52 protein-coding genes (2 of these 52 running past the window's edge) are annotated in these 56,094 nt (G+C 73.8%); 17 read left to right on the forward strand and 35 right to left on the reverse strand.

Annotation, left to right across the window (positions count from 1 at the left end; genetic code table 11):
* Positions 1–1,783, reverse strand: partial view of an ATP-dependent helicase gene (locus tag BFL37_RS02860; RefSeq protein ID WP_086513663.1) — the 5' portion only. It extends 137 nt beyond the left edge of the window; 1,783 of the gene's 1,920 nt are visible here — the first part of the coding sequence; the start codon lies at positions 1,781–1,783; its stop codon lies beyond the left edge, outside the window.
* A gap of 10 nt (positions 1,784–1,793) precedes the next feature.
* The gene (nudC, locus tag BFL37_RS02865; RefSeq protein ID WP_086513664.1) at positions 1,794–2,747 is read right to left on the reverse strand and encodes an NAD(+) diphosphatase; all 954 of its coding nucleotides are present in this window, start codon (positions 2,745–2,747) and stop codon (positions 1,794–1,796) included.
* 140 nt (positions 2,748–2,887) lie between these two features.
* Between nudC and BFL37_RS02870 the strand changes: the two genes are divergently transcribed.
* Entirely contained in the window at positions 2,888–3,964 is a 1,077-nt protein-coding gene (locus BFL37_RS02870; protein WP_086513665.1) for a phosphotransferase, read from the forward strand.
* On the opposite strand, the gene BFL37_RS02875 is transcribed toward BFL37_RS02870, so the two are convergent.
* Both BFL37_RS02875 and BFL37_RS02880 read right to left on the reverse strand, forming a co-directional pair.
* Positions 3,877–7,185, reverse strand: a complete 3,309-nt coding sequence (locus BFL37_RS02875; RefSeq protein ID WP_431305849.1) for a UvrD-helicase domain-containing protein — start codon at positions 7,183–7,185, stop codon at positions 3,877–3,879. The genes BFL37_RS02870 and BFL37_RS02875 overlap by 88 nt on opposite strands.
* Positions 7,182–10,451 (reverse strand): ATP-dependent helicase, encoded by a 3,270-nt coding sequence (locus tag BFL37_RS02880; protein ID WP_086513666.1) that lies wholly within the window; start codon positions 10,449–10,451, stop codon positions 7,182–7,184. Before BFL37_RS02880 ends, BFL37_RS02875 begins: the two co-directional genes overlap by 4 nt.
* 149 nt (positions 10,452–10,600) lie before the next feature.
* Here BFL37_RS02880 and BFL37_RS02885 point away from each other — a divergent pair, with 149 nt between their 5' ends.
* Together BFL37_RS02885 and BFL37_RS14670 are read left to right on the forward strand one after the other, a co-directional pair.
* A complete protein-coding gene (locus BFL37_RS02885) occupies positions 10,601–10,825 on the forward strand; it encodes a DUF3107 domain-containing protein (protein ID WP_086513667.1) in 225 nt (74 codons plus the stop codon).
* Positions 10,826–10,955: 130 nt separating this feature from the next.
* Positions 10,956–11,123, forward strand: coding sequence for a hypothetical protein (locus BFL37_RS14670; RefSeq protein WP_241533818.1), 168 nt, complete (start codon positions 10,956–10,958; stop codon positions 11,121–11,123).
* 156 nt (positions 11,124–11,279) lie between these two features.
* Here the strand turns inward: BFL37_RS14670 and BFL37_RS02895 are convergent, their stop codons facing one another.
* Positions 11,280–11,999: a ferritin-like fold-containing protein gene (locus BFL37_RS02895; protein WP_241533857.1), complete on the reverse strand. Its 720-nt coding sequence runs from the start codon at positions 11,997–11,999 to the stop codon at positions 11,280–11,282.
* Between the two features lie 149 nt (positions 12,000–12,148).
* On the opposite strand from BFL37_RS02895, the gene BFL37_RS02900 reads away from it, so the two are divergent.
* Positions 12,149–13,681 carry a DEAD/DEAH box helicase gene (locus tag BFL37_RS02900; RefSeq protein WP_086513669.1) on the forward strand — a complete coding sequence of 511 codons (1,533 nt, stop codon included), beginning with the start codon at positions 12,149–12,151 and terminating at the stop codon, positions 13,679–13,681.
* A gap of 97 nt (positions 13,682–13,778) precedes the next feature.
* Here the strand turns inward: BFL37_RS02900 and BFL37_RS02905 are convergent, their stop codons facing one another.
* Positions 13,779–14,654, reverse strand: a complete 876-nt coding sequence (locus BFL37_RS02905) for a PHP domain-containing protein (RefSeq protein ID WP_086513670.1) — start codon at positions 14,652–14,654, stop codon at positions 13,779–13,781.
* A 92-nt stretch (positions 14,655–14,746) separates the two neighbouring features.
* On the opposite strand from BFL37_RS02905, the gene BFL37_RS02910 reads away from it, so the two are divergent.
* Together BFL37_RS02910 and BFL37_RS02915 are read left to right on the forward strand one after the other, a co-directional pair.
* Positions 14,747–15,772 (forward strand): endonuclease/exonuclease/phosphatase family protein, encoded by a 1,026-nt coding sequence (locus BFL37_RS02910; RefSeq protein ID WP_086513671.1) that lies wholly within the window; start codon positions 14,747–14,749, stop codon positions 15,770–15,772.
* Positions 15,773–15,825: 53 nt separating this feature from the next.
* On the forward strand, positions 15,826–17,457 hold the full coding sequence (locus BFL37_RS02915) for an aminopeptidase P family protein (RefSeq protein ID WP_086513672.1): 1,632 nt from the start codon (positions 15,826–15,828) through the stop codon (positions 17,455–17,457).
* A 28-nt stretch (positions 17,458–17,485) separates the two neighbouring features.
* On the opposite strand, the gene BFL37_RS02920 is transcribed toward BFL37_RS02915, so the two are convergent.
* Positions 17,486–18,160, reverse strand: a complete 675-nt coding sequence (locus tag BFL37_RS02920; protein ID WP_086513673.1) for a general stress protein — start codon at positions 18,158–18,160, stop codon at positions 17,486–17,488.
* 59 nt (positions 18,161–18,219) lie between these two features.
* Here BFL37_RS02920 and BFL37_RS02925 point away from each other — a divergent pair, with 59 nt between their 5' ends.
* From BFL37_RS02925 to BFL37_RS02935, 3 genes are read left to right on the forward strand one after another with little or no spacing between them, the layout of a single operon-like run.
* Positions 18,220–19,566 (forward strand): magnesium transporter MgtE N-terminal domain-containing protein, encoded by a 1,347-nt coding sequence (locus BFL37_RS02925; RefSeq protein ID WP_086513674.1) that lies wholly within the window; start codon positions 18,220–18,222, stop codon positions 19,564–19,566.
* A complete protein-coding gene (locus BFL37_RS02930; protein ID WP_086513675.1) occupies positions 19,550–20,101 on the forward strand; it encodes a DUF1003 domain-containing protein in 552 nt (183 codons plus the stop codon). Before BFL37_RS02925 ends, BFL37_RS02930 begins: the two co-directional genes overlap by 17 nt.
* Positions 20,091–21,266 (forward strand): Mrp/NBP35 family ATP-binding protein, encoded by a 1,176-nt coding sequence (locus BFL37_RS02935; RefSeq protein WP_086513676.1) that lies wholly within the window; start codon positions 20,091–20,093, stop codon positions 21,264–21,266. The genes BFL37_RS02930 and BFL37_RS02935 overlap by 11 nt, the downstream gene beginning before the upstream one ends.
* 96 nt (positions 21,267–21,362) lie before the next feature.
* Here BFL37_RS02935 and BFL37_RS14800 read toward each other — a convergent pair whose 3' ends face one another.
* Complete coding sequence (locus tag BFL37_RS14800; protein WP_255414062.1) at positions 21,363–21,485, reverse strand: hypothetical protein; 123 nt, start codon at positions 21,483–21,485, stop codon at positions 21,363–21,365.
* A 115-nt stretch (positions 21,486–21,600) separates the two neighbouring features.
* On the opposite strand from BFL37_RS14800, the gene BFL37_RS02940 reads away from it, so the two are divergent.
* On the forward strand, positions 21,601–22,518 hold the full coding sequence (locus tag BFL37_RS02940) for a LysR family transcriptional regulator (RefSeq protein WP_086513677.1): 918 nt from the start codon (positions 21,601–21,603) through the stop codon (positions 22,516–22,518).
* A gap of 36 nt (positions 22,519–22,554) precedes the next feature.
* Here BFL37_RS02940 and BFL37_RS02945 read toward each other — a convergent pair whose 3' ends face one another.
* Positions 22,555–22,929 carry a translocase gene (locus BFL37_RS02945; RefSeq protein WP_012299244.1) on the reverse strand — a complete coding sequence of 125 codons (375 nt, stop codon included), beginning with the start codon at positions 22,927–22,929 and terminating at the stop codon, positions 22,555–22,557.
* Positions 22,930–23,079: 150 nt separating this feature from the next.
* Here BFL37_RS02945 and BFL37_RS02950 point away from each other — a divergent pair, with 150 nt between their 5' ends.
* On the forward strand, positions 23,080–23,712 hold the full coding sequence (locus tag BFL37_RS02950; protein WP_086513678.1) for an O-methyltransferase: 633 nt from the start codon (positions 23,080–23,082) through the stop codon (positions 23,710–23,712).
* Positions 23,713–23,820: 108 nt separating this feature from the next.
* On the opposite strand, the gene BFL37_RS02955 is transcribed toward BFL37_RS02950, so the two are convergent.
* From BFL37_RS02955 to dapE, 3 genes are all read right to left on the reverse strand, one after another.
* Entirely contained in the window at positions 23,821–23,994 is a 174-nt protein-coding gene (locus BFL37_RS02955) for a DUF3117 domain-containing protein (RefSeq protein ID WP_012037866.1), read from the reverse strand.
* A gap of 144 nt (positions 23,995–24,138) precedes the next feature.
* Positions 24,139–25,230, reverse strand: a complete 1,092-nt coding sequence (locus BFL37_RS02960; RefSeq protein ID WP_241533819.1) for a hypothetical protein — start codon at positions 25,228–25,230, stop codon at positions 24,139–24,141.
* A gap of 137 nt (positions 25,231–25,367) precedes the next feature.
* Positions 25,368–26,465 (reverse strand): succinyl-diaminopimelate desuccinylase, encoded by a 1,098-nt coding sequence (gene dapE / locus BFL37_RS02965; RefSeq protein ID WP_086513997.1) that lies wholly within the window; start codon positions 26,463–26,465, stop codon positions 25,368–25,370.
* An 81-nt stretch (positions 26,466–26,546) separates the two neighbouring features.
* Between dapE and dapD the strand changes: the two genes are divergently transcribed.
* Positions 26,547–27,533 carry a 2,3,4,5-tetrahydropyridine-2,6-dicarboxylate N-succinyltransferase gene (gene dapD, locus BFL37_RS02970; RefSeq protein WP_086513680.1) on the forward strand — a complete coding sequence of 329 codons (987 nt, stop codon included), beginning with the start codon at positions 26,547–26,549 and terminating at the stop codon, positions 27,531–27,533.
* A 43-nt stretch (positions 27,534–27,576) separates the two neighbouring features.
* On the opposite strand, the gene BFL37_RS02975 is transcribed toward dapD, so the two are convergent.
* Both BFL37_RS02975 and BFL37_RS02980 read right to left on the reverse strand, forming a co-directional pair.
* Positions 27,577–28,413 carry a PP2C family protein-serine/threonine phosphatase gene (locus BFL37_RS02975; protein ID WP_086513681.1) on the reverse strand — a complete coding sequence of 279 codons (837 nt, stop codon included), beginning with the start codon at positions 28,411–28,413 and terminating at the stop codon, positions 27,577–27,579.
* Positions 28,410–29,570, reverse strand: coding sequence for an FHA domain-containing protein (locus tag BFL37_RS02980; RefSeq protein WP_086513682.1), 1,161 nt, complete (start codon positions 29,568–29,570; stop codon positions 28,410–28,412). Before BFL37_RS02980 ends, BFL37_RS02975 begins: the two co-directional genes overlap by 4 nt.
* Positions 29,571–29,799: 229 nt before the next feature.
* On the opposite strand from BFL37_RS02980, the gene BFL37_RS02985 reads away from it, so the two are divergent.
* The 3 genes from BFL37_RS02985 to BFL37_RS02995 all read left to right on the forward strand — a co-directional run bounded on the left by BFL37_RS02985 (position 29,800) and on the right by BFL37_RS02995 (position 31,641).
* A complete protein-coding gene (locus tag BFL37_RS02985) occupies positions 29,800–30,279 on the forward strand; it encodes an Lrp/AsnC family transcriptional regulator (RefSeq protein ID WP_086513683.1) in 480 nt (159 codons plus the stop codon).
* Between the two features lie 106 nt (positions 30,280–30,385).
* Positions 30,386–31,051, forward strand: coding sequence for a methylated-DNA--[protein]-cysteine S-methyltransferase (locus BFL37_RS02990; protein ID WP_172403727.1), 666 nt, complete (start codon positions 30,386–30,388; stop codon positions 31,049–31,051).
* Complete coding sequence (locus BFL37_RS02995) at positions 31,048–31,641, forward strand: DNA-3-methyladenine glycosylase I (protein ID WP_086513684.1); 594 nt, start codon at positions 31,048–31,050, stop codon at positions 31,639–31,641. Before BFL37_RS02990 ends, BFL37_RS02995 begins: the two co-directional genes overlap by 4 nt.
* A 33-nt stretch (positions 31,642–31,674) precedes the next feature.
* On the opposite strand, the gene yaaA is transcribed toward BFL37_RS02995, so the two are convergent.
* The 12 genes from yaaA to BFL37_RS03055 form a co-directional block, all read right to left on the reverse strand.
* Positions 31,675–32,430 carry a peroxide stress protein YaaA gene (gene yaaA / locus BFL37_RS03000; protein ID WP_086513685.1) on the reverse strand — a complete coding sequence of 252 codons (756 nt, stop codon included), beginning with the start codon at positions 32,428–32,430 and terminating at the stop codon, positions 31,675–31,677.
* Between the two features lie 114 nt (positions 32,431–32,544).
* Entirely contained in the window at positions 32,545–32,814 is a 270-nt protein-coding gene (locus BFL37_RS03005; protein WP_012037856.1) for a F0F1 ATP synthase subunit epsilon, read from the reverse strand.
* A 1-nt stretch (position 32,815) separates the two neighbouring features.
* On the reverse strand, positions 32,816–34,276 hold the full coding sequence (gene atpD / locus BFL37_RS03010; protein ID WP_086513686.1) for a F0F1 ATP synthase subunit beta: 1,461 nt from the start codon (positions 34,274–34,276) through the stop codon (positions 32,816–32,818).
* Between the two features lie 35 nt (positions 34,277–34,311).
* Positions 34,312–35,211: a F0F1 ATP synthase subunit gamma gene (locus tag BFL37_RS03015; protein ID WP_086513687.1), complete on the reverse strand. Its 900-nt coding sequence runs from the start codon at positions 35,209–35,211 to the stop codon at positions 34,312–34,314.
* 49 nt (positions 35,212–35,260) lie between these two features.
* The gene (gene atpA, locus BFL37_RS03020; protein WP_086513688.1) at positions 35,261–36,898 is read right to left on the reverse strand and encodes a F0F1 ATP synthase subunit alpha; all 1,638 of its coding nucleotides are present in this window, start codon (positions 36,896–36,898) and stop codon (positions 35,261–35,263) included.
* 55 nt (positions 36,899–36,953) lie between these two features.
* Positions 36,954–37,745 carry a F0F1 ATP synthase subunit delta gene (locus tag BFL37_RS03025; protein WP_086513689.1) on the reverse strand — a complete coding sequence of 264 codons (792 nt, stop codon included), beginning with the start codon at positions 37,743–37,745 and terminating at the stop codon, positions 36,954–36,956.
* A complete protein-coding gene (locus BFL37_RS03030) occupies positions 37,745–38,311 on the reverse strand; it encodes a F0F1 ATP synthase subunit B (protein WP_086513690.1) in 567 nt (188 codons plus the stop codon). Before BFL37_RS03030 ends, BFL37_RS03025 begins: the two co-directional genes overlap by 1 nt.
* 11 nt (positions 38,312–38,322) lie before the next feature.
* Positions 38,323–38,556, reverse strand: a complete 234-nt coding sequence (locus tag BFL37_RS03035) for an ATP synthase F0 subunit C (RefSeq protein ID WP_012299262.1) — start codon at positions 38,554–38,556, stop codon at positions 38,323–38,325.
* Positions 38,557–38,602: 46 nt separating this feature from the next.
* Positions 38,603–39,427 (reverse strand): F0F1 ATP synthase subunit A, encoded by an 825-nt coding sequence (gene atpB, locus BFL37_RS03040; protein WP_431305851.1) that lies wholly within the window; start codon positions 39,425–39,427, stop codon positions 38,603–38,605.
* A 178-nt stretch (positions 39,428–39,605) separates the two neighbouring features.
* Positions 39,606–40,076, reverse strand: a complete 471-nt coding sequence (locus BFL37_RS03045) for a hypothetical protein (protein WP_086513692.1) — start codon at positions 40,074–40,076, stop codon at positions 39,606–39,608.
* Entirely contained in the window at positions 40,073–41,392 is a 1,320-nt protein-coding gene (locus BFL37_RS03050) for an MraY family glycosyltransferase (RefSeq protein ID WP_086513693.1), read from the reverse strand. Before BFL37_RS03050 ends, BFL37_RS03045 begins: the two co-directional genes overlap by 4 nt.
* Positions 41,389–42,363, reverse strand: a complete 975-nt coding sequence (locus BFL37_RS03055; RefSeq protein ID WP_241533820.1) for an L-threonylcarbamoyladenylate synthase — start codon at positions 42,361–42,363, stop codon at positions 41,389–41,391. Before BFL37_RS03055 ends, BFL37_RS03050 begins: the two co-directional genes overlap by 4 nt.
* A 71-nt stretch (positions 42,364–42,434) precedes the next feature.
* On the opposite strand from BFL37_RS03055, the gene BFL37_RS03060 reads away from it, so the two are divergent.
* Positions 42,435–43,088: an HAD-IA family hydrolase gene (locus tag BFL37_RS03060; RefSeq protein WP_086513695.1), complete on the forward strand. Its 654-nt coding sequence runs from the start codon at positions 42,435–42,437 to the stop codon at positions 43,086–43,088.
* 79 nt (positions 43,089–43,167) lie between these two features.
* Here BFL37_RS03060 and prmC read toward each other — a convergent pair whose 3' ends face one another.
* The 9 genes from prmC to argS form a co-directional block, all read right to left on the reverse strand.
* Positions 43,168–44,043, reverse strand: coding sequence for a peptide chain release factor N(5)-glutamine methyltransferase (prmC, locus tag BFL37_RS03065; RefSeq protein ID WP_086513696.1), 876 nt, complete (start codon positions 44,041–44,043; stop codon positions 43,168–43,170).
* A gap of 18 nt (positions 44,044–44,061) precedes the next feature.
* Positions 44,062–45,141, reverse strand: coding sequence for a peptide chain release factor 1 (prfA, locus tag BFL37_RS03070; RefSeq protein WP_086513697.1), 1,080 nt, complete (start codon positions 45,139–45,141; stop codon positions 44,062–44,064).
* 5 nt (positions 45,142–45,146) lie between these two features.
* Complete coding sequence (rho, locus tag BFL37_RS03075) at positions 45,147–47,636, reverse strand: transcription termination factor Rho (protein WP_086513698.1); 2,490 nt, start codon at positions 47,634–47,636, stop codon at positions 45,147–45,149.
* Positions 47,637–47,929: 293 nt separating this feature from the next.
* Positions 47,930–48,880 (reverse strand): homoserine kinase, encoded by a 951-nt coding sequence (gene thrB, locus BFL37_RS03080; protein ID WP_086513999.1) that lies wholly within the window; start codon positions 48,878–48,880, stop codon positions 47,930–47,932.
* 11 nt (positions 48,881–48,891) lie between these two features.
* The gene (thrC, locus tag BFL37_RS03085) at positions 48,892–49,968 is read right to left on the reverse strand and encodes a threonine synthase (RefSeq protein WP_086513699.1); all 1,077 of its coding nucleotides are present in this window, start codon (positions 49,966–49,968) and stop codon (positions 48,892–48,894) included.
* Positions 49,968–51,299, reverse strand: coding sequence for a homoserine dehydrogenase (locus BFL37_RS03090; RefSeq protein ID WP_086513700.1), 1,332 nt, complete (start codon positions 51,297–51,299; stop codon positions 49,968–49,970). The genes thrC and BFL37_RS03090 overlap by 1 nt, the downstream gene beginning before the upstream one ends.
* Positions 51,296–52,795, reverse strand: coding sequence for a diaminopimelate decarboxylase family protein (locus BFL37_RS03095; RefSeq protein ID WP_086513701.1), 1,500 nt, complete (start codon positions 52,793–52,795; stop codon positions 51,296–51,298). The genes BFL37_RS03090 and BFL37_RS03095 overlap by 4 nt, the downstream gene beginning before the upstream one ends.
* A gap of 168 nt (positions 52,796–52,963) precedes the next feature.
* Positions 52,964–53,794 (reverse strand): LmeA family phospholipid-binding protein, encoded by an 831-nt coding sequence (locus BFL37_RS03100; protein WP_086513702.1) that lies wholly within the window; start codon positions 53,792–53,794, stop codon positions 52,964–52,966.
* Between the two features lie 11 nt (positions 53,795–53,805).
* Positions 53,806–55,470: an arginine--tRNA ligase gene (gene argS / locus BFL37_RS03105; protein ID WP_086513703.1), complete on the reverse strand. Its 1,665-nt coding sequence runs from the start codon at positions 55,468–55,470 to the stop codon at positions 53,806–53,808.
* Between the two features lie 199 nt (positions 55,471–55,669).
* Here argS and BFL37_RS03110 point away from each other — a divergent pair, with 199 nt between their 5' ends.
* Positions 55,670–56,094 carry the 5' portion of a hypothetical protein gene (locus BFL37_RS03110; RefSeq protein WP_086513704.1) on the forward strand. 223 nt of this gene lie beyond the right edge of the window, so 425 of the gene's 648 nt are visible here — the first part of the coding sequence; its start codon is at positions 55,670–55,672; its stop codon lies beyond the right edge, outside the window.

The raw sequence follows: 56,094 nt of genomic DNA on the forward strand, positions 1-56,094 counted from the left end.
TCCCCACGTAGAGGAGGCGCCGCTCCTCGTCCACCGCCTCGAGCGTCTGCGCGTAGCTGATGGGCACGAGCCCCTCGCTCAGCCCCATCAGGTAGACGTGCTCCCACTCGAGGCCCTTGGCGGAGTGCAGGGTCGCGAGCGTGACGGCCGAGACGGTCGGCTCGTGCTGCCCGGCCTGGCGCTCGAGCAGCTCGTCGGTGAAGGCGCGGAAGGTGCTGCCGGCGGGCATGCGCTCGGCGAGGCCCATGATCGCGTCGAGCGACTCCCAGCGGTCGCGCACGGCGCCCTGCTGCTCGGGCGGCTGCTGGCTCCAGCCGAGGCCGCGGAGCACGTCGCTCACCGACTTGAACAGCGGCTCGCCGGAGATGGAGACGGATGCGCCGCGGAGCGCGAGGAGCGCCTGCTTGATCTCGGGGCGGTCGAAGAAGCGCTGGGAGCCGCGCACCTGGTAGCTCACGCCGGCGTCGCCGAGCGCCTGCTCGAGCACGGCGGACTGGCCGTTCATCCGGTACAGCACCGCGATGTCCTCGGGCGCGATGCCCGACTGGATCTGCTGGGCGATCGCGCCCGCGATGGCCCGCGCCTCGGCGCCGTCGGACGGGAACGCGCTCACCTGGGGCGCCCGGAAGCCCTCGCCGCGGCCGGGCACGGCGGCGGATCCCCCGCCCTTCGCGGGCGGGGAGGCCGTCCCCGTGCCGTCGCCGTCGGGATCCGCGTCCGCCGAGACGAGCGTGAGCGCCCCCGGCCGGCCGCGCATGAGCCGGTTCGCCGCCTCCGTGATGCCCGAGGTCGAGCGGTAGTTGCGCTCGAGCCGCACCACGGTGGACTCGGGGAAGCGCGAGGCGAAGTCGAGGAGGTAGGCGCTCTTCGCGCCCGCGAACGAGTAGATGGTCTGGCTGGCGTCGCCGACCACGCAGAGGTCGCGGCGGTCGCCCATCCAGAGGTCGAGGATCGTCTGCTGCAGGGGCGAGACGTCCTGGTACTCGTCGACCACGAAGAAGCGGTACTGCTCCCGCACCTGCTGCGCGACCCAGGGCTCCGCCTCGATCATGCCGGCGGTGGCGAGCAGCACGTCCTCGAAGTCGAGCTGGCGGCGCTGGTCCTTGATGTCCTCGTACGCCTGGAGCAGGGCGACGGCCTGGTCGGCGTCGAGCTGCGGCGGGAGCGTGCGGGTCGTGCGCGCGGCGAGGCCGTACTCCTCGACGGAGATCATCGAGACCTTGCGCCACTCGACCTCGGCGGCCATGTCGCGGAGCGCTGCCGTGTCGAGCCGGAGGCGCAGCGACTCCGCGGCGTGCCCGAGCATGCGGCCCTTGCTCTCGATGAGGCGCGGCATCGTGCCGCCGACGACCTGCGGCCAGAAGAAGTTGAGCTGCTTGAGGGCCGCGGCGTGGAAGGTGCGCGCGGCCACGGGACCGGCGCCGAGCTCGCGCAGGCGACCGCGCAGCTCGGCCGCGGCGCGCGAGGTGAAGGTGAGCGCCATGACGCGGTTGGGCGGGTAGACGCCGGCCTGGATCCCGTAGGCGATGCGGTGCGTGATGGCGCGCGTCTTGCCGGTGCCGGCGCCCGCGAGGACGACGACGGGGCCGAGGAGCGCCTGGGCGGCGAGGCGCTGCTGGTCGTCGAGCGCCTCGAGCAGGGTCTCGGCGGTGGGCGCCTCCGCCGTCTCCTCGTCGGGCGCCGCGTCGGCGGGCCCGACGGCGATGGGCGCGGGGAGGGGGCGGGACGCGCCCGATCCGTAGGGGTCGCGCCCGGGCGTGCCGGGGACGAGCTGGTCGGTCACGATCGGCGGATCACCACTCCCGCTCGCCGTCCTCGAGCGGTCCGCCGTACCACTCCTCGATGATGGCGCGCGCGATGGACGACGGACCGGGCAGGGCGATCTCGCCGAGCGACGCCCGCAGCTCCGCGCGGCTGAACCAGCGCAGGTCGATGATCTCGGTGCCGTCGGGCGTCGCGGGACCGCTCGTCGCGGAGACGCGCGCGAGGAACCCGACCATGACGGACGCGGGGAACGGCCACGGCTGGCTGCCGAGGTAGCGCGGGTCCTCGACGGTGACGCCGGACTCCTCCAGCACCTCGCGCTTCACGGCAGCCTCGAACGACTCCCCCGGCTCGACGAAGCCCGCGAGGAGCGAGTACCGGTCGCCGCCCCACATGGCGTTGGCGCCGAGGAGCAGGCGGTCGTCCGCATCGACGACGCCCATGATCACCGCGGCGTCGGTGCGGGGGAAGACCTGCGAGCCGTCGGAGGGGGCGCGGCGCACCCAGCCGCCCTGCTCGACGACGGTCGGCTCGCCCGTCCTGGGCGAGAACGGATGGGAGGCGTGCCAGTTCGCGGTGGCGAGGGCCGTCGTGAAGAGCGCGGCGTCGCGGTCGTCGAGCTGCGTGGCCGTGGTGCGCAGCTCCAGCCAGCGCTCCTCGGCGGGCTCGAGCTCCCGCGCGGCGGCGTCGGTGAGCACCGCGGCGACGACGGGCGTGCCGGCAGGCTCCCCCTCGTGGGCGACGGTGGTGCGGCCGAGGTAGATGCGGATCGTCGCGGCGGTGACGCGGTCGACCGTCAGCAGGTCGAGGGCGGCCAGGCCGTCGGCGGCGGATCCGAGCGCGCGGTGGCCGTGCAGCGGGAGGACGCGCGTGGCGGGGTCCGCCCACAGGTCGTCGAACAGGGCCGGCGAGTCGCGGTTGAGGCCGTCGCGGTCGACGCCCTCGCGGGACAGGGGCAGACGGGAGAGGAAGCTGTCGAGCACGGGTGACCAATCGACTTCGGGGGCGGACGGGCCGAGGGGCGGAGACGGCGGGGCCGATGGTCCGCCCACGGTGCGCGTGTGGGGCCGGAAGCGCGTGGCGCGGTGAGGCGGAGGGCTCCCAGCGACCTAACCTGTAAGGCATGGCCAGATCCCACCTCACTCTAGCCGCGTTGGCGACCTCGGCCGTCTCGGGGCTCGACGTGGTCCGCAGCTCCCCGTTCACGGCCGGCGGCGCGGGCGACTTCGACTCCGCGCTCCTCTCGACCCGGGACGGGCGCGAGCTCCTCGTGCGCGTGCCGACCACGCAGGCCGCCGAGTCCGAGCAGTCCGCGGACCTCGTGGCGCTGCGGGCGCTGAGCACCGGGATCCGCTCGCGGCTGCCGTTCCAGGTGCCCGAGTTCCTGGGGCAGGCGCCCATCAAGCCGACCCGCGGCTTCGTCTACGAGCACGTGCCCGGTCGCGTCATCTCGCTCGACGAGATCCCCGCGGGCGACGGCCTGGCGCGCGCCATCGGCGCCGCCGTCTCCGCCGTGCACAGCCTGCCGACCGGGTTCGTCGCGGACGCCGGGCTGCCCGTGCTCTCGGCCGCCGAGATCCACAGCCAGACCGCGGCGCTCATCGACCGGGCCGCGGCCACCGCGCTCGTGCCCAGCCTGCTGCTCTCGCGCTGGGAGGAGGCGCTCGACGACCAGTCGCTCTGGCAGTTCCAGCCGGCGGTCGTGAACGGCGCCGTGCAGGCGTCGTCGTTCCTCGTCGACGGCGACGCCGTGACCGGCATGATCGGCTGGTCCGAGCTCCGGGTCGCCGACCCCGCGCACGACCTGCACTGGGTGCTGGGCGCGCGCGCCGAGCACGTGGCCGAGAGCGTCTTCCGCGCCTACAACGCCGCGCACCACGTGACGGTCGACCGGCAGCTCAAGCAGCGGGCCCTCCTCTACGCCGAGCTCGAGATCGCCCGCTGGCTCCTGCACGGCACCGACACGCGCAACCAGGGGATCATCGACGACGCCGTCAACATGCTCAGCGCGCTCGTCGACACGGTGCGCGCCGACGAGGGCCAGCGCATCGCGCACGAGACGCTGCCCGTGATGGACGTCGACCAGGTCGAGGAGATGCTCGACTCGCGGCCTCAGCCCACGGTCTCCCCCGACGGCGCACGCGACGCGTCCGGCGTGCGCGCGCCCGACCAGAGCCCCACGAGGTCCTCCTCGGAGTAGAGCCGCTCCGGCTTCAGCGACCGGTCCTCGGCGACGAAGTAGAACTCCGCGTCGATGAGGTCCGGGTCGATGCCCCGCCACTTCGCGAACGCGAGGCGGTAGAGCGCGAGCTGCAGCTGCTTGAGCTCGAGGTCGGCCGCGTCCTTCGGGGTGCGGCCGGTCTTCCAGTCGACGACGCGGTAGCGGCCGTCGATGAGGAAGACCGCGTCGATCTTGCAGATGACGACCTGGCCGGCGAGCTCCATGTGGATCTCGACCTCCACCTCCTCCGGCTTCCGGCTCGCCCATTCGCTCGCTTCGAACGTCGCGCGCAGCCGGTCGAGGTCCGCCTGCTCGACGGGCGGCTCGGTCGGATCCTGGTCGAGCTCGACGCCGGACGCGTCGATGACGTCGGCCGTGCCCGCGGGCCCGTAGCGGGACTCGACCCAGCCGTGGAAGAGCGTGCCGAGCCGGGTCTGCCGGTAGGGCCGCTCCGGCATGGGGCGGCGCAGGCGCGCGGCGACGCCCGCGGGGTCGCTCACGAAGTCCTTGAAGCGCGACGCGGGGATGCGCGTGGGCAGGTCGACCAGCTCGGCGTCCCGGGCGCGGGCGTCGCGCTCGGCGAGGAGCAGGTCGATGTCGCGGGTCCAGACGGTCTCCGCCCGGGGATCCGCGACGGCGACGGCCTCCGCGGCCGCGCGGACGCGGGCCTCGCGCGGGCCGAGCGGCGGGAGCGGCCAGGCGACGCGCGCGGATCCGGGCTCGTGCGGGTTCTCCTCCAGCTCCGGCGCCTCGGGGAGCGCGTCGGGCCCGATGAGGCCGACCTCCTGGATCTCGCAGAGGAACGCGCCCGGGCCCCGCGGCTTCTGCTGCGTGGACCAGAACGAGCCCGTGAGCAGCAGGTCGGAGCGCGTGCGCGTCACGGCGACGTACGCGAGCCGGCGCTGCTCGGCCGCGTTCCGCTCCTCCAGCTCCTCGCCGAACGCCTCCATCGCCTCGGCGAACTCCTTCTGCGTCTCCACGCCGCGCCACGCGAGCGACGGCAGCTCGGCGGAGTCGCCGCGGAACTCGAACGGCAGCGCGCCGAACGCGACCCAGCCCCTCTTCTCCCGCAGCGTGCCGGGCAGCTCGCCGTCGACCATGCGCGGCACGGCGACGACGTCCCACTCGAGGCCCTTGGATCCGTGGATGGTGAGGATCTGGACGGTGCCGGGCTCCGGCTCCTCGGTGCGCGGCGCGAGGTTGTCGCGCCGCTCCGCCTCGGCGAGCCAGGCGAGGAACGGGCCGAGCGTGCCCGCGGAGTCGCCCTGGAGGTAGCCGGCCACCTGCTCGGTGAAGGCCTCGAGGCTCGCGCGGCCGAGCGGATCCGTCTCGTTGGCGGCGACCTCGATGTCGAGCAGCAGCTCCTGCTGCACGACCGTGACGAGGTCCACCAGGTCCAGCCCGACGCGGGAGCGGAGGACCTGGAGCTGGCGGCCGGCGGCGCGGAGGCGCGCGAGGCCCTCCTCGCTGAAGGCCGCGAGCGCCGTGTGGCCCTCGCGGGCGCCGACGACGAAGTCGAGCGCGTCGACGACGGATCCGACCTCGTCGGGCACCACGGAGGCCCGGAGTCCGTCGCGCACCTCGTCGGCGAGCGGCTTCTGCGCGTGGTCCCGGGACATCAGCCACGAGGCGACGCGGGACAGCGCGTGCACGTCCTTCGTGCCGATCCGCCAGCGCGCGCCCGTGAGCAGGCGCACCAGCTCGCTGCCCGCGGTGGGGTCGTGCAGCACGCGGAGCACGCAGACGAGGTCGACCACGGCCGGCTGGTCGAGCAGGCCGCCGAGCCCGAGCACGCGGAACGGGACGCCGCGGTCGGCGAGCGCCGTGGTGAACGGCTCGATGGTCTTGAGCGAGCGGCAGAGCATCGCAGCCGAGCGCGGACGTCCGTCGGATCCCGTCTGCCGCAGTCGGTCCGCGAACCACGCGGCGACGCTCGCGGCCTCGTCCGCGACGGTCTCCTCGTAGGCGACGTCGAGGCGGCCGTCGCCCGCGTCGGGCCGGGGCTCCAGCCGCGCCACGGGAATGCGCGACGCCGCGGTGAGCGGCTCGACGATGCGGTTGGCGGCGCCGAGCACGGACGCCGGGTTCCGCCAGCTGGTGGACAGCGCGTAGACGGGCACGTCGGCGGCGCCCGCGCCCGGGGGCGCGAAGTCGGCGCCGAAGCGCGCGAGGTTCGCCGCGCTCGCGCCGCGCCAGCCGTAGATGGACTGGTGCGGATCCCCCACGGCCATGACGGGGGTGCCGCCGAACAGGGTGGACAGGAGCCGCGTCTGCACGACCGAGGTGTCCTGGTACTCGTCGAGCAGCACCACGCGGAAGCGCGCGCGATGCTCCGCCACGACCTGCGGCACGCGCTCGCAGATGGCGAGGGCGAAGGCGACCTGGTCGCTGTACTCGACGAGCCCGCGCCGGGTCTTCTCCTCCTGGAACCGCACGGCGAGGTCGACGAGCGGCGGCAGCGCGCCCACGGCGGCGACCGCGTCGGCGGCGGGAGCCTTGCGGATGCGGGCGGATCCGAACGGCAGCTCCTCGAGGCGCGTGAACGACGCCGCGAGGCGCACGACCTCGGTCGGATCCGCGACGTTCTCGCTCATCGCCCGGCTGAGGGAGATGACGGCCTGGGTGATGGGATCCACGCCGCGGCCGAGCTCGAGCAGCCGTGGGTCGGTGCTCTCGACGACGAGCCGGCGCGCGAGCTGCCACGCGGACGCCTCCGTGAGCACGACCGACTCCGACTCGCGGCCGATGAGGGTGGCGCTGTCGCGGAAGATGCCGTTGGCGAAGGCGTTGTAGGTCTGCACGGTGGGCGTCGCGAACGCGTCCGCGGGGGCGGCCGCGAGGCCGGCCTGCTGCAGCTGCTCGATGCGCGCCCGGATCCGGACCCCGAGCTCGCCCGCGGCCTTGCGCGTGAAGGTGAGGCCGAGGATCTCCTCGACGCCCACGTGCCCGTTCGCGAGCAGCCACACGACGCGGCTCGCCATCGTCTCGGTCTTGCCGCTGCCGGCGCCCGCGACCACGAGGCCGGGCTCGAGCGGCGACTCGATGACGCGCCGCTGCTGCTCCGTGGGGCTCGGCAGGCCGAGCGTCTCCGCGATGCGGCGGGCGCTGACCATGCCGCCCTCGGCCGCGACGCCCCGGGCCTCGCCGGTCGCGTCGGTCGCGCCGGTCGCCTCGGTGCCGCCCATGCCGGCGCCGCTCATGCCGACACCGCCCGCACGAGGTGGATGCGGTAGCGCCGGGCCGACCCCGGATCCCGCTCCCCCAGGTCCGGCGTGCCCTCGAAGCTCGCGCCCGCCATGCCCTCGGCGGCCTCGGCGATGCGCGCGCGGAACGCGTCGAGCTCCTCCCGCGTGAGCGGCTCCTGCGGCAGCTCGCGGTAGGGCAGGCCGCGCGTGCCGCCCGAGACGTACAGCAGCTTCGCGCCGCCGGACGGCGTGCCGGCGGGCACCTGCTCGAGCGAGCCCTCCACGTAGGCGAGCTGGTAGGAGCCGAGCTGCGCGTGCGCGGGGATCTCGGCGCGGGTCGGGTGGTGCCGGCCGGTCTTGAGGTCGACGATGACCACGCGGCCCCCCTCGGTGAGCTCGATGCGGTCGATCTTCCCCCGGAGGCGCGCGACGCCCACCTCCAGCTCGAAGCCGCCCTCGGCCGCGAGCATGCGCCCGCCGGCGCCCTCGAAGTCGCGCAGGTACCCGCTGACGCCCGCGATGAGCTGGCCGGCCTGCCGCCGCTCGCGCTCCCCCACCCAGGGCGACTCGAAGGGCAGCTCCCCCCAGCGCTCGTCGAGCCGCGCCTCGAGGGCGGGCGGGCGGAGGTCGGCGTCGGGATCGAGGCTCGCCTCCTCCATGACGGCGTGCACGATCGTGCCGATGCCCATGGCGGTGCTCGTGGATCCGCCGGACGCCTGGTCGATGAACCAGTTCAGCGGCGAGCGCTCGAAGGCCTCGAGCCGCGACGGTGACACGGGGACGCGGGCGTCGGGATCGGTGAGGTCGACGACGGGCTCCGTGGTCGACGGCTCCCGCAGGCCGTACCACTCGGCCGGATCCGCTCCCGTGACGCCCTCCGCGGCGAGCCGGGCGAGCGCGGAGGCGGCGGCGAGGCCGCGCTCCCGCGTGGCGTCGGCGGGCCGGCGGGCCGTGCGATCGCCGGAGACGACGCGGCCGTCCTCGAGCAGCACGGCGTCGCGGTGCACGACCGCGAGCTCGCGCCGGAGTGCGCCGACGAGCCCGCGGAGAGACAGCGGGTGATCGGGCCGGATCCGCAGCGCGGCCGGCGCGTCCTTCGCCACCCGCCCCGCCTCGGCGCCGGCCTCCGCCTCGGCGACGCCGGGCGCGGGCGGCACGAGCCGGAGGAACGGCGACGGCGCCTCCTCGTCGTTGGCGGTGGCGCTGAGGACCACGACGCGCGACGCCCGGGAGACGGCGAGCGCGAGCATCCGCAGCTCGTCGCCGAGCACCTCGGCCCGCTCGTCGACGTCGGCCCGGTCGAGGCCGCGCGCGACGGCTGACAGGCGCTGGGGGTGCAGCAGGGATCCGCGCAGCCGCAGGTTCGGCCACACCCCCTCCTGCAGCGCGGCGACCGCGACCACCTCGTACCCGGCGCCGACGACCGCGGACGGCGTGGCCACGAGCACGGTGTCGGCGAGCGGCTGCGGCGAGAGCGTGTCCTCGGGCACCTCGGCGCCGAGCAGCTCCTCCACGAAGTCGGACGCGGGACGGCCCGGGTTCCGCTCCACGAACCGCCGGGCCGCCGTGAACAACGCGACCACGCCGTCGAGGTCGCGGTTGGCCTGATCCGCCACGATCCCCGTCTGCAGCGCCTGCTCGAACCACGGCGTCGCGAGCTTCGAGCCCTCCCACAGGTGCCAGAGCAGCTCCTCGATGGTGCCGTCGGCGGAGGCGAGTCCGCGGGCGCCCTCGACCGTGCGGGCGAGCCGGGCGAGGCGACGTGCGGGCGCGAGGTCGAACGTCTCCAGGCGGCCCGGCGCGGCGAGGGCCTCGACGAGCAGCTCGTCGCTCGACCGGTGGCCGTCGCCCGCGAGCTCCTCCTGGCGCATCGCGAGGCGGAGCCGCCGGAGCTGGACCCCGTCGAGGCCGCCGAGCGGACCCGTGGCGAGCTCGGCCGCGATGTCCGGCGTGAGCGGCACGCGGCCGAGCACCACGTCGACCGCCCGGATGAGGGCGAGCGCGGCGAGGTCGTCGCGGAGCGCGCGCCCGGCGACGGCCGTGCGCGTGGGGACCTCGGCGGTCGCGAGGCTGCGGGCGACCTGGGGCACGAGGGATCCGGAGCGCACGAGCACGACCATGCGCGCCCACGGCACACCGCCCAGCAGGTGCTCCTCGCGGAGGCGCCGGGCGAGGCGCGCGAGCTCCAGAGCGCGCGTCGGCGCCTCGATGACCTGGATCGGGTCGGCGTCGTCGACGAGCCCCGCCGCGGATCCCGCCTGCCGCTGCCGCCCCGCGCCGGCCGCGCCGATGCGGGCCGTGACGGCGGACGTGAGCGCGCGGAGCGCGGGCGGCTGCCGATGTACGCGGTCGAGGACGAGCGTGCGGAGGCCGGGCAGTCCGAGCACGGTGGAGAGGCGGCCGAGCGCCGACGCCTCCGCGCCGCGGAAGGTGGCCGCCGCGACATCCGGGTCGCCGAACGCCACCACGTCCGCGCCGCGCGCCGCGAGCGCCCGGAGGAGGGAGAGGGTCGCGACGGTCGCCTCGTGCAGGTCGTCGGCGACGACCAGGCGGATCCCCGTGAGCGCCTCGCCCCGGGACACGAGCAGCACGGCCTCCGCGAGCAGCTCGGCGCTGTCGAGGTGGTCGCCGCGGAAGGAGTCGACGACGTCCTCGTACTCGCGGGCGAACTCCGCCGCGGCGATCCACTCGGGCACGTCGTGCGCCAGGCCGAGCCCGGCGAGGGCGTCCGGCCGCACGCCCTCCTCGGTGGCGCGCATGAGCAGCTCGCGGAGCTCGGTGCGGAAGGCGCGCAGCCGGCGCACCTCGACGCCGAGCGGATCCGGCCACGCGGGCCCGGTGCCCCGCTCCTCGTGCCCGGCGAGCAGGTCGCCGATGATCTGGTCCTGCTCGGCGCCCGTGAGCAGCCGCGGCGGCTCGGTGCCGGTCTCGGCCGCGCGGCGCGCGAGCACCTCGAACGCGACGGACGTGGCCGTGCGCGCGAGCGGCCCGAGCGTGGGCACGCCCACCCGGAGCGCGAGCTCGTCGCGGAGGCGCGTGGCGGCGGCGCGCGACGGGGCGAGCACCAGGACCTCGGCGGGGTCGAGCCTCTGCACGAGGATCCGCTCGGCGACGAGCTCCCGCAGCGTGGTGGTGCGCCCGGAGCCCGGCGCGCCGATGACCGCGGCGCTGACCCCCACGGGCAGCTCCACGACGGCGCGCTGCGACGGGTCCAGCTCGACCGCGGGGGCCGGGTCGTCGGCGACGGAGGCGGGCTGCTGGCGAAATCCCCTGATGGTCACGCGCCCACGCTACCGGCGGCCTCCGACGGCGGCGGATCCGCGGATCCGCGCCCGCCCGTCCGCCCTCAGTGAACGCCGCCGGGCCGCGTGCGCGGGTGCCCTAGCCTGAGGGAGCACCGTCGCATCCGACGCATCGAAAGGCACCTCCCGTGGAAATCCGTATCGGCCTCGTCAACACCGCCCGCGAGCTCTCCTTCAGCACCAAGCAGACGCCCGAGGAGGTCCAGGAGACCGTCGCCGCGGCCGTCCGCGACGCCGCGCCCTTCATCTCGTTCACCGACGACAAGGGCGCGACGCACCTCGCGGTCACCGCCCACCTCGCCTACGTGGAGCTCGGCAGCGCCGACGCCCCGCGCATCGGCTTCGTCCGCTAGCCCGACGTCCGTGGAGCTCCTGTTCGTCGCGATCTTCGGTGCCCTCATCGGCCTCGTCGCGCGCTAGGCGCTCCCCCACCGCGCCACGCACGGCGCGCTGCTGGTCCCCGCCGTCGGCACCATCGCCGCCATGGTCGCGTGGATCGCCCTCACCTGGGCGGGCCTCCGCTGGGACCAGGGCGTCATCTGGATCGCGACGCTCGCGCTCTCGGCGCTCGTCGCGGCGGGCGTCGACCTCGCGATCGGGCGGCGGAGGTCCTCCGCGGACGCCCGCGACCTGGCCGCCATCGGCGGCTGACCGCTCCCGCACGACACGACGCCCGGACCCCATGCGGGTCCGGGCGTCGTCGTCTGCGCCACGGCTGTCCTCGACTCCCGCCGACGGCCCGCGACGACGCGCGCGGTCAGGCCGGCGGTCCCGCAGGCCGTCAGGCCGGTCGGGCCGTCGTGCCGATCAGGCCGTCAGGCCGAGCGCGTCCATCCGCCGGGTGTGCGACGTGATGATCCCCGCGAACACGGGCTCGAGGTGCACGCGCGCGTCGTCCGGGTCGGCGAGGGTCGCCCGCATGGCGGTGCCCGCGACGAGGAGCGTGTCGCCGACGAGGCGGCGGCCCCACATGGCGAGGCGCGAGGCGAGGCGCGGGTCCCGGCGGATCCCGGCGCGCACGGCGTCGACGATGCCCTGCTGCCCCACGCCGGAGGACAGCAGCACCACGACCCGCTGCCGCTGATCCGAGGGCAGGCCGGAGGCCAGGCGCACGAAGAAGTCGTCGAGGAGCCCCGTGGTGATGTACGCGGAGAGCAGGCACTCGTACCAGTCCGCGCCCGCGACGGTGCCGGCGAACCGGTCGAACGCGGCGCGGTGCGGCTCCATGACGACGCTCGGGTCGCCGTCCAGCCGCTTGATCTCCGCGGCGAGCGCCTGGTGCTTGCCGAGCGCGATGCCTGCCGCCGTCGAGACGGCCTCCTTGGCCGCGAGGTCCGGTGCCTCGGCGACGGCGCGCGACAGCGTCTCGAAGACCGTGAGCTGCAGGTACGCGACCGCGCCGAGGAAGCGGAGGGTGTCGGGCGAGAAGTCGTCGACGCTCACGGTCGGCGACGAGGATCGACGCTTCGACTCGCCGCGGGAACGGACCCGGGGCGCCTCGATCGTCGTCGACCGGCGTCCGAACATCTTGAGCACCTCGCCAGTGTAAAGGGCGTCGGAGGAGCCCGACGGGCCCCCGACCGCTAAACTCGCCCGTGGTCCCTCAACGGAAGGGCCCCATCGCGCCCGCAGAGAAGCAGTCCGGGCGTGGACCGCACCGCTAGACAGGGCACAACGTGACTTTCACCGAACTGAACATCGACGAGGACATGGTGCAGGCGCTGGCCGACCACGGGATCCTCGAACCCTTCCCCATCCAGGAGCAGACCATCCCCCTGGCGCTCGCCGGCCAGGACATCATCGGCCAGGCCAAGACGGGCACCGGCAAGACCTTCGGCTTCGGCCTCCCGCTCATCCAGCGGCTCGGCCTCACCCCCGAGCCCGGCGTGCAGGCCCTCGTGGTCGTGCCGACGCGCGAGCTGGCCGTGCAGGTCACCGAGGACCTCCAGATCGCCACCAAGCACCGCGCCACCACCGTCGTCTCCATCTACGGCGGCAAGGCGTACGAGGGCCAGATCGAGCAGCTCAAGGCCGGCGCGCAGATCGTCGTCGGCACGCCGGGCCGGCTCCTCGACCTCGTGGGCCAGCGTCTGCTGAGCCTCAAGGACGTGCGCGAGATGGTGCTCGACGAGGCCGACAAGATGCTCGACCTCGGCTTCCTCTCGGACATCGAGAGGCTGTTCGCGCAGACCCCGGCCGTGCGTCACACGATGCTGTTCTCGGCCACCATGCCGGGCCCGATCGTCGCGCTCGCCCGCCGCTTCATGACGAAGCCGATCCACATCCGCGCGACGGACCCCGACGAGGGCCTCATGCAGGCGAACATCCGCCACCTCGTCTACCGCGCGCACAACATGGACAAGGACGAGGTCATCGGCCGCATCCTCCAGGCCGAGGGCCGCGGCAAGACCGTGATCTTCACGCGCACCAAGCGCGCCGCCGCCCGCCTCGTCGAGGAGCTGAACGACCGCGGCTTCAACGCCGCCGCCGTGCACGGCGACCTCAACCAGGAGCAGCGCGAGCGCGCCATGGCCGCGTTCAAGGCCGGCAAGAAGGACATCCTCATCGCCACGGACGTGGCAGCGCGCGGCATCGACGTGCTCGACGTCACCCACGTCATCAACCACACCATCCCCGAGGACGACAAGGCGTACCTGCACCGCGTCGGCCGCACGGGCCGCGCGGGCAAGACCGGCATCGCGGTCACGTTCGTCGACTGGGACGACCTGCACAAGTGGGCGCTCATCAACCGCGCCCTCGAGTTCGGCCAGCCGGAGCCCACCGAGACGTACTCGTCCTCGCCGCACCTCTACACCGACCTCGACATCCCCGCCGGATCCAAGGGCCGCCTCCGCGCGACCCCCACGGTCAACCCCGACGGCACCCCCCGGGAGCGCCCGGGCAACCGCGGGTCCGACTCGAGTCGCGACGGCGGACGCGGCGGCAGCCGTGACGGCGGACGCGGCGGCGACCGCTCGGGCAGCCGCTCCTCCTCGACCTCCGGCGGAGGCGACCGCGACCGCTCGCGCAGCCGCAGCACCTCGACCGCGACGGCGACCTCTCCCGCCGAGGCCACCGCGGCCATCGGCAGCGAGCAGCCGAACACCGCAGGCGGCCACGACGCGCCCCACGCCGACGGCCAGACCCGTCCGCGCTCGCGCAACCGCCGCCGCCGCTCGGGCGGCGACCGCCCGACCGCGACGTCCTAGCGCCGCACCGCACGGGTCACGCGAAGAGGGGCCGCATCCACCGGATGCGGCCCCTCTCGCATGCCCGCGGCCACGGGCGCGCGAGCGCGGGATCGGGTCAGGCGGCCGGCACGGGCACGACGGGTGCCCAGCCGGTGGCGCGCTCGACGATGCGCGCGAGCACCGCGGGCTCCGTGGTGTTCTCCGCGAGCCGGTTGGGCTTGCCGGCGCCGTGGTAGTCGCTGGATCCCGTGACCTCGAGCCCGAAGCGCTCGGCCAGCTCCGTGAGCCGCACGCGGGACGCGGGCGGGTTGTCCCGGTGCCGCACCTCGAGCCCGAAGAGGCCGGCCGCGACCAGCGCCCTCATGCGCGAGTCCGACAGCACGCGCTCCGGCCCGCGGGCGCCCGGGTGCGCGAGCACCGCGAGGCCGCCCGCCGCCGTGATCAGCTCGACGCCGAGGATCGGATCCGGCGCGTAGTGCGGCCGGTAGTAGCCCCCCTGCCAGTGCAGGATGCTCTCGAACGCGGCCGTGCGCGTGGCGACGTGGCCGCGCGCGACGAGCGCGTCGGCGATGTGCGGCCGGCCGATGGTGCTGCCGGGCGTCGTCTGCGCGAGCACGTCCTCCCAGGTGAGCGCGTAGTCGCGGCCGATGCGGCCGACCATGGCCTCGGCGCGGGTCATGCGCTCGGAGCGGACGCGTGCCGTCATCGCGGCGAGGTCGGCGTCCTCGGGATCGAAGAGGTACGCGAGGACGTGCACGCTCGCGTACTCGAGCTGCGTGCTCATCTCCATGCCGGGGACGAGCGTGATCCCGTGGGCGAGCGCGGCGACGGAGGCATCCGCCCAGCCGGCGGTGGAGTCGTGGTCGGTGAGCGCCACGGCCGACAGGCCCTGCCGGGCGGCCTGCGCCACCAGCTCGGCGGGGGTCTCGGTGCCGTCGGAGACGGAGCTGTGCGTGTGCAGGTCGATGGGACCTGGCTGCTCCTCCGGCATCCCGCCATCCTACGCGGCGGCCCCGCGTCGTCCGGCCGCCCGGGGACCGCGGCGGCGCTCTCCCAGAGAGCCGCCATAGTGTGATGTGCGTCATGGGTCGCGTCGTCGGAGCAGCAGTCATCCTCCTCACCGCCGCAGGCCTCCTCGTCATCACCTGGCCGCAGCTGCTGGGCCTGGAGCAGACGTACCTCGTCGCCCACGCCGTCGCCATCCGCGGCGGACTCGTCGCCGCGGCGGCCGTCGTGCTCCTGCTCACCCTCGTGCTCTGCCTCCTGATCCGGCCGGGTCGCCGCCTCCTCGGGAGCCTCGCCGTGCTGCTGGTGCTCTTCATCGGCGCCAACTCGGCCGTGCTCGCCACGCGCGGGCTCGGCGACTCGGCGTTCCAGGAGCCGCAGGACGAGGACGTCACGGTCATGTCCTGGAACACCCTCGGCGGCGCGACGGGCGCCCGCGCTGTCGCCGACCTCGCGCTCGAGTCCGGCGCCGACGTCATCGCGCTCCCCGAGACGCGCGAGGAGACCGGCGCGGAGATCGCCGTGCTCATGCGGGAGGCGGGTCGGCCGATGTGGGTCCGCACCGCGGCCTTCGACGACGTCGCCGCCGCCCGGTCGACCACCATCCTCATCAGCGCGGCCTACGGCGACTACCGGATGGACGAGTCGCGCGGCACCACGAGCGTGCTGCCGACGGTCATCATGGAGCCGGTCGACGGGAACGGGCCGGTGATCATGGCCGTGCACCCCGTCTCCCCGATCCCCGAGCAGATGGACAACTGGCGCGCCGACCTCGCGTGGCTGGGGCAGCGCTGCGACGAGGGCAACGTCATCATCGCGGGCGACTTCAACGCCACGCTCGACCACATGAGCCGCTACGGCGGCACCCCCACCGAGCGCGACCAGGTGACCGACCTCGGCGAGTGCGTCGACGCGGCGCGTGCCTCGGGCAACGGAGCCGTCGGCACCTGGCCCACCGGGATCCCCGCGCTGCTCGGCACGCCGATCGACCACATCATGGCGACGCCCGGGTGGGCGGTCTCGGGCTTCCGCGTCGTGGAGGACCGCGACGGCGCCGGCAGCGACCACCGCCCGGTCATCGCGCAGCTGACCCCGCTGCGCTGACCCCGCACGTCCCGGCCCTGATCGGCTGCCCGCGCAGGTGGGATGATCGACGGATGGCCGAGAACACCGACACCGCGTCCGAGACCGCCCCCGCCGACATCGCCGCCGATCCCGCGGCGCCGCTCGCGACGACCGAGACGGCCGCTCCCGTCGTCGCCCCCGCGGCCGGGGCGCCCGCGCCCGGATCCGGCGACGCCCCCGTCCCCCGCGCCACCTCCAACCGCAGCACCACCCCCGCGAGCACGGCCTTCAGCGACTTCGTCTCCACGAACTGGGCCGACCGTGAGGAGGTCGACCCGCCCGCCCGGGAGCAGGCGCCCTTCGCCGCCGAGCGCCGCCGCCGCCTGTCCGCGCTCCACGTGGGCACGCGGCTCGTGATCCCCGCCGGCCGCCTCAAGCAGCGCAGCAACGACACCGACTTCCCCTTCCGCCCCCACTCCGCCTTCGCGCACCTCACCGGCTGGGGCGCCGACGGCGAGCCCGGCGCCGTGCTCGTGATGGAGCCCGTCGCCGAGGGATCCTCCGCCGACGGATCCGCGCACGAGGCCACCCTCCACTTCCGCGAGCGCGCCGGCCGCGACAGCGACGAGTTCTACGCCAACGCCGAGATCGGCGAGTTCTGGATCGGCCCGCGCCCCTCGCTCCGCCAGGTCGCGGCCGACCTCGGGATCGCCACCGCGCCCCTCGCCGACGTCGACGCCGCCATCGCCGCCGCGGGCTCCGTGCGCGTGATCCGCGAGGCCGACCCCGCCCTCGCCGCGCGCGTCGACGCGGCCCGCGCCTCGGCGACCGCCGACGACGAGGCCGCGGACCCCGCGGAGGGCGACGCCCTCCTCGCCCGCGACGCCTCCGAGCTGCGCCTCGTCAAGGACGCCTACGAGATCCAGCAGATGCGCCAGGCCGTCGACACCACGGGCCGCGGCTTCTCCGACGTGATCGCCGACATGCCCGCCGTCGTCGCGCACGCGCGCGGCGAGCGCGTCGTCGAGGGCGTGTTCAACGCACGCGCCCGCGCCGACGGCAACGCGGTCGGCTACGACACCATCGCCGCGTCGGGGCCGCACGCCTGCATCCTCCACTGGACCCGCAACGACGGCCGCGTGCTGCCGGGCGACCTGATCCTCATCGACGCCGGCGTCGAGCTCGACAGCCTGTACACGGCGGACATCACCCGCACGCTCCCCGTCTCGGGCACCTTCACCGACGTGCAGCGGGAGGTCTACGAGGCCGTGCGCGAGGCGGCCGACGCGGCGCTCGCGATCGTGCGCCCCGGGATCCGCTTCCGCGAGGTGCACGCCGCGGCGATGGAGGTCATCGCGCGCAAGGCAGCCGACTGGGGCATGCTCCCCGTCACCGCGGAGGAGGCGCTCGAGGCCGACAACCAGCACCACCGCCGCTACATGGTGCACGGCACGAGCCACCACCTCGGGCTCGACGTGCACGACTGCGCGCAGGCGCGACGCGACATGTACATCGACGGGATCGTGGAGGCGGGCATGGTCTTCACCATCGAGCCGGGCCTCTACTTCCAGCCCGACGACCTCACGGTCCCGGAGCGGTTCCGGGGCATCGGCGTGCGCATCGAGGACGACATCCTCGTGACGCGGGACGGCGCGGAGAACCTGTCCGCCGGGATCCCGCGCACGGCCGACGAGGTCGAGGCGTGGATGGCCGGGCGGTCCTAGCCGCCCGGCCGGGCGCGGCGAGCGGGGATCAGGCCCCGGTCGCGCCCTGCTCGCCCACGGGCCGGTCGGTCGAGGTCGGCGGCGCGGTCGGCTCGGGGGCGTCGGACCCGCCCTGCTCGGGCACGCGCTCCCCGTAGGGACCGGCGGGCCTCGAGCGCGGGTCGGGCGCCGCGGCGGGCGGCGTCGCCACGACGGGCTCGCCGTAGACCGACGTGCCGGTGCCCCCGATGCCGAGCACGTTCCGCGCGCGGTGCAGGGAGTCGGGGTCGACGACCACCGAGTAGCTCGTGGCCGTGACCTGCATCACCGAGGTGAAGTCCCGCCGGCGCCGCGTGATGCTGTAGCTGACGATCCCGTAGATCGCTCCGAACCCGACGCCGATGATGACCGCGCCCACCACGAAGGAGATGTTCGGCACGGGAGAGAACAGGAACGTGACGAGGCCGAGGAAGAGGCCGAGCCAGGCGCCGCTCGCGGCTCCCGCGACCGCGGCGCGCGCGGAGGTGAGCTTGCCCGTGACCCGCTCGACGCTCGTCAGCTCGTTGCCCACGATGCTCACCTGCGTCACCGGGAAGTCCGCCTCGGCGAGCGTGACGACGGCCTTCTGCGCCTCGTCGTAGGTCTCGTACGTGGCGACGGGCTCCCCCTTCGGGAGCTTCGGCATGCGGGCACGGGAGGAGCGTCCGAGGAGGGGGTTGGTCACCCGGCCAGTCTTCCACGCTGGCGCCGGGCGGCTGCTGGGCGAGCGACTAGATTGACTCTGTGAGCGCCTCCCGAGTCTTCGTCGCCCGGCTCGCCGGGTGCAGCGTGTTCGACCCCGCAGGCGACCGCGTCGGCCGCGTGCGCGACGTGCTCGTCGTCTACCGCAAGGACGACCCGCCGCGCGTCGTCGGCCTCATCGTCGAGATCCCCGGCAAGCGCCGCGTGTTCCTCTCCATCGGACGGGTCACGAGCATCGGCTCGGGGCAGATCATCACCACGGGCCTCATCAACCTGCGCCGCTTCGAGCAGCGCGGCGGCGAGGTGCGCGTCATCGCCGAGATCCTCGGCCGCCGCGTCAGCATGCGCGACGGATCCGGCAACGCCGTCATCGAGGACGTCGCCATCGAGGAGTCTGGCCAGGCCGAGTGGGAGGTCTCGCAGCTCTTCTGCCGCCGCCCGCGCACGAGCCCCTCCCCGTTCGCCAAGGGCGCCACCCTCTTCGCCACCTGGGACGAGGTGGCCGAGCTCCAGGACGACGGCGTCGCCCAGTCCGCCTCCCAGTTCCTCGCGGCCTACTCCGACCTCCTTCCGGCCGACCTCGCCAACACCCTGCTCGACCTGCCCCAGGCGCGCCGTCTCGAGGTCGCCGAGGAGCTGCCGGACGCACGCCTCGCCGACGTGCTCGAGGAGATGCCGGAGTCGCAGCAGGTGGAGATCATGGCCACGCTCGACGACGACCGCGCGGCCGACGTGCTCGACCAGATGCAGCCCGACGACGCGGCGGACCTCATCGCGCAGCTCTCCGAGGAGCGCGGCGAGGCGCTGCTCGAGCTCATGCAGCCGGAGGAGGCGGACGACGTCCGCATGCTCCTCAGCTACGCGCCGGACACCGCGGGCGGCCTCATGACCACGGATCCCGTCATCGTGTCCGGCGACGCGACCGTCGCGGAGGGCCTCGCCCTCATCCGCCGCCACGAGCTCGCGCCCACGCTGGGGGCCGCGGTCTGCGTCACGCTGCCGCCGTACGAGCCGCCGACCGGCCGCTTCCTCGGCATGGTGCACTTCCAGCGGATGCTGCGCTACCCGCCCCACGAGCGCCTCGGCACGCTGCTCGACCAGGGCCTGGAACCCGTGCGCGCGGACACGAGCGCGGCCGAGGTCTCGCGCATCATGGCGAGCTACAACCTCGTGTCGGTGCCCGTGGTGGACGAGAACCACCGCCTGGTCGGCGTCGTCACCATCGATGACGTGCTCGACCACCTGCTGCCGGACGACTGGCGCAGCGCCGACGCCGAACGGGAGACGCGCAAGCGCGCGACCGCCCGCTTCCACGGCACGGCCACGGCCGCCATCCCCACCGCAGGACCCGTACGAGGACGGAGGATCCCCCGTGGCACGGCAGAGTAACCGCGACGTCCGCCTGGACGCCCCCAAGGGCCTGCGCACGACCGTCCTCCCGATGCGCAACCGCGCCAGCCGCGACCGGTTCGGGCGCTTCACCGAGTCCATCGCGCGCGGCATGGGCACGCCGTGGTTCCTCGTGGGCCTCACCGCGTTCTGCGTCGCGTGGATCTGCTACAACACGTTCGGTCCCGAGTCGGCCCGCTTCGACTCGGCGGCGCTCGGCTTCACGGCCCTCACCCTGATCCTGTCGCTGCAGGCCTCGTACGCGGCGCCGCTCATCCTGCTCGCGCAGAACCGCCAGGACGACCGCGACCGCGTGCAGATCGAGCAGGACCGCCAGCGCGCCGAGCGCAACGTCGCCGACGTCGAGTACCTCGCCCGCGAGGTCGTGTCGCTCCGGCTGCAGATGAAGGACGTGGCGTCGAAGGACTTCATCCGCGCCGAGCTCCGCCAGCTCCTCGAGGAGCTCGACCGGCGCGACGAGCCCGAGTCGGACGACGCCGACGGCGACGGCCACCGCAGGACGCATGGGCGCTGAGGCCCCCGGCACCGTGCCCCTGACCCCGGACGACGTGCGGCGTGCGCTCGCCCGCGTGGTGGATCCGGAGATCCGTCGCCCCATCACCGAGCTCGACATGGTCTCCGACGTGCGCGTCGAGGACGGCGGCGTGGCCCGCGTGGACATCGCGCTCACGATCGTCGGCTGCCCGGCCGCGACCTCGATCGAGCGGGACGTGCGCGAGACGGTCGAGGCGGTCCCGGGCGTCGCGCGGCTGGATCTCACGGTCGGCGTGATGAGCCCGGAGCGCCGACGCGCGCTCACCGAGCGGCTGCGGGGCCCGGCCGCGCAACGCGGCATCCCGTTCGGCCCGGACAGCCTCACGCGCGTCTACGCCGTCACGAGCGGCAAGGGCGGCGTCGGCAAGTCCACCCTCACGGCCAACCTCGCGGTCGCGCTCGCGGCGAAGGGCCTCGCGGTGGGCCTCGTCGACGCCGACGTGCACGGCTTCTCCATCCCGGGAATCCTCGGCCTCGTCGACGCCTACGGACGCACCGCCCAGCCAACGCGCGTCGGCGACATGATCCTGCCGCCCGTCGCCCACGGCGTGAAGGTCATCTCCATCGGCATGTTCCTCGATCCCGACGCCACCGGCGGCACCGCCGTGTCGTGGCGCGGGCCGATGCTGCACCGCACGATCCAGCAGTTCCTCACCGACGTGTTCTTCGGCGACCTGGACGTGCTCCTGCTCGACCTCCCGCCGGGCACGGGAGACGTCGCCATCACCGTCGGCCAGCTGCTGCCGCACGCGGAGGTGCTCGTGGTCACGACGCCGCAGCCCGCCGCGGCGGACGTCGCCGAGCGCAGCGGCCTGGTGGCCCGGCAGACGGGCCAGCGCGTGGCCGGCGTCGTCGAGAACATGGCGGGCTTCGTCCAGCCCGACGGATCCGTGCTGGAGCTCTTCGGGGCCGGCGGCGGCGAGGAGGTCGCGCGTCGGCTGTCCGCGGGGCAGGACGCGCCCGTGCCCCTCCTCGCGAGCGTGCCGCTCAGCGTGTCGCTCCGACAGGGCGGTGACACCGGCGCGCCGCTCGTGCTGGCCGCGCCCGAGGATCCCGCGGCGGTGCAGATCCTGCGCGTCGCCGACCACCTGGCCTCACGCGGCCGCGGGCTCGCGGGCCGCCGGCTGGGCCTCTCCGTCTCCTAGCCGGCGCGGCGCCTCGCGCCGCGACGCCGTCCGGACGTGCGAGGAGGACGGCAGCCCGCGGGCTGCCGTCCTCCTGATGCGTGCTGCGCGTGCTGCCTAGACGTGGCTGCGGTGCGTGCGCGTCGGCACGGCGCGGTAGCCGTCGCGCGCGGTGACGACGACGGTGCCGGCGATGGCGGAGACGGAGAGGGCGGCGACGGCGATGAGGAAGACGGTCATGGTGGTGCTCCTGCGGGAAGGCGGATGGCGGCGCATTCCGCCGCATGTCCATGAGACCACCGGGCACCGTTCAGGACAAGCTCATAGTCCTTGCCTCGCTGTGTAGCCTGCCTACATGGACATCCGCCGCCTCGAGCTCCTCCGAGAACTCGCCGACCGCGGCAGCGTAGGGGCCGTCGCCCGCGCCGCCGGCCGCACCCCGTCCGCGGTCTCGCAGCAGCTCAAGGTGCTCGAGCGCGAGGCCGGCGTGCCCCTCACGGAGCGCTCCGGCCGCGGGATCGTGCTGACCGACGCGGGCCGCGCTCTCGCCCGCACGGCGACCGACATCGCGGTCGCCGTCGCCCGCGCCGAGGCGCTCTGGGAGGACTTCCGGCACCAGCCGTCGGGCGAGGTCACGCTCGCCACGTTCCCCACCGCCGCGCAGATGCTGCTGCCCGGGCTCCTCGACCGGGTGGCGCGGATCCCCGACCTCACGCTCCGCGCCAGCGACCGGGATCCGGCGTCCCGCGCGTTCGCCGACCTCACCGCCGACTTCGACGTGGTCATCGCCCACTCGCTCGCGGGCGCCGGCACCTGGCGCGGTCTCGGCCTCGTGATCGTGCCGCTCATGGTGGAGCCGCTCGACGTCGCGATGCCGTCGGACCACCGGCTCGCCGGACGGGCGTCGGTGAGCCCCGCCGACCTCAGCGGCGAGCCGTGGATCGGCGTGCCGCAGGGCCTGCCCTTCGACCGGATCCTCCTCGACATCGAGCAGGCCGTGGGCGCTCCCGCGCGCGTGGTCCAGCGGTTCAGCGACACGCGCATCACGGAGTCGCTCGTGGCGTCGGGGCACGGGATCGCGCTGCTGCCCCGGTACACCGCGGGCGAGCACGACGGCGTCGTGGTGAAGCGGCTGTCGGGCGTCGCGTCGAAGCGGCACCTGCACGTGCTGCTGCGCCCGGATCGCGCCGAGCGGCCCTCGGTGCGCGCCGTGGTGGACGCCCTCCGCGAGGAGGCGCGCGCGGTCGACGCGCGCTTCAGCGGGAACGGCTGACGGGAGGATCCCGGGACGGGCGTCAGGCGACGGGCGTCAGGTGGCCTCGGCGTCGAAGGGCGCGGGCTGCGCCGACGCCGCGGCCGCCTCGCGCTCGAGGCGCTGGCGGCGGGCGATCGTGGTCTCGACGGGCACGCGCGGCTTCGTGACGACGGGCTCGTCCTCGAACAGCGCCTCCTTGATGATGCGGCGCGGGTCGTACTGGCGCGGGTCGAGCTTCTTCCAGTCGACCTCGTCGAACTCCGGCCCCAGCTCGTCGCGCATGCGCTCCCGGGCACCGGTGGCCATGCGACGCGCGGCCTTCACCAGGTCCGCGAGCTTCTGGGTGTAGATCGGCAGCCGCTCGGGGCCGAGCAGGAACACGGCGATGATGCCGATGAGCATCAGCTTCTCGAACGTCAGGCCGAACATGATCACAGGCTAGTCGGTCGCCACCCGATATCCGCCCACGCGCAGGGTCCGGTCAGCGGACGGGGCGCGTCGGATTCCCGCCGGACACCGGCCGGTCGGGCGGGCGCCGCCGGGCCGATACCCTGGGGACCCGGAAGAGGGAGGTGCCGCGTGTCCGACCAGGAGACCGGGTGGAAGTTCGCCGAGGACGTCGTCGTGGAGGACGAGCACATCGCCCTGGCGCGCCAGCACTCCCGCGAGCTCGGCATCGAGGCCGTCTCCCCCGCCGTCGGCGCGCAGCTCTCGCTCCTCGCCGCCGCGACGCGCGCCACCAGCGTCATCGAGATCGGCACGGGCGCCGGCGTCTCCGGGCTCTGCATCTTCCGCGGTGCGCCGCGGGCGGTGCTCACCAGCATCGACGTCGAGTTCGACCACCAGCAGGCCGCGCGCGAGATCCTCGCGGACGCGGAGGTGCCCGCCAACCGCGTGCGGCTCATCACGGGACGCGCGCTCGACGTGCTGCCGCGCATGAGCGACGCCAGCTACGACCTCGTGCTCGTGGACGCCGACGCGGCCCAGGTCATCGAGTACGTCGAGCACGGACTGCGCCTCGCGCGCACCGGCGGGCTGGTGCTCGTGCCCCACGCCCTGTGGCGCGGACGCGTGCAGAACCCGGCGGCGCGCGACGCGCAGACGGCCGCCTTCCGCACGCTCGTGCAGGAGACGGCGGGCTCGGGGGCCGTGGTGGCGTCGCTCTCGCCCGCGGGCGACGGCCTGCTGCAGATCGCCAAGACCGGACGCTGACCGGCGGGGTCCGCACGTCCGGAGTTCCTCCACCCGGACACACCGCACCGATAGCACCGCCCGCCCCGTCGTCGACGGGGCGGGCGGTGTCGCGCGATGCGGTCTCGACTAGCTCGCGCTGGTCACCGCGGCGAGGGCGTCGTGAAGCTCCTTCGCTTCGGCGTCGTTGACGGAGACGACGAGTCGTCCGCCTCCCTCCAAGGGCACGCGCACGATGATGAGCCTGCCCTCCTTCACGGCCTCCATCGGTCCGTCGCCGGTCCTGGGCTTCATGGCTGCCATTCGGCTCCCCTTTCGTGGATGTGCATCCATTATCCCGCATGGACACGCCCCTCGATGAACGCCCGGCTCCGTGCTACGCGGCGGGTGGGCCGGGGACGGTGGGGAGGGGGTGCGTGCGAGCCCCGGACGGGGGCGCGGCGAGGGTCACGGCGGCGTCCAGTCGGCGGTCGTCATGCGCCAGATCACGTCGATCCAGATCCACTGCCCGGCGACGGCGGCGAGCACGAGGGCGACGCGGTAGGCGCGCGAGCGCGGCAGGGCGAGGGCGCCGGCCAGCGGGATCATCGGCAGCAGCAGCCGGAAGAGGCTCGACTGCGGGAAGAACACGGCGAGGAGGTACACCCCGTACGCGAGGATCCAGATGCGGAGGTCGGTGCCGAGGGCCCGGACCGCCGGGAGCAGCAGCATGCCGCCGAAGGCGACGACCACGAGGACCACGGCGACGACGCCCGCCGGCCCGCCGACCCAGAACGCCGCGCCGTCGAACCACGGCTCGAAGGGGATCAGGTGGCGGAAGCCCGTGTAGCCCGACCGCCACGCGAGCTCGGTGTCGGTGTACGCCGTGGGCGAGCCGGTGCGGATCCACGCGATGGCCGGCCAGGCGAGCGCGGCCGCGCCGGCGGCGACCGCCGCGGTCGCGACGCGGAGGCGCTCGGACCCGGGGAACGGGTCGGCGTCCGCGGTCCGCAGCCGGTGGATGCCGTGTAGCACGAGCGCGAAGGCGAACGCCGCGCCGAGCGGGCGCGTGAACGCGAGGACCACGACGACGGGGACGAGCGCGCCGTAGCGCCGGTCGACGAGCAGCAGGAGCGCCGTGAGGAGGACGAGCGTCGACAGGCTCTCGGCGTACCCGATCTGGAACAGGGGCGACAGCGGGGCCACGCAGACGAGGACGACGGCGGTCATCACGGCGGACGCGGGCAGGAAGCGCGACAGCAGCCGGTGCAGCACGAGCACCGCGCCCGCGCCCGCGATCACGGACACGCCGACGGCCGCCTGCTCGAACGACGCCCCCGTGACCGCCTCGACGACGCGGACGACGGCCGGGTAGACGGGCATGAACGCCCACGCGTTCGGCTGCACGTGCCCGGCGTCGTCGACGGGGAGGACCTCCGGGTATCCGTGCAGGAGGATCGTGCGGTACCAGCCGGTGTCCCAGAACGTCGAGAACCGCAGGAGCGACGGGGACGCGGGACCCCAGGGCGACGCGATCTGGGTCCGCGCGGCGAGCAGCATCAGGACGGAGGTGAGGACGCGCGACGCGGCGTACACCGATAGGACGCCCGCCCACCACGGCCAGCGCGAGCGGGGGCCCGCGGCCCGGGGTCCGGCCTCCGACTCCGACGCGCCCCGGGGCCGCCCGGCCGTCCGGGTCAGCGCGCCGTCAGCCACGCCCGCAGGCCGCGCTCGCAGGAGACGATCTGGGCGACGTCCACGCGCTCGTCGTCGTGGTGGGCGAGGAGCGGATCCCCGGGACCGTAGTTGACGGCCGGGACCCCGAGCGCGCTGAAGCGGGCCACGTCGGTCCAGCCGTACTTGGGGCGCGCCTCGCCGCCGACCGCCGCGAGGAACGGCTGCGCGATCTCGGCGTCGAGCCCCGGACGCGCGCCCTCCGCGAGGTCCACGACGGTGACCTCGAAGCCCGGGAACAGGCTCGTGACGTGCTCGACGGCCTCGGCTCCCGACCGGCTCGGGGCGAAGCGGTAGTTGACGTGCACCATCGCCTCGTCGGGGATGACGTTGCCCGCGATGCCGCCGGAGACGCCGACGGCGTTGAGGCCCTCGCGGTAGACGAGCCCGTCGACCTCGACCTCGCGCGCCTCGTAGGCGGCGAGCGTGCCGAGCACGGGCGCGATGCGGTGGATGGCGTTCTCGCCGACCCAGGAGCGCGCCGAGTGCGACCGCTTCCCGAACGCGCGGACCTCGACGCGGAGGTTGCCGTTGCAGCCGCCCTCGATCTCCGCCCGCGTCGGCTCGCCGAGGATCGCGAAGTCGCCCTCGAGCAGCTCGGGACGCGTGCGAGCCAGGCGGCCGAGGCCGTTGAGGCTGTCGGACACCTCCTCGTGGTCGTACCAGATCCAGGTGATGTCGTAGGCGGGATCCGCGAGCTCGGCCGCGAGCACGAGCTGCACCGCGACGCCCGCCTTCATGTCGACGGTGCCGCGGCCCCAGAGGTACTCGACGCCGTCCTCGTGCTCGGTGCGCGTGGGCAGGTTGCGGTTGAGGGGCACGGTGTCGATGTGGCCCGCGATGACGACGCGACGGTCGCGGCCGAGGTGCGTGCGGGCGACGACCGCGTCGCCGTCGCGGACCAGCTCGAGGTGCGCGCAGCCGGCGAGCGCCCGCTCGATGGCGTCGGCGAGGGTCTGCTCGTCGCCGGAGACCGACTCGATGTCGCAGATGGCGCGGGTGACCGCCACGCTCCCCGCGGCGAGGTCGAGCACGGGCACGGCGGGCGTCTCGGTCGGCATGCGGATCATCCTAGGTCGGGGGCGGGACGCGCTCCTGGGGAGGACCCGGGGAGGACGCGCGCCGATCGGTACGCTGGCCGCATGGCCTCCCCCGCTTCGCCCTCGTCCGCCGTGCCCGCCTCCGGATCCGCGTGGGGCTACGGCCTCGCGACCGTCGCCTCCGACGGCACCGTGCTCGACACCTGGTTCCCGGCGCCCGAGCTCGGGTCCCTGCCCGCGGGCCGCGACCGCTGGATCGCGCCGGCCTGGATCGAGGAGCTCGCGGTCGCCGACCCGCGCCGCGGGGTGACCGTCGACATCGTGACCGTGGAGATCGACCTGCAGGCCCCGCCGGCCTCGACGCCCGACGCGTACCTCCGCCTGCACCTGCTCAGCCACCTGCTCGTGGCGCCGAACACGATCTCGCTCGACGGGATCTTCGGCCACCTCCCCATCGTCGTGTGGACCAACGCCGGCGCCGTGCACCCGGACGACTTCGACCGGCTCCGGCCGTCGCTGCAGCGCGCGGGCATCGCCGCGCACGGGGTGGACAAGTTCCCGCGGCTGCTCGACTACGTCACGCCCGACCGCGTCCGCATCGCCGACGCCTCGCGCGTGCGCCTCGGCGCGCACCTCGCGCCCGGCACGACCGTGATGCACGAGGGCTTCGTCAACTTCAACGCCGGCACGCTCGGCTCGTCCATGGTCGAGGGGCGGATCTCGCAGGGCGTCGTCGTCGGCGACGGCTCGGACGTCGGCGGCGGCGCGTCCATCATGGGCACGCTCTCCGGCGGCGGCACGGAGCGCGTCGCGATCGGCGAGCGGGCGCTCCTCGGGGCGAATTCGGGCGTCGGCATCTCGATCGGCGACGACAGCGTCGTGGAGGCCGGGCTCTACGTGACCGCGGGCACCAAGGTCCGGCTCGCGGGCGAGGCGCCCGGCCCCGACGGCACCGTGCCGCAGGTGAAGGCCGTCGAGCTGTCCGGGCGGGCGGGGATCCTGTTCCGCCGCAACTCGCTCACGGGCGCCGTCGAGGCCGTCCCGCGGCGCGGCGGCGGGTCGATCCTCAACGACGCGCTGCACGCGTAGCGGCGGGGCGTCGTCGCGCGGCGCACGGCCGGACGGGGTCCGGTCAGCGCCGCAGCCCGAGGCGGCGCGGTGACGCGGGCGCGGCGGCGGGCGGATCGATCCGCAGCACGTCGACCACGACCGCCGTCACGTTGTCCCGCCCGCCGTTCTGCAGCGCGTGCACCACGAGGTCGCGCACGGCCGTCGCCGCGTCGTCGGCGCGCAGCAGGTGCCCGCGGATCTCCGCGTCGGCCAGCTCCTTCGTGAGCCCGTCCGAGCAGACCAGCAGCCGCAGCCGCGCGGTCACGGGGAGCAGCCAGTAGTCCGCCTCGGACGCGTCGCCCACGCCCACGGCCCGCGTGATGATGTTGCCGTCCGGGTGCCGGTCGGCCTGCGCCCGCGTGATGCGGCCCGCGTCCACCATCTCCTGCACGACGGAGTGGTCGACCGTGACCTGCTCGAGCACGTCGCCGCGCAGCTGGTACACCCGCGAGTCGCCGACGTTGAAGACGGCCCAGTACGGACGGTCGGAGACGAGGGTGAGGCACGCGCCCGTGACGGTCGTGCCCGCGTGCAGCTCGAGGTCGCCGGTCTCCTCGCGGATGTCGCCGACGGCCAGGTCGAGCGCCGGCTCCACGCCCTCGGGATCCGCGAAGCCGGACTCGGCGCGCTCCTGCTCCTCGGCCAGGCGGCGGATCACGGCGTCGCTCGCCACGTCGCCGGCCGCGTGCCCGCCCATCCCGTCGGCGACGGCGAAGTACGGCACGGCGGCGAGCACGCTGTCCTCGTTGTGGTCCCGACGGAGGCCCCGGTCCGTCATCGACGCCCAGCCGAGGACGAGCGTGCGGCCGTCCGGCAGGTCGAGGGAGGTCTCCGCGACGTCCTCTCCGATGGCGGTCATCGGGCGGACAGGATCTCGAGGACGACGCCGTCGCCGATGTCGACGCGGGTGCCGGGGACGACCACGAGCGACTCCCCCGGCCGGAGCGCGAGGCGCTCGGCGCCGGGCGCGAGCACGACGGTGCCGTTCGTGGAGTCGAGGTCGGTCACCACGATCACGCCGGAGTCCTGCCGCACCGCGACGTGCGTGCCGGAGATCTCGCCGAGCGGGGAGGGCACCGCCACCAGGCGCGGCGCCACGCCCCGGACGACGCGCGGCGGGCGCGGTCGGCGGCCGATGATGACGGGCGCGTCGAGCGGGATCCGGTGCGGGTCGGCGGCGTCCGAGTCGGCGTCGACGACGTGCGGCACGCCCTCGCGCACGATGCGGACGGCGTGGACGATGAGGGGCACCTCCGCGTCCGCCTCGGGGACCGTGGGCATCGCGACCGTGGGGATGCCGGCGGAGCGCCCGCGGGACACGTCGGCGTCGGATCCGGCGTCGGGGGCGTCGGGGGCGGCGTGAGCGGCGCCGGGGTCCGCCGTCGGCGCCACCGCGTCCGCGGGCCCGTCGAGGACGGTGGCGAGGAGGCCCGGATCGACGGGCGGCGCGGAGGCGACGTGCGTCGAGGCGACCTGCGCCGAGGACGGGACGCCGTCGCGGTCCGCGTCCGCCGTGCCGGTGCCCGCACCCCGCACGTCCCGGCGCCACTGCACGGCATCCGCGGCGACGGCCCCCGCCGTCAGCGGCAGCCCGCCCGCGGTCGGGATCCCCGCGACATCGCCTCGCCCGGCACGGTAGGCCCGCACCCGGTCGAGCGTCGCCAGGTAGAAGGGCTGCGTGCCGCGAGCGTCGACCCGGCGCGGGTCCGCGTCGCCGTCCACGTCGGCGTCGACCACGGCGTCGCCGCGCAGCACGACCTGCAGGCGCACGCCGTCCGGCCCGCCGGCCTCGTGCACGAGCACGGCGAACGAGGCGATCTCGTCCGGGCCCCGCAGCGGCAGGGCCGCCACGATCGCCTCGGCCGTGACGGCCGGATCCGCGAGGGCCCGCCAGAGGTCCTCCACGACGCGCGCGGGCGCGCCCGCCGGCAGGAGCGCGACCGCGTGCGGCGTCACCACCGCGATGCCGGCGGACGCCGCGCCGGAGGGAGACGAACGGTGGGAGCCCTCGCTCACGTCATCGGCTCCATCGAGGGTCGGCGCCCGGTCGGGCGGTCGGCGCCGGGCCTCGGGCGGCCGGACGCGCTGACATGGATCCTATATCGCGGACGTGCCCCGGCCGAGGGGTGCGCCGTCGTCGGAGCGCGGCACGGCCGGATCCCGCGGAGGGGCATCCGGGCGGTCGGCGTGGGCCCGGGCCTCGGATCCGGTTGCCCGGCACCCGCCGGACTGCCATGCTCGGACGATGAGCACGTCGCAGCGCCCCTCCGCCCGCGGGCTCCCCGTCGACGCGATCTCCCGCTCCATCGTCGAGCAGCTGCGGGAGGACGGCCGCCGCTCCTACGCCGAGATCGGCAAGGCGGTCGGGCTCAGCGAGGCCGCCGTCCGACAGCGCGTGCAGAAGCTCACCGACGCGGGCGTGATCCGCATCGTCGCGCTCACGGATCCGCAGCAGCTCGGGCTCACCCGGCAGGCCATGATCGGCGTCACCGTGAGCGGCGACGTGCGCCTGGTCGCCGACGCGCTGGCCGACATCCCCGCGGTGGACTACGTGGTGATGACGGCGGGCACCTTCGACCTCCTGGCCGAGGTGGTCTGCGAGGACGACGAGGAGCTCGTCGAGCTGCTGAACGCCCGCATCCGCGCGCTGGACGGCGTCGTGAGCACGGAGACGTTCGTGTACCTCAAGGTCCACACGCAGGACGGGCACGGGCGCTCCCGGTGACGGCGACGGGATCCCCCGCCCCCTCCCCCGAACGCTCCCCGCGCCGCCCCTCCCCCGACCGGGCCGCGTCGGGCGCCGCGTGCACGTGCCGCCGTACGTTCGCCGCATGATCCCCACCTCCGCTGCCGCCGTCGCCCCTGCGCGCCGGCCGGGCACCCTGGCTCGCACCCGCCGCACCGGCTCCCCCTCCCCCGCCGCTCCCGAGACCGCTCCCGCTCCCGAGACCGACCCGACGCCGGCGCCCGACCCGCGCCGTCCCCTCCCTCCCGCGGCGGGCCACCTGCCCGACGGCGCCGCGCTACTCCGCGTGCCATCGCCCGTGGGCCGGCTGGAGCTCGTCGCCGAGGGCGGCGAGCTCGTGGCGCTCTCGATCGCGACCGCGGGCGTCCTCCCCCTCGACCACCTCGACGACCGGCCGAGCCCCGTGCTCACGGAGGCCGCACGACAGCTGGACGAGTACTTCGCCGGTCGCCGCGCGTCGTTCGACGTCCCGGTCCGGCTGGTGGGGACGCCGTTCCAGGTCGCGATCTGGCAGGCACTCGCACGGATCCCCCACGGCGGCGTCACCACGTACGGCGCCCTCGCGCAGGCAGCCGGCCGCCCCGGCGGCGCGCGGGCAGTCGGAGGAGCCGTCGGGGCCAACCGGCTCTGCATCCTCGTCCCGTGCCATCGCGTGCTCGGCGCGGACGGTCGGGTCACGGGCTTCAGCGCGGGAGACGGGGTCGCCACCAAGGTCCGCCTGCTGGCGCTCGAGGGCTCGGTGCTCTCGTGACGCGGGTCTCGCTCACGGCCGGCGAGGACGGCCTCGCGCGCTGCGCCTGGTCCGCCGCCGACCCGGAGTACCGCAGGTACCACGACGAGGAGTGGGGCCGCCCGCTGCACGGCGACCGGCCGCTCTTCGAGAAGCTGTGCCTGGAGGGCTTCCAGGCCGGGCTGTCGTGGATCACCATCCTCCGCAAGCGCCCGCGCTTCCGGGAGGTCTTCCACGGCTTCGACATCGACGCGGTCGCCGCCATGGACGAGGAGGACGTCGAGCGGCTCATGGGCGACGCGGGCATCATCCGCAACCGCGCCAAGATCCTCGCCGCCGCCGGCAACGCGCGCGCGGTGCGCGCGCTCCTCGACGAGCACGGCGACGGCGCCCTCGATCGCTTGGTCTGGGCCCACGCCGCGGATCCCCTGGTGCGCCCCCGCCCGGCCACGGCCGACGACATCCCGGCCGTCACCGGCGCGTCCACCGCGCTCAGCCGTGAGCTCAAGGGGCACGGCCTCCGGTTCGTGGGCCCCACCACCGTCTACGCGCTGATGCAGTCCTCGGGCCTCGTCGACGACCACGTCGTCGGCTGCCACCGGGCCGTCTGACGCGCGCGATCCGGCTCCGCCGCCGCCGACCCCTCAGTGCTGCTGCGCAACCAGGACGAGCTCGCCGTGCTCCCCGCGCCTCAGCTCGACGCCGGCGCCCTCGGCCCAGTCGAGCAGCTCGGCCACGGACGCGAGGTCGCGGCCGGAGAGGATCAGCTCCCGCACCAGCTCGCCCTTCGCCCGCTTGTTGAAGTGGTTGAGCGCGCGCACCGCGCCGTCCGCGCCTCGGGCGACGACGCGCACCGCGACCGAGTCCTCATGGCCGGGCCGCGGCCCGAGGGCGGCGTACCCCTCGGAGCGGAGGTCGAGCACCAGGCCGGGGATCCCCTCGAGCGTGCGGCGGACCGAGGCGACCCAGTGCGCCTTCATGCGGAGGCTCGGCAGTCGGCTGTCGTGCGAGAGCCGGTAGGCGGGGATGGGATCCGTCGCCCGCACGGGCCCGAGGAGCGCCGAGTGGACGGCCACGTGACGGCCGGCGAAGGCGAGCTGCGTGGCGTCCAGGGCGGCGGCCCCGATCGGGTCGTAGAGCACGCCCGTGTAGCGCAGGAGCGCCGGCATGGTCGGCGAGGTCTCGAGCACCCGGTTCCGCTCCACCTCCCCCGCCTGACGGGGTCCGAGCTTGAGCGCGCGAACCGCGGCCTCGGGGTCGCGGGCGAGGTCGGCGACGGCGCGGACGATGGTGCGCCGCTCGCCCGTCAGCTCGGGGAACGCCAGCAGGTCGAGGTCGAGTCGCGAACCCTCCGTCCCGCCGTCGCGCTTCGTCTCGGACGGGGGCAGCAGGACGAGCACGGGACCTCCAGGAACGGGCGGGGCGGGTGGGACGGACGGGGACGGGCACCGGGACGCACGACGGCGGGCGGCCCCCGAGGGGACCGCCCGCCGTCTGACGTGGGACGTGAGACGCTACGCGACCAGTGCGGCCTTGCGCGCGACCACGGTCACGTTGTCGTTCTCCACCGAGAGGAAGCCCTCGTCGGCATCGGCCGTGATCACGGCGCCGCCGTCCTGCGTGATGCGGACGTTGCCGGTCGCGAGGATCGCCAGGAGCGGCTCGTGACCGGCGAGGATGCCGATCTCGCCCTCGCTGGTGCGCGCGACGACCATGGACGCCTGGCCCGACCAGACCTGCTGGTCGGCCGAGACCACGGTCACCGTGAGATCAGCGCGGGCCATGTCAGCCGTTCTCCTTCTGGATCTCGGACCAGCGGCGGTCGACGTCGTCGAGGTCGCCGACGTTGAAGAACGCCTGCTCGGCGACGTGGTCGTACTCGCCGTCCGCGATCTTCGAGAAGGACTCGATGGTGTTCTTCAGCGGCACCGTGGAGCCCTCGACGCCCGTGAACTTCTTCGCCATGTACGTGTTCTGCGAGAGGAACTGCTGGATGCGGCGGGCACGGGAGACCGTGACCTTGTCCTCCTCGGAGAGCTCGTCGACGCCGAGGATCGCGATGATCTCCTGGAGCTCCTTGTTCTTCTGCAGGATCGCCTTGACGCGGGTGGCCGTGTCGTAGTGCGCCTGGCCCAGGTACCGCGGGTCGAGGATGCGGCTGGTGGACGTCAGCGGGTCGACGGCCGGATAGAGACCGCGCGAGGCGATCTCGCGGCTGAGCTCCGTGGTCGCGTCGAGGTGCGCGAACGTGGTGGCCGGTGCCGGGTCGGTGTAGTCGTCCGCGGGGACGTAGATGGCCTGCAGCGACGTGATGCTGTGGCCGCGGGTCGACGTGATGCGCTCCTGGAGCACGCCCATCTCGTCCGCGAGGTTCGGCTGGTAGCCCACCGCGGACGGCATGCGGCCGAGCAGCGTGGAGACCTCGGAGCCGGCCTGCGTGAAGCGGAAGATGTTGTCGATGAAGAGCAGCACGTCCTGGTTCTTCACGTCGCGGAAGTACTCCGCCATCGTGAGCGCGGACAGGGCGACGCGCAGGCGCGTTCCCGGCGGCTCGTCCATCTGGCCGAAGACCAACGCGGTCTTGTCGAAGACGCCGGCCTCCTCCATCTCCATGATGAGGTCGTTGCCCTCACGGGTGCGCTCGCCGACGCCCGCGAACACGGACACGCCGCCGTGGTCCTGCGCGACGCGCTGGATCATCTCCTGGATGAGGACGGTCTTGCCGACGCCCGCGCCGCCGAACAGGCCGATCTTGCCGCCCTGCACGTACGGGGTGAGGAGGTCGATGACCTTGATGCCGGTCTCGAACAGCTGCGTCTTGGACTCGAGCTGGTCGAACATCGGGGGCTTGCGGTGGATGGGCCAGCGCTCGGTGATCTCGATCGCCTCGCCGCCCTCGTTGTTGAGGATGTCGCCGGTGACGTTGAAGACCTTGCCCTTGGTGATGTCGCCGACGGGCACCGAGATGGCGGCGCCCGTGTCGCGCACCTCCTGGCCGCGGACGAGTCCGTCCGTGGGCTTCAGCGCGATGGCGCGGACGACGTCGTCGCCGAGGTGCAGCGCGATCTCGAGCGTGATCTCCGTCGACTCCTCGCCGATCGTGATCGTGGTCTTCAGGGCGTTGTAGACCGGGGGGATCGAGTCGTGCGGGAACTCGATGTCCACGACCGGGCCGGTGACGCGGACGATGCGTCCGACGCCGGCCACGCTGTCGCTGGCGACCGGCGCAGTGGCGGTGTCAGTCATTGATGTCTCTCTTCTTCATTCGTGGAGCGTGGGAGTTACTTGCTGGAGGCGAGCGCGTCCGCGCCGCCGACGATCTCGGAGATCTGCTGCGTGATCTCGGTCTGGCGCGCGTTGTTCCGCAGCCGCGTGTAGGTGGTCACGAGCTTGTCGGCGTTGTCGCTCGCCGACTTCATGGCCTTCTGGCGCGCGGCGTGCTCGGAGGCGGCCGACTGGAGCATCGCGTTGAAGATGCGGCTCTCGATGTAGACGGGCAGCAGCGCGTCCAGCACGTCGCCCACCTCGGGCTCGAACTCGTAGAGCGGCAGGACGGCGCCCTCGCCGGGGGCCTCCACCCCCTCGACGACCTCGAGCGGCAGCAGCCGGACGACCTCGGGCTTCTGCGTCGCGATCGACACGAAGCGGTTGAAGACGATGTGGATCTCGTCCACGCCGCCCTCCGACGCCGGGGTCACGAACTTCTCGACGAGCGCGTCGCCGATGGACTTCGCGGTCTCGAACTCGGGCTTCTCCGTGCTGCCGGTCCAGATGCGCTCCGAGGAGCGCTTGCGGAACTTGAAGTACCCGACGGACTTGCGGCCCACCAGGTAGTACACGATGTCCTTGCCCTGCGAGCGGAGGAGCTCGGCGAGCTGCTCCGACTCCTTCAGGACGCTGGAGCTGAACGCGCCGGCGAGGCCGCGGTCGGAGGCGAAGATGACGATCGCCGCCCGCTCCACCTTCTCGGGCTCGGTCGTGAGGATGTGGTCGACGTTGGAGAACGTCGCCACCGCCGAGACCGCGCGCGTCACGGCGCGGGAGTACGGCGCGGACGCCGCCATCCGCTGCTGCGCCTTCTGGATGCGCGACGCGGAGATCAGCTCCATCGCGCGGGTGATCTTCTTGGTCGTCTGCGCGGACTTGATCTTCTGCGTGTAGACCCGGAGTTGCGCTCCCATGAGTCTCCCTATCGGTCTCGGTCGGTGGCGGATCGGTGGGGCGAGCGCGTCAGCGCTTGCCCTTGACGATCTGCTCCTGGTTGACGTCCTCGGCCTTGGCGGGCTCGAACTTCTCGGATCCTACGGACGCGAGCGGCTTGCCCTCACCCGTCTGGAACTCGAGCTTGAACCGGTCCACGGCCTTGTCGAGCGCGTCGGTGATGTCGTCGGTGAGGACGTTCTTCTCCTTCAGCTGCGACAGGACCTCCGTGTTGCGGTGGAGGTGGTCGAGCAGCTCCCGCTCGAAGCGGAGGATGTCCTCGACGGGCACCTCGTCGAGCTTGCCCTTCGTGCCCGCCCAGATCGAGACGACCTGCTCCTCGATGGGGAACGGCGAGTACTGGGGCTGCTTGAGCAGCTCGGTGAGGCGCGCGCCGCGGGCGAGCTGGCGACGGCTGGCCGCGTCGAGGTCGGACGCGAAGATCGCGAACGCCTCGAGCGAGCGGTACTGCGCGAGCTCGAGCTTGAGCGTGCCGGAGACCTTCTTGATGCTCTTGACCTGGGCGTCGCCGCCGACGCGGGACACCGAGATGCCGACGTCCACCGCGGGACGCTGGTTCGCGTTGAACAGGTCCGACTGGAGGAAGATCTGGCCGTCGGTGATCGAGATCACGTTGGTGGGGATGTACGCCGAGACGTCGTTCGCCTTCGTCTCGATGATGGGCAGGCCCGTCATCGATCCGGCGCCCAGCTCGTCCGAGAGCTTCGCGCAGCGCTCGAGCAGGCGGGAGTGCAGGTAGAACACGTCGCCGGGGTACGCCTCGCGTCCCGGCGGGCGGCGCAGGAGGAGCGAGACGGCGCGGTAGGCCTCGGCCTGCTTGGACAGGTCGTCGAAGATGATGAGGACGTGCTTGCCGCCGTACATCCAGTGCTGGCCGATGGCCGAGCCGGTGTAGGGCGCCAGGTACTTGAAGCCGGCGGGGTCGGACGCGGGGGACGCGACGATGGTCGTGTACTCCATGGCGCCGGCCTCCTCGAGGGCGCCCTTCACCGAGGCGATGGTCGAGCCCTTCTGGCCGATGGCGACGTAGATGCAGCGCACCTGCTTGTTCGTGTCGCCGGACTCCCAGTTGGCCTTCTGGTTGATGATCGTGTCGATCGCGATGGCCGTCTTGCCGGTCTGGCGGTCGCCGATGATGAGCTGGCGCTGGCCGCGGCCGATCGGGATCATGGCGTCGATGGCCTTGATGCCGGTCTGCATGGGCTCGTGCACGCTCTTGCGCTGCATGACGCCGGGCGCCTGGAGCTCGAGGGCGCGGCGGCCCTCGGAGGCGATCTCGCCCTGGCCGTCGATGGGGTTCCCCAGCGGGTCCACGACGCGGCCGAGGTAGCCGTCGCCGACGGGGACGGAGAGCACCTCGCCGGTGCGGCGCACCTCCATGCCCTCCTCGATGCCGGCGAACTCGCCGAGCACGATGACGCCGATCTCGCTCTCCTCCAGGTTCTGGGCGAGGCCCAGGGTCCCGTCGGCGAACGTGATGAGCTCGTTGGCCATGACGCCGGGCAGGCCCTGCACGTGGGCGATTCCGTCGCCCGCGTCGAGCACGTAGCCGACCTCGGTGGTCGAGGCCTTGCCGGGCTCGTAGGACTGCACGAAGTCCTTGAGCGCGTCCCGGATCTCGTCGGGGCTGATCGAAAGTTCTGCCATCTTCTTTCCCTTTGCATTCACGAGAGCGGACGGCTCCCGAGGTGACGCCCGCCGGTCAGGCGAACTGGAGTCTCAAATCGTTGATCCTGGTGGCGACGCTGCCGTCGATGACGTCGTCGCCGATCTGGACGCGGAGGCCGCCGACGAGGTCGCGGTCCACGACCTGGTTCAGCTCGACCCGCCGGGAGTACCGGCGGCTCAGTGCCTGCGCGAGCCGCTCCGACTGCTCGGGCGACAGGGGTGAGGCGACGCTGACCGTGGCGATGGTGAGGCCCGCCTGGTCGGCCACGAGGGTGGCGGCGTGACGGACGAGCTCGCCGATGCGGCGGCCGCGGGGCTGCTGCACGAGCTGCTCGACGATGACGACGGTCTGCTCCGATGCCCGGCCGTCGAGGAGACGGTGGACGAGCGTCGACTTGGCCTCGGGGTCGCCCAGCTTGTCGCCGAAGGCGAGCTCGAGGCCGTCGTCGGCGGACACGGCCCGGCCGAACGTGAACAGCTCCGACTCGACGGGCGTGCCCGCAGGCGCCGAGATCGCCACGGCGCGGATGCCGAGCTCCTCGACGCCGGCCAGCAGCTCGTCGTGCGACGACCAGCGGCCGTCGACTACCGCGCGGAGGACGCGGAGCGCCGGCTCCTGCACGGTGGCGCCGAAGACGCGGTCCACGATGCTGTGCTTGACCTCGGGCGCGATGCCGGTGTCCGCCAGCGCGGAGAGCAGGTGCGTGGATCCGCCGATGGCACGGCCGGCTCCGAGGAGCTGACCGGCCGTCGACAGGTCGACGCCCCCGAGCTCCGCGAGGACGCGGCGTGCCGTGTCCAGCGATGCGCGCGATGCACTGCCCATCAGCTGGCGGATCCCGTCCTGCCGGCGGTCTCGCTGGCCTCCAGGTCGGCGAGGAACCGGTCGACGAGCGCGGTGGAGCGCTGGTCGTCCGTGAGGCTCTGGCCGATGACGCCCGACGCGAGGTCGATCGCGAGCGATCCGACCTCGGAGCGGAGCGAGACGACCGCCTGCTGGCGCTCGGCCTCGATCTGCTGCTGCGCGCTCGCGGTGATCCGGGCGGCGTCGGCCGTGGCCTGCTCCTTGATCTCCGCGGCGATCGCCGTGGCGTCGACGCGGGCCTGGTCGCGGATGCGGCCGGCCTCGGCACGGGCCTCGGCGAGCTGCGCGGTGAGCTCGGCCTTCGCGGCGTCGGCTTCCGCCTGCGCGCGCTCGGCCTTCTCGATGCCGCCGGCGATGGCCTCGGTGCGACCGTCGAGCATGGCGTAGACGCGCGGGAGCGCGTACTTCCAGATGACGACCAGGAGGACGACGAACACGACCGCCGACCACACGATGTCGTAGACCGCGGGTAGGAGGATGCTCGGCGCTTCTTCACCTGCCGCCATCACGTTGTGGGGCGTGAGCATGTGCGTGTCCCTCAGTTGGTGAAGATGAAGTAGGTCGCGAGGCCGATGAGCGCGAGCGCCTCGGAGAACGCGATGCCGAGGAACATCGTGGTGCGGAGGCTGCCGGCCATCTCAGGCTGGCGGGCCATGGCCTCGACGGTCTTGCCCGCGACGATTCCGACACCGATGCCGGGGCCGATCGCTGCGAGGCCGTATCCGACGGTCGCGATGTTGCCGGTGATCTCGGCGGTGATGATGGGGTCCACTGGGGTTTCCTTCCGGTTGGGTGATCTCGTTGGTGGACGAGATCGCTTAGTGCTCCTCCGCCACGGCCATCTGGATGTAGACGGCGGTGAGGAGGGCGAAGATGTAGGCCTGCAGGACGGCGACGAGCAGCTCGAAGAGCGTGAACGCGAATCCGAGGACGAGGGTGCCGGCGCCCAGGAACTTGAGCGCGCCCTCGGCCTCGAAGAGGAAGAACCACGTCGCGGAGAAGCAGAGCACCAGCAGGAGGTGCCCCACGAGCATGTTCATCAGGAGTCGGAGCGTGAGCGCGACCGGCCGGATGATGAACGTGGACAGGAACTCGATGGGCGTGAGGAGGATGTAGACCGCCTTCGGCGCGCCGGGCGGGAACAGGCTGTTCTTGAAGAAGCCCATCCCGCGGTCCTTGATGCCGGCGTAGATGAAGGTGATGTACGCGACGACGGCCAGGAGCATCGGCAGGCCGATGACCGAGGTGCCGGCGATGTTGAGGAACGGGATGACGCCCGTGAGGTTCATGCCGAGGACCAGGAAGAAGATGGTCATCAGGATCGGCAGGAAACGACGTCCGTCCTTCTTGCCGAGGATGTCCTCCGCGATGTTGACGCGGACGAAGTCGACGCCCATCTCCATGAGGTTCTGACCGCGGCCGGGGACGAGCGACATCCGGCGGGTGCCGACGATGAACAGCACGACGAGGACCACCATCACCAGGAGCCTGATGAGCATGATGCGGTTGAGGTCGAAGCCCGTGCCCTCGAAGAAGGCGATCGGCGGGAAGAACTCCGACAGCGTGGGAGCGTGGAACCCCTCACCCGAGTCTTCAGCGGCGAGGGTGATGATGCTGGGTGCAGCGGTGGCTAACAGCGCTATCTCCTGTTTCGGGGCGTGGAGCGCGAGCTCTCGCGGCGACGAACGGATGGGGTGAGAAGACGCCGGCGTGAGGTGGAACTGGGCACGGCCCGACGGGAATCGTCACGAGAGAGACTATCAACAATGAGGGTGCCCTGACTAATCGCGTCCCCCCTGCCGGCGGCCGGAGGACGCGCGGCTAGCGCCCGGGCAGCTGCGCGTCGCTGACGTAGCCGACGCGGGCCTTCGTGATCACGACCATGTCCATCACGAGGGTGCCCACGACGCCCACGATCACCGTCACGAACAGCACGACCAGGTTGATCCACGGCTGCTCCCTGAGCACCATCGCGACCGCGAGGAAGACCACGAACTTCAGCAGCCACGCGCCGAGCACGACCGAGAAGAACAGGGTCGGGTAGATCGGCGACGACTGGAACCGGTTCGCGAAGAGGATGCTGCCGGCCGTGAGCCCGAGGAAGACGAGGGCCATGGCGCTGCCGATCACGGCGCTGAGGAGCCCGCGGCCGCCGTCGACCGCGAAGCCGACGATGCCGCCGACCACCGCGATGGCGAGGGCGAGCACGGCTCCCCCGATGAGGATGCGCGTGAAGACGTCCTTCTTCGCGGGGCGCTCCGCCTTGGCGGGGGCGCTCGGGCTGTCGGTCATGTCGTCTCCTTGCTAGCGCCCGGGTGCGGGGCGTCGGTGGGGCGGGTCGCGATGGATCCCGTGGCGAGGTCGGCGTGCTCGCGCTCGACGGCCTCGAGCTCGGACTCCGTGAGGCGCGCGAGCGGCCGGTCGGCGGCGGCCTCGTCGAGCGGGTCGAACGCCGCGGCGTCCTCCGACTCCGCGTCGGCCGGCACGAGCTGCGCGGCGGCCTCGAGGCGCTTCCGGCGACTGAGGGGCGCGAGCGTGACGACGGCGCAGGCGACCATGCCGACCGCGATGAACGCGACGCCCCAGGCGTACGGCTGCACGACGAACATGAGCAGGCAGCCGACGGACACGACGCCGGTCCACGCGTAGAAGATCAGCGTCGCGTGCAGACGGGAGTGGCCCATGTCGAGCAGGCGGTGGTGGAGGTGCTTGCGGTCGGCGCTGAAGGGCGACTTGCCGGCCTTGAGGCGGCGGAACACCGCGAGGGCGAAGTCGAGCAGCGGCACGATGAGGATCGCGAAGGGCAGCAGGATCGGCAGGAACGCGGGCAGCAGCTGCGAGCGGCCGAAGGTCTCCGGGTTCGGATCGATCTCGCCCGTGACGGCGATTGCGCTCGTCGCCATGAGGAGTCCCACGAGCAGCGCGCCCGCATCGCCCATGAAGAGCTTCGCCGGGTGCCAGTTGAAGGGGAGGAAGCCGAGGCAGGCCCCGATGAGGATCGCGCTGATGAGCGACGCGAGGTTGAAGCGCTCGGTCTGGCCGGTGGCCGTGTCCGAGAGCAGGAAGCTGTAGAGGAAGAACGCTCCGTTGGCGATGATGGCGACGCCCGCGACCAGGCCGTCGAGCCCGTCGATGAAGTTGACGGCGTTCATGACCAGGACGATCGCGAAGATCGTCAGCATGATCGACATCTGCGACGAGCCGACCGTGAGCCCGCCGATCGGGAGCGAGGAGATCGCGACGCCCTGCCAGGCGAGGAGGCCCGCGGCGAGGATCTGGCCGGCGAGCTTGATCATCCAGTCGAGGTCGTAGATGTCGTCGACGACGCCGATGACCACGATCATGAGCGCGGCGCCGAGGATCGCGAACACCGGGCCGGGGCGGTCGAAGACCAGGCTGAACCAGGAGACCTGCGAGGCAACGGCGAACGCGACCAGGATTCCGGCGAACATGGCGACGCCGCCGAGCCGGGGCGTGGGGCGCGTGTGCACGTCGCGCGCGCGGATGGCGGGGTAGAGCCGGTAGCGGTAGCCCAGCTTCATGACGACCATGGACAGGACGAGCGTGATGACGGCCGAGACGACCGTCATGGCGGCGTAGTAGGTCACCGGGGGTGCGCGGGAGGATCCGCGGGGGGCTCGGTCGCGGTCGGGTCGCTCGCGGGCTCGCCCGCGGGCTCTGCGGCTCCGGCGGGCTCGACGAACTCGGGGTACGTCGGGCCGGCGTCGTCCGTCGCCTCGGCGGCCGGGGTCGCGGCGGCCGGGTCCGGGGATCCGTCGACGCGCTCGGCGCGCTCGGCGCCGCTCGCCGTGCCCCGCGGGGCGTCCGGCTCGTCGGGCACGGGCGCCTGGTCCGTCGCGGCCGGCTCGTCCGTCGCGGCGGGCTGCGCGGGCTCCGCGGGCGCGGCGACCACGGGTTCGAGCTCGTCGCCGATGAGCTGCTGGATCTGCGCGCGCGTGATCGCGCCCTCGCGCACGATGCGGACGCGGCCGCCGGCGTCCGTGACGCGCGAGGCGTCGACGATGGTCGAGGCCGCTCCCCCGGCGGCGCCGCCGTCGAGGAAGATGTCGACCGACTCGCCGAGCTGGTCGACGGCCTCCTGCGCGGTGGTGGCGGCGGGCTCGCCCGTGCGGTTCGCGGACGAGACCGCGAGCGGGCCGGTCTCCGCGAGGAGCTCGAGCGCGAAGGAGTTGGCGGGCATGCGGAGCGCGACGGTGCCGCGGGTCTCGCCGAGGTCCCAGACGAGGGACGGCTGCGCCACGAGGATCACCGTGAGGCCGCCCGGCCAGAACTCGTCCACGAGCCGGCGGACGACGTCGGGCACGAAGTCGGCGAGGGCGTCGAGCGTCGACTGACCCGGGATGAGGACCGGCGGCGGGGCGTCGCGCCCGCGGCCCTTCGCGTCGAGCAGGCGCTGCACGGCCTCGGGGTTGAACGCGTCGGCCGCGACGCCGTAGACGGTGTCCGTGGGGATGACGACGACCTCGCCGCGACCCACCGCCTGTCGGGCGAGTCTCATGCCGGTGAGGAGGTCGGTGTCGACTGAGCAGTCGTAGATGCGCGCCATGTCGTCGCTCATCGTAGCCGAGCGCGGGCCCCCGGCCCTGAGCGGTGGATCCGCGTGGCGCGCGCCCCCGCATACTGGGCCTCGTGACCTCCGCGCCCTCCTCCCCCGGCCCCGACGGGCTCCTGTTCGTGTTCGACATGGACGACGTGCTGTACGACCACGACTGGCGCGGGCCCGCGGACCGCATCATGGCGGCGACCGGGTACGACCTCCCGGAGCTGCGTCGCCGCTGGTACAACGACGACGGCGAGTGGGCCGCGGAGGCCGGGCGCTTCGACGCCGACTCCTACCTCCCCGCGTTCTGCGCCGCGGTGGGCGTCGAGATGGACGAGGACGAGTGGGTGCGCCGCCGCCGCGCGTCGATGGTCGTCCGCCCGCAGGCGCTCGAGGCCGTGGCGCGGGCGCGCGAGGCCGGGCGGATCACGCTGCTCACCAACAACAACGCGCTCGCCGCGCGGCACCTTGCGGAGCTCGCGCACGAGCTGGTGCCGCTGTTCGGCGTGGAGCACATGCGCACGTCGAGCGGGTACGGCGCGCGCAAGCCGGACCCGGCCGTGTTCCACGGGGTGCTCGCGGCCTACGGGCACCCGGCCGAGCGCACGTTCTTCGCCGACGACCGCGAGGACAACGTCGCGTCGGCGCGCGGGGTCGGCATCACCGGCCACCACGTGCGCGGGGACGGGGACCTGCTGCCGGCGGTCGAGGCGTTCATCCGTCGGCACGCGCCCCGGAGCTGAGCCGCACCGGGCGGGAGCCCTCTCGAGCTCGAGCCCGAGCCGCCTCGGGCCGGAGCCGGCTGGCCGGTGCGGATCCGCGTCAGCGCAGCGCGGTCGTGGCCCGGTCGCGCCGGGTGAGGTCCCGGTGGGTGGCGGTCGCGCGCCAGCCGTCGGCGTCGAGCAACGCGCGGATCGCGTCGCCCTGCAGCTCGCCGTGCTCGATCACGAGCGCGCCGCCCGGGTGCAGCAGCCGCCGCGCGGTCGTCGACACGAGCCGCACGACGTCGAGGCCGTCCGATCCGCCGTAGAGCGCGAGCGCGGGGTCGTGCAGCCGCACCTCGGGGTCGCGCGGGATCGCGTCGACCGGGATGTAGGGCGGGTTCGAGACGACGACCGAGACCGTGCCGTCGAGCTCGGGGAACGCGTCGGCGAGGTCGCCGAGGACGAGGTGCACGTCGGGCGCGAGGCGGGCGACGTTGCGGGCCGTCCACGCGTGCGCCGCGGGCGAGACCTCGATCGCGTGCACGCGCGCGTGCGGCACCTCGGTGGCGAGGGCCAGGGCGAGGGCGCCGGATCCCGTGCCGAGGTCGACCGCGACGGGCGCCTCGCCGGTGGCCGCGCCCAGGGCGTCGATCGCGAGCTGCGCCACGTGCTCCGTCTCGGGCCGCGGCACGAAGACGCCCGGGCCCACGAGGAGCTCGAGCGAGCGGAAGTGCGCGACGCCCGTGATGTGCTGCAGCGGCTCGCGGCTCGCCCGGCGGGCGGTCAGCTCCAGGACGCGGGCGGCGTCCGCGGCGGCGACGGGCGCGCGCGTGATGGCGCGCGACTGCACCTGCCCGCGGGACAGGCCGAGGACGTGGCCGACGAGGAGCTCCGCGTCGACCGCGGGATCCTCGATGCCGGCCGCCGCGAGCGCCTGGCCGACGCGCATGCGGAGGGCGTCCACGGTCTCCGGGACGCCCTCCCCGTCAGCCACGAGCGGAGGGACCGCGCGTCACGCGTCGGTCCCGAGCGCGTCGAGCCGCGCCTCCTCGTCGGCCAGGATGCAGGACTCCACGACCGGGTCGAGGGCACCGTCCATCACGACGTCGAGGTTGTACGCCTTGTACCCGGTGCGGTGGTCCGCGATGCGGTTCTCCGGGAAGTTGTACGTGCGGATGCGCTCGGACCGGTCCATCGTGCGGATCTGGCTGCGGCGCACGGCCGAGGCCTCCGCGTCGATCTCCTCCTGCTGCTTCGCGAGCACGCGGGCGCGCAGCACGCGCATGCCCGCCTCGCGGTTCTGCAGCTGGCTCTTCTCGTTCTGCATCGCGACCACGATGCCCGTGGGCAGGTGGGTGATGCGGACGGCGGAGTCGGTCGTGTTGACCGACTGGCCGCCGGGGCCGGACGAGCGGTACACGTCGATCTTGAGGTCGTTGGGGTCGATGGCGACCTCCTCGACCTCCTCGACCTCGGGGATCACGAGCACGCCCGCGGCGGACGTGTGGATGCGCCCCTGCGACTCGGTCGCCGGCACGCGCTGCACGCGGTGCACGCCGCCCTCGTACTTGAGGTGCGCCCACACGCCGAGCGCGGGGTCGTCCGAGGTGCCCTTGATGGCGACCTGCACGTCCTTGTATCCGCCGAGGTCGCTCTGCGTCTGGCTGAGGATCTCGGTCTTCCAGCGGCGCGACTCGGCGTAGTGCAGGTACATCCGCAGCAGGTCGGCGGCGAACAGCGCGCTCTCGGCGCCGCCCTCCCCCATCTTGATCTCCATGATGACGTCGCGCGCGTCGTCGGGGTCGCGCGGGATGAGGAGCCGGCGGAGCCTCTCCTGCGCCTGGTCGAGCGCCTGCTCGAGGCCGGGGATCTCCTCGGCGAACGCCGGGTCCTCCTCGGCCAGCTCGCGCGCGGCCGACAGGTCGTCCGTGAGCTGGGTCCACTCCGCGTGGGCGGCGACGATCCGGCTCAGCTCCGCGTAGCGGCGGTTGACCTTGCGCGAGCGCGACGCGTCGGCGTGCAGCTCGGGGTCGCCGAGCTGCTGCTGGAGCTCCTCGTGCTCCTCCAGCAGCTGGACGACGGACTCGAACACCTCGCTCAGCCCTTCTCGTGCGCGCCGTGCCCGTGGCTCTGGTGGGACACGCCGTTGCCGGTGTTGGGCATGGAGGCCTGGACCTTCATGAGGAACTCGACGTTGGAGGTCGTCTCCTTCAGGCGGCTGAGGACGATCTCGAGGGCCTGCTGCTGCTCGAGCCCGGCGAGGGCGCGACGCAGCTTCCAGGTGACCTTGACCTCGTCGGCGCCCATGAGCATCTCCTCGCGGCGGGTACCGGAGGCGTTGACGTCGACGGCGGGGAAGATGCGCTTGTCGGCGAGGGCGCGCGAGAGGCGGAGCTCCATGTTGCCGGTGCCCTTGAACTCCTCGAAGATCACCTCGTCCATCTTGGAGCCGGTCTCCACGAGCGCCGTGGCGAGGATCGTGAGCGATCCGCCGTGCTCGATGTTGCGCGCGGCGCCGAAGAAGCGCTTCGGCGGGTAGAGCGCCGACGAGTCGACGCCGCCCGAGAGGATCCGGCCGGACGCCGGGGCCGCGAGGTTGTACGCGCGGCCGAGGCGGGTGATGGAGTCGAGCAGCACGACCACGTCGTGGCCGAGCTCCACGAGGCGCTTCGCGCGCTCGATGGCGAGCTCGGCGACCGTGGTGTGGTCCTCGGCGGGACGGTCGAAGGTCGAGGCGATGACCTCGCCCTTCACCGTGCGCTGCATGTCGGTGACCTCCTCGGGACGCTCGTCGACCAGCACGACCATGAGGTGGACCTCGGGGTTGTTGGTGGCGATGGCGTTCGCGATGGCCTGGAGCACGAGCGTCTTGCCGGCCTTGGGCGGCGAGACGATGAGGCCGCGCTGGCCCTTGCCGATCGGCGACACGAGGTCGATGATCCGCGTGGTCAGCTTCGCCGGCTCGGTCTCGAGGCTCAGGCGGTCCTGCGGGTACAGCGGCGTGAGCTTGCCGAACTCGACGCGGTTCGCGGCCTCCTCGGGCGGCAGGCCGTTGACCGAGTCGATCTTCACGATCGCGTTGTACTTCTGGCGGCTCTGGCTGTCGTTCTCGCGCGGCTGGCGGATGGCGCCGACGATGGCGTCGCCCTTGCGCAGCGAGTGCTTCTTGACCTGGCCGAGCGAGACGTAGACGTCGTTCGTGCCGGGCAGGTAGCCGCTCGTGCGGACGAACGCGTAGTTGTCGAGCACGTCGAGGATGCCGGCGACGGGCAGGAGGACGTCGTCCTCGGTGACCTCGGGCTCGAAGTCGTCGCTGCCCTGGCCGCGGCCGCGCTTGCGGTCGCGGTACCGGCTGCGGCCGCCGCGGTCGTCGTCGCGGCCGACGTCGGCGCGGGCCTGGTCGGCGCGCACGTCCTGCTGGCGGTCGCCCTGGCCGCGGCCGTTCTGGCGCTGGCGGCCCGTGCGGGCCTCCTCCTGCGCCTCGTCGTCGGCGTCGGGCTCGCGGGGTGCCTGCTCGCGCGGCGCCTGGTCGCGGCCGCCCTGCTGCTGGTCGTCCTGGTCGCGTCCGCGGTCGCGGTTGCGGCGGTTGCGGCTGCGGTTGCGGCCGCCCTCGCGACCCTCGCGGCCCTGGTCGTCGCGGCGTCCGCCCTGCTCGTCGGAGTCGCGGTCTTCGCGCTGCTGGTCGGCCTGCTCGTTCGCGGCGGGCGCCTCGGCGGCTGCGGCCTCGGCGGGCGCGTCCTGCGCGGCGCCGCGGTCGGCGCCGTCCTGGGCGTCGCGGCCGCCGCGGCGTCGGCCGCGGCCGGAGCGCGGCGCGGGGGCCTGCTCCTCGGTCGGCGACTCGGCGGCGGGCGCCTCGGCGGCGGGTGCATCCGTGTCGGCGGGGACGAGCTGGTCGGCCGTCTGGCCGCTGTTCACGTGCTGCGCGGCCTGGCGCGGGGCCTCGGCGGCGGGGTCCACGACGCCGGAGCTCGTGGCACGGCGGGATCCGCGGCCGGAGCGCGCGGGCGCCTCGGTGCGGGGAGCCTCGGTGCGGGGCTCCTCGGTGCGGCCGCCCGTGGCCTCGGCGATGCGGGACTCGAGGCCGGTGCCCGCGGGTTCGGCGGCGGGCACCTCGACGGTCTCGGCGATGCGCTCGGGGACGATGCGCGCGGTGCTGGCGCGGCGGGATCCGCGGCCGGAGCGCGCGGGCTGCTCGGCCGGGGCCTCTGCGGCAGGCGCCTCGGCGGGGGTCGCGTCCGCGACGGGGGCGGCGTCCGCGGTCGGGGCGGCGTCGGCGGCGACGGGCTCCGAGGCGGGGGCCTCCTCGACGGCGGTCTCGGAGTCCGCGGCGGTCTCGGCGGCCGCCTCGTCCGCGGAGGCGGGGGTCGCGTCGCCGGACACGGCGGGCGCATCGGAGGCGGGAGCCGCCTCGTCGGCGGGGGCGGTGATCCCCCGGGCTGCCTGGATCTCGGAGATCGCGGTCACGAGCTCGCCCTTCCGGAGCTTGGAGCCGCCCGGGATCCCGAGCTCGGAGGCGATGGCCTGGAGCTGGGAGACGCGGAGCGCGCTCAGGTCCGCGGTGGTGGCGCGGGTGTCGACATCGGTCATGTGCGTGGGTCCTTTCCCCGATCCGCCGGGACGAAGCCCGTGCGGAGGAGAGCCGATCGCGTGTGTCTCTGCGAAAGCGGCGGACGGTCTGATTCCGTCCGGAGCTGCTGTCGGGCACGGAGGCACGGGATCTTGCAGAGACGACAGCGGGTGAGTGGTGAGAACGACCACCGGGACCGGATCTCCGACGCGCATGCGTGGATCCGTTGATTCCGGGGTCGCGATGAGCCTAGCACCCGGCACCCCGCCCGCGCAGGGAGCGGCGCGCCGGGTGCGGGATCCACGCGATCCGGCTAGGCGGCGGGCGCGGATCCCTCGTCGACGACTTGGACGGTGGAGCCCTTGAGGTCGACGGCGAGCATGAGCGCGGTCCAGGGGTTCGTGCTGCGCTCGGCGACGAGCTCGGCGGCCGTGAGGCGCTGGCCCGGATCGCTGCCGAGGACGAGGAGCGACGGCCCGGCACCCGACACCACGGCCGCGAAGCCGCGCTCGCGGAGCAGGTGGACGAGCTCGTTCGTCTCCGGCATGGCGGCGGCGCGGTAGTCCTGGTGCAGCCGGTCCTCGGTGGCCGCGAGCAGCAGCTCGGGGCTCTGGATGAGCGCGGCGATGAGCAGCGCCGAGCGGGAGACGTTGAAGATCGCGTCCTCGTGCGGGACGGACTCGGGCTGCAGGCTGCGGGCGAGCGCGGTGGACATGGTCGCCACCGGCACCAGCACGAGCGGCGAGACCCCGCGGTGCACGGCGAGCTTCTTGTGCTGCGGGCCCTGGCCGTCGACCCACGCGATGGTGAGGCCGCCGAAGAGCGCGGGCGCCACGTTGTCGGGGTGCCCCTCCATCTCGGTGGCGAGGCGGAGGAGCGCGTCGGCGTCGATCTCGACCGTGCCGGCGAGCAGGCCCTGGGCAGCCATGATCCCGGACACGATGGCGGCGCCGGAGGATCCGAGGCCGCGGCCGTGCGGGATCCGGTTCTCCGCGACGAGGTCGAGGCCCGGCATGGGCTGGTCGAACGCGGCGAACGTGTGGGCGATGGCCGTGACGACGAGGTTCGTCTCGTCGGTCGGCACCTCGCCCGCGCCGACGCCGCGGACGTCGACCGTGGCGCCGGGCGCCTCGCGCACCGTCACCGTGAGGTCGTCGTAGAGCGCGAGCGCGAGTCCGAGCGTGTCGAAGCCGGGGCCGAGGTTGGCGCTCGTCGCGGGCACGCGCACCTGCACGCGCCGCCCGGCGGGGAGCGCCGAGGTCATCGGACCGTCGGTCACGACGCGACCAGGTCGAGGACGCCCGCGATCTCGGCGACGTCGACGCCGACGCTCGTGGGGGCGACGTCCGAGCCGTCCGCGGTGCGGAGCGCCCACTGCGGGTCCTTCAGGCCGTGGCCCGTGACCGTGAGGACGACCGTCGCGCCCTTCGGGATCTGCCCGGCCTCCGCGCGCTCGAGGAGCCCGGCGACGCTGATGGCCGACGCGGGCTCGACGAAGATGCCGACCTCGGCCGACAGGATTCGGTGCGCCTCGAGGATCTTCGCGTCCGAGATGGCGCCGAAGTAGCCGTCGGTGAGCAGCTGCGCCTCGAGGGCGAGCTTCCACGAGGCGGGGTTGCCGATGCGGATGGCGCTCGCGATCGTGTCGGGGTCCTTGACGATGGCGCCGTCGACGATGGGCGCGCTGCCCGCGGCCTGGAAGCCGAACATGCGCGGCAGCTTGGTGGCGTTGCCCGCCTCGAGGTCCTCGCGGTAGCCGCGCGTGTACGCCGTGTAGTTGCCGGCGTTGCCGACGGGGATGAGGTGGAAGTCGGGCGCGTCGCCCAGCACCTCGACGACCTCGAACGCGCCCGTCTTCTGGCCCTCGATGCGGTCGTTGTTGACGCTGTTGACGAGGTGCACCGGGTAGTTGGCGCTGAGCTCGCGCGCGATGTCGAGGCAGTCGTCGAAGTTGCCGCGCACCTGGAGCAGCTGCGCGTCGTGGGCGACGGCCTGGCTGAGCTTGCCCATCGCGATCTTGCCCTCGGGCACGAGCACGGCGGCCGTGATGCCCGCGTGCGTCGCGTACGCCGCGGCCGAGGCCGACGTGTTGCCGGTCGAGGCGCAGATGACGGCCTTCGCGCCGTGCTCGACGGCCTTCGAGATCGCCATCGTCATGCCGCGGTCCTTGAAGGATCCCGTCGGGTTCATGCCCTCGTACTTGACCCACACCTGCGCGCCCGTGCGCGCGGACAGGGCCGGCGCGGGGATGAGCGGCGTGCCGCCCTCGCCGAGCGTGACGATCGGGGTGGCGTCCGTGACGTCGAGGCGGTCGGCGTATTCGCGGAGCAGTCCGCGCCATTGGTGGGCCATCAGGCTCCTTCTACTCGGAGGACGCTCGCGACTGCCGTCACCGCGTCGAGGTTCGAGACCGCGTCGACGGTGGCCCGGAGGGCCGCGTCGGTGGCGCGGTGCGTGCCGATCACCAGGCTAGCGGTGGGCCGGGCGCCCGCCCCTCCCGCCACGGGGGCCTGGTGCGTGGTCTGCTCGAGCGTCTCCACGGAGACGCCCTGCTCGCTGAACAGGTGCGCGATGCGGGCGAGCACGCCCGGCTCGTCCGCGACCTGCAGCGTGATCTGGTACTGGGTCGTGATCGCGCCGACGGGCAGCGTCTCGAGGTCCGCGTGCGTCGACTCCGCGACGCCCGGGCCGCCGACGACGTGGCGGCGCGCGGCCGAGACGACGTCGCCGAGCACGGCGGAGGCGGTCTGCACTCCCCCGGCGCCCGCGCCGTAGAACATCAGGTCGCCCGCGGCCTCGGCCTCGACGAAGACCGCGTTGTTGGCGCCGTGCACGGCGGCGAGCGGGTGGTCGCGCGGCACCAGCGCCGGGTAGACGCGGGCGGAGACGGCGTCGCGGCCGGTGGCGGGATCCGTGAGGCGCTCGCAGATGGCGAGCAGCTTGATCACGTATCCGGCCTTGCGCGCCGAGTCGAACTGCGCCGCCGACAGGCCCGTGATGCCCTCGCGGTGCACGGCCTCGACGGGCACGCGGGTGTGGAAGGCGAGGCTCGCGAGGATGGCGGCCTTCTGGGCGGCGTCGTAGCCCTCGATGTCGGCCGTGGGATCCGCCTCCGCGTAGCCGAGCTCGGTGGCCGTGGCGAGCGCCTCGTCGAAGCCGAGCCCGTGGGCGTCCATCTCGTCGAGGATGTAGTTGGTGGTGCCGTTGACGATGCCGAGGATCCGCTCGACCCGGTCACCCGCGAGGCTGTCGCGCAGCGGCCGGATGATGGGGATCGCGCCCGCGACGGCGGCCTCGTAGTAGAGCTGGGCGCCGACCTGCTCGGCCGCCTCGAAGAGCTCCGGTCCGTGCGTCGCGAGCAGCGCCTTGTTGGCCGTCACGACGTCCGCGCCCGAGGCGATGGCCGCGAGGATGTGGGTGCGGGCGGGCTCGATGCCGCCCATCAGCTCGATGACGATGTCGGCGCCGAGGATGAGCGACTCGGCGTCCGTCGTGAGCAGCTCCCGGGGGACCGACGGGTCGCGCGGCGCGTCGGCGTCGCGCACCGCGATGCCCACGAGCTCGAGCCGGGCGCCCACGCGCTGCGCCAGCTCCTCGCCGTGCTCCCGCATGAGGCGCGCCACCTGGGTGCCGACCGAGCCGCAGCCCAGCAGGGCGACGCGCAGGTTCCGGTACTCGATCATCGTGCTCCGTTCACGTCGGGGGATGCGGCCGCGGGCGTGCCCGCGTCGCGCGCCAGGAGGTCGGCCTCGGTCTCGCCGCGGACGATGACCCGCGCCTCGCCGTCGCGCACGGCGACGACGGGCGGCCGGCCGATCCAGTTGTAGTTGCTCGCGAGCGCCCAGCAGTAGGCGCCGGTCGCGGGGACGGCGAGGAGGTCGTCGGGGCGCACGTCGCCCGGCAGGTAGTCGGCGAGGACGACGAGGTCGCCGCTCTCGCAGTGCTTGCCGGCGATGCGCACGAGGGCGGGATCCGCGTCCGAGGCGCGACCCGCGATGCGCACGGAGTAGTCGGCGCCGTAGAGGGCGGGGCGCGCGTTGTCGCTCATGCCGCCGTCGACGCTCACGTAGCGGCGGACGGCGGTCTCGGCCTCCTCGGCGACGCGCGGGTCCTCGACGTCGCCCGTGGCGGAGGACGCCTCGGCGACCTCGCCGTCGACGCCGCCGACGGTCACGAGCACGTCCTTGACGGTGCCCACGGTGTAGAGCGTGGCGGTGGAGGGGCCGACGATGCTGCGGCCGGGCTCGACCGCGATGACCGGCACCGCGATCCCCCGGCGCGCGCACTCGTCGCCGACGATGCGCGTGAGCCGCCGCGCGATCTCCGCGACGGGCACCGGCCGGTCGACCGACGTGTACGCGATGCCGAAGCCGCCGCCGAGGTTGAGCTCGGGCACGGCGCCGTCCGCGAGGAGCCGCTCGTGCAGGTCCAGCAGACGGCGGGCGGACTCGACGAAGGCGTCGGTCTCGAAGATCTGGCTGCCGATGTGCGCGTGCAGGCCCGTGAAGGAGAGGGACGCGTGCGACCGGATCCGGGCGACGACGGCGGGCGCGTCCGGCAGCGTGATCCCGAACTTCTGGTCCTCGCGTGCCGTGGCGAGGTACTCGTGCGTGTGGGCGTGCACGCCGCTGTTCACGCGGAGCCGCACGGGCTGGACGCGGCCGTGCGCGGCGGCCGCGGCGGCGATGCGCTCGACCTCGACCTGGCTGTCGACGACGATCTGCCCGATCCCGGCGCCCACCGCCCGGTCGATCTCGGCGACCGACTTGTTGTTGCCGTGGAAGCCGAGGCGGGCCGGATCCGCGCCCGCGGCGAGCGCGACCGCCAGCTCGCCGCCGGAGCACACGTCGATGTGGAGGCCGGCCTCGACCATCCAGCGGGCGACCTCGATGCTGAGGAACGCCTTGCCCGCGTAGTACACGCGGGCGGTCGTGCCGACGGCGGCGGCCTCGCGCGCGAACGCCGCGAGGGTCTCCGCGGCGCGGCCGCGGACGTCGTCCTCGTCCACCACGTAGAGCGGGGTGCCGAAGCGGCGCGCGAGCTCGGGGGCGGGGACGCCCGCGATGCGGATCGCGCCGTCCTCGCCGCGGGAGGCGCCGCGGGACCAGACGCGCGCATCCAGCGCGTTCGCGTCGTCGGGCGGCAGCAGCCAGGACGGGGCCAGCGGGTTCGCGGTCACGGATTCACCTGTTCGTACGCGGGGCGGACGTGCGGGATGGCGAGCGGACCCGGTGCGGTCCGTGAAGCCGGAGGAGGAGGCGGTGAGAGCATCCTACCGAGGCGGGTCGGGGTGCCCGGGCCATGTGACGGCGCACCGGCCGCGGGCGCGCGCGACGCCCGCTGCCTCTCAGCCGCAGCTGCCGGTGACCTCGAGCGAGTCGCGCGTGAGCTTCACCGACGACGACTCGACCGTCATCGACGCGCGGCCGTCCGCGATGGTCACGTCCTGCACCTCGACGCCCGCGGGGAGGTACTGCGCGACGCACACGGGGTAGGTGATGTCGCGGATCCCCTGGATGGTCTGCGCCAGGTCGACCGTGAACGAGCCCGCCTGGAGCTCGACCTCGGCGGGCGTGATGACGACCGTCGATCCGTCGCGCAGCACGGGCTCCGCGGCGACGGTGTAGCCGAGGGTGAGGCCGAGGACGCTCGTGGATCCGGAGTAGCCGAGCGTGCCGTCGCCGAAGCGCAGGTCGGGCGGCGTCCCCGCGGTCTTCGCGAGGAGCGCGCTGGCGGGATCCTGGTCCATCGACACGGTGGCGACCACCTCCCCGACGGTGCGCTCCTGGTCGGTGGGCACGTCGGTCGCGACGATGTGCGCCTGGAACGGCGTGCCGTCCGCCTGCAGGTTCGGGCCGTCGAGCACCACGCGGTCGAGCGTGCCGCGGATCAGCTGCGGGATGACCCAGTCGCCCTCGATCGACACGTTCACGCGCCCGGTGATCTGACCCGGCAGCTGGTCGGCGATCTGCTTCTCGGCCTGGTCCTGGGCGACGCCCCGGACGGTCTGGTCGATGATCCGCAGCCCGAAGGCGAGTCCCACGCCGATCACCGCGAGGACGAGGAGCCAGATGAACACGGTGCCGCCGCGCGGGCCGCGACGACGACGCCCGGCCTCCCGCGGGTCGCGTCGCTCCGGCGCCTCGAAGACCTCCGTGCCCAGGAACCGACCCGCCATGATCCGCTCCCCTACATGCGCTCGGGGGCGGAGACGCCCACGAGGTCGAGGCCGTTGGCGACCACCTGCCGCACCGCGTCGTTCAACCACAGGCGCGTGCGGTGCAGGTCGGTGACCTCCTCGTCGCCGCGCGGGACGACTCGGCAGCTGTCGTACCAGCGGTGGTAGGAGCCCGCGAGCTCCTCGACGTAGCGCGCGACCCGGTGCGGCTCGCGCAGCTCCGCGGCCTGGGCGACGATGCGCGGGAACTCCTGCAGGAGCCCGAGCAGCGCCGACTCGGTCGGGTGCGTGAGCAGCTCCGGCGCGAACGCCGTGCGCTCGACGCCGGACGCGGCCGCGTTGCGGTCCACGGCGCACGTGCGCGCGTGGGCGTACTGCACGTAGAAGACGGGGTTGTCGTTGGTGCGCTTGCCGAGAACCGCGAGGTCGATGTCGAGGTTCTGGTCGGCGGAGGAGCGCACGAGCGAGTAGCGCCCGGCATCCACGCCCACGGCGTCGACGAGGTCGTCGAGGGTGACGATCGTGCCGGCGCGCTTGCTCATCTTCACGGGCTCGCCGTCGCGCAGGAGGTTGACCATCTGGCCGATGAGGATCTGCAGGTTGACGCCCGGGGTGTCGCCGAACGCCTGCACCATCGCCATCATGCGGCCGACGTAGCCGTGGTGGTCCGCGCCCAGCATGATGATGTTCTGCTCGAAGCCGCGCTCGCGCTTGTCGAGGTAGTAGCCGAGGTCGCCGGAGATGTAGGCGGGCTCGCCGGACGAGCGGATGACCACCCGGTCGCGGTCGTCGCCGAACGTGGTGGTGCGGAGCCACACGGCGCCGTCCTCCTCGAAGACGTGGCCGAGCTCCTTCAGGCGCGCGACGGCGCGGTCGACGGCGCCGGACTCGTGCAGCGAGTCCTCGTGGAAGAAGACGTCGAAGTCCACGCCGAAGTCGTGCAGCTTCTGCTTGATCTCGCCGAACATCAGCTCGGTGCCGCTCCTGCGGAACAGCTCCTGCTGCTCCTCGCGCGGCAGGGCGTCGACGTCGCCGTCGTACCCCTCCACCACGCGCTCGGCGATCTCGCCGATGTAGGCGCCGCCGTAGCCGTCCTCGGGCGTCTCCTCGCCGAGGTGGCTCGCGAGGAGGCTGCGGGCGAAGCGGTCGATCTGGGATCCGTGGTCGTTGAAGTAGTACTCGCGCGTGACGTCCGCGCCCTCCGCCTGCAGGATGCGCGCCAGGCTGTCGCCGACCGCCGCCCAGCGCACGCCGCCCAGGTGGATCGGGCCCGTCGGGTTCGCGGAGACGAACTCGAGGTTGATGCGGATCCCGTCGAGCGTCGCGCCCCGGCCGTAGGCGGGACCCGCCTCGACGATGGTGCGCGCGAGGGCACCCGCCGCCGCGGCCTCGAGCGTGATGTTGATGAAGCCGGGTCCCGCGACGTCGACCTTCGCGACCTGCGGCAGCTCGCCGAGCGCCGCGGCGATGTCGGCCGCGATGGTGCGCGGGTTCTCGCCCAGCGGCTTCGCGATGCGCATCGCGATGTTGGTGGCCCAGTCGCCGTGGTCGCGGTTGCGCGGGCGCTCGAGCACGACCATGTCGGGGCTGAGCGCGAGGGCGTCGCCGCCCGGTCGTCGTCCTGCCGTCCGGGCCACGATGTCGAACAGTGCGCCGGTCAGGTCAGGGGTCGTCATGGGGATCGATCCTACCGGCGGCCGCGGCCCGCCCGGCCCGGACCGGCGCCCGCCCCGGGTGCGCACGCACCCCGGGAGCGTCCCAGCGGGGCCGCGCCCCGTCTCGGTAGGGTGTCGATCCCGCCTCCCGCTCGTGGCACCCTCGCCGCGCGCCGAGCGCCGCATCCCGCGGCGCGTCCGGATCCGAAGGAGCACCACCATGCCCGTCCGCCTCCCCGCGCCCCGACGAACCCGCCTCGCGCGCACCGCCCCGGCCGCCGCGGCCGCCGGGCTCGCCGTCTCCCTCCTCCTCGCCGGCTGCTCGAACCCCGCCCCGCTGCAGCCCACCACGCCCGACCCGTCGGCGAGCGCGGGCGGCGGCGGCCAGGCCGCAGGCGGCGGATCCGGCACGGGCCCGAGCGCCTCCCCCACCCCCGCGCCGCCGAAGGGCACCCCGGTGAGCACCACGTGCGACCAGCTCCTGCCCGACCTCGCCCAGTTCGGGCCGGGCTTCACGACCGAGGCCCTCCCGGCCGACACCGCCACCGACGGCGCGCGCGAGGACGTGCTCGCCATGCAGGGCATCGCCTGCGCCTTCCGCTCGTCGGACGGCACCGCGGTCGAGGTCGACGTCGCCCAGCCGGT

Origin of the sequence: Clavibacter michiganensis (genome assembly GCF_002151125.1) — a bacterium.
GTDB classification, from domain to species: Bacteria; Actinomycetota; Actinomycetes; order Actinomycetales; family Microbacteriaceae; genus Clavibacter; species Clavibacter michiganensis_C.

What these genes read in the sequence shown, in the direction of transcription:
- BFL37_RS02870 (WP_086513665.1), top strand. Translation starts at nt 2,888, where the DNA reads ATGGCCAGATCCCACCTCACTCTAGCCGCGTTGGCGACCTCGGCCGTC.
- BFL37_RS02875 (WP_431305849.1), bottom strand. Translation starts at nt 7,185, where the DNA reads ATGAGCGGCGCCGGCATGGGCGGCACCGAGGCGACCGGCGCGACCGAC.
- BFL37_RS14670 (WP_241533818.1), top strand. Translation starts at nt 10,956, where the DNA reads ATGGTCGCGTGGATCGCCCTCACCTGGGCGGGCCTCCGCTGGGACCAG.
- BFL37_RS02895 (WP_241533857.1), bottom strand. Translation starts at nt 11,999, where the DNA reads ATGTTCGGACGCCGGTCGACGACGATCGAGGCGCCCCGGGTCCGTTCC.
- BFL37_RS02905 (WP_086513670.1), bottom strand. Translation starts at nt 14,654, where the DNA reads ATGCCGGAGGAGCAGCCAGGTCCCATCGACCTGCACACGCACAGCTCC.
- BFL37_RS02910 (WP_086513671.1), top strand. Translation starts at nt 14,747, where the DNA reads ATGGGTCGCGTCGTCGGAGCAGCAGTCATCCTCCTCACCGCCGCAGGC.
- BFL37_RS02915 (WP_086513672.1), top strand. Translation starts at nt 15,826, where the DNA reads ATGGCCGAGAACACCGACACCGCGTCCGAGACCGCCCCCGCCGACATC.
- BFL37_RS02935 (WP_086513676.1), top strand. Translation starts at nt 20,091, where the DNA reads ATGGGCGCTGAGGCCCCCGGCACCGTGCCCCTGACCCCGGACGACGTG.
- BFL37_RS14800 (WP_255414062.1), bottom strand. Translation starts at nt 21,485, where the DNA reads ATGACCGTCTTCCTCATCGCCGTCGCCGCCCTCTCCGTCTCCGCCATC.
- BFL37_RS02940 (WP_086513677.1), top strand. Translation starts at nt 21,601, where the DNA reads ATGGACATCCGCCGCCTCGAGCTCCTCCGAGAACTCGCCGACCGCGGC.
- BFL37_RS02945 (WP_012299244.1), bottom strand. Translation starts at nt 22,929, where the DNA reads ATGTTCGGCCTGACGTTCGAGAAGCTGATGCTCATCGGCATCATCGCC.
- BFL37_RS02955 (WP_012037866.1), bottom strand. Translation starts at nt 23,994, where the DNA reads ATGGCAGCCATGAAGCCCAGGACCGGCGACGGACCGATGGAGGCCGTG.
- BFL37_RS02960 (WP_241533819.1), bottom strand. Translation starts at nt 25,230, where the DNA reads ATGCTGCTCGCCGCGCGGACCCAGATCGCGTCGCCCTGGGGTCCCGCG.
- dapE (WP_086513997.1), bottom strand. Translation starts at nt 26,465, where the DNA reads ATGCCGACCGAGACGCCCGCCGTGCCCGTGCTCGACCTCGCCGCGGGG.
- dapD (WP_086513680.1), top strand. Translation starts at nt 26,547, where the DNA reads ATGGCCTCCCCCGCTTCGCCCTCGTCCGCCGTGCCCGCCTCCGGATCC.
- BFL37_RS02975 (WP_086513681.1), bottom strand. Translation starts at nt 28,413, where the DNA reads ATGACCGCCATCGGAGAGGACGTCGCGGAGACCTCCCTCGACCTGCCG.
- BFL37_RS02985 (WP_086513683.1), top strand. Translation starts at nt 29,800, where the DNA reads ATGAGCACGTCGCAGCGCCCCTCCGCCCGCGGGCTCCCCGTCGACGCG.
- BFL37_RS02990 (WP_172403727.1), top strand. Translation starts at nt 30,386, where the DNA reads ATGATCCCCACCTCCGCTGCCGCCGTCGCCCCTGCGCGCCGGCCGGGC.
- BFL37_RS03005 (WP_012037856.1), bottom strand. Translation starts at nt 32,814, where the DNA reads ATGGCCCGCGCTGATCTCACGGTGACCGTGGTCTCGGCCGACCAGCAG.
- atpD (WP_086513686.1), bottom strand. Translation starts at nt 34,276, where the DNA reads ATGACTGACACCGCCACTGCGCCGGTCGCCAGCGACAGCGTGGCCGGC.
- BFL37_RS03015 (WP_086513687.1), bottom strand. Translation starts at nt 35,211, where the DNA reads ATGGGAGCGCAACTCCGGGTCTACACGCAGAAGATCAAGTCCGCGCAG.
- atpA (WP_086513688.1), bottom strand. Translation starts at nt 36,898, where the DNA reads ATGGCAGAACTTTCGATCAGCCCCGACGAGATCCGGGACGCGCTCAAG.
- BFL37_RS03025 (WP_086513689.1), bottom strand. Translation starts at nt 37,745, where the DNA reads ATGGGCAGTGCATCGCGCGCATCGCTGGACACGGCACGCCGCGTCCTC.
- BFL37_RS03030 (WP_086513690.1), bottom strand. Translation starts at nt 38,311, where the DNA reads ATGCTCACGCCCCACAACGTGATGGCGGCAGGTGAAGAAGCGCCGAGC.
- BFL37_RS03045 (WP_086513692.1), bottom strand. Translation starts at nt 40,076, where the DNA reads ATGACCGACAGCCCGAGCGCCCCCGCCAAGGCGGAGCGCCCCGCGAAG.
- BFL37_RS03055 (WP_241533820.1), bottom strand. Translation starts at nt 42,363, where the DNA reads ATGAGCGACGACATGGCGCGCATCTACGACTGCTCAGTCGACACCGAC.
- rho (WP_086513698.1), bottom strand. Translation starts at nt 47,636, where the DNA reads ATGACCGATGTCGACACCCGCGCCACCACCGCGGACCTGAGCGCGCTC.
- thrB (WP_086513999.1), bottom strand. Translation starts at nt 48,880, where the DNA reads ATGACCTCGGCGCTCCCCGCCGGGCGGCGCGTGCAGGTGCGCGTGCCC.
- thrC (WP_086513699.1), bottom strand. Translation starts at nt 49,968, where the DNA reads ATGGCCCACCAATGGCGCGGACTGCTCCGCGAATACGCCGACCGCCTC.
- BFL37_RS03090 (WP_086513700.1), bottom strand. Translation starts at nt 51,299, where the DNA reads ATGATCGAGTACCGGAACCTGCGCGTCGCCCTGCTGGGCTGCGGCTCG.
- BFL37_RS03100 (WP_086513702.1), bottom strand. Translation starts at nt 53,794, where the DNA reads ATGGCGGGTCGGTTCCTGGGCACGGAGGTCTTCGAGGCGCCGGAGCGA.
- argS (WP_086513703.1), bottom strand. Translation starts at nt 55,470, where the DNA reads ATGACGACCCCTGACCTGACCGGCGCACTGTTCGACATCGTGGCCCGG.